The 56590-nt window shown below is 67.6% G+C and carries 55 protein-coding genes (2 of these 55 only partly in view); 9 read left to right on the forward strand and 46 right to left on the reverse strand.

What is annotated here, in order from left to right:
* From AC1D2F_RS10855 to AC1D2F_RS10875, 5 genes are all read right to left on the reverse strand, one after another.
* On the reverse strand, window positions 1-2454 hold the 5' portion of the coding sequence (locus AC1D2F_RS10855; protein WP_364748080.1) for an SMC family ATPase. The gene continues 618 nt to the left of window position 1, outside the view; only the first 2454 of its 3072 coding nucleotides appear in the window; it begins with the start codon at window positions 2452-2454; its stop codon lies beyond the left edge, outside the window.
* The gene (locus AC1D2F_RS10860; RefSeq protein WP_476966705.1) at window positions 2451-3632 is read right to left on the reverse strand and encodes an exonuclease SbcCD subunit D; all 1182 of its coding nucleotides are present in this window, start codon (window positions 3630-3632) and stop codon (window positions 2451-2453) included. Before AC1D2F_RS10860 ends, AC1D2F_RS10855 begins: the two co-directional genes overlap by 4 nt.
* 92 nt (window positions 3633-3724) lie before the next feature.
* The gene (locus tag AC1D2F_RS10865) at window positions 3725-4750 is read right to left on the reverse strand and encodes an MIP/aquaporin family protein (RefSeq protein WP_229993849.1); all 1026 of its coding nucleotides are present in this window, start codon (window positions 4748-4750) and stop codon (window positions 3725-3727) included.
* Window positions 4751-4906: 156 nt separating this feature from the next.
* On the reverse strand, window positions 4907-5248 hold the full coding sequence (locus AC1D2F_RS10870) for a DUF202 domain-containing protein (protein ID WP_229993848.1): 342 nt from the start codon (window positions 5246-5248) through the stop codon (window positions 4907-4909).
* Window positions 5245-5601 carry a YidH family protein gene (locus tag AC1D2F_RS10875; protein WP_229993847.1) on the reverse strand — a complete coding sequence of 119 codons (357 nt, stop codon included), beginning with the start codon at window positions 5599-5601 and terminating at the stop codon, window positions 5245-5247. The genes AC1D2F_RS10870 and AC1D2F_RS10875 overlap by 4 nt, the downstream gene beginning before the upstream one ends.
* Window positions 5602-5802: 201 nt before the next feature.
* On the opposite strand from AC1D2F_RS10875, the gene AC1D2F_RS10880 reads away from it, so the two are divergent.
* The gene (locus AC1D2F_RS10880; protein WP_229993846.1) at window positions 5803-6996 is read left to right on the forward strand and encodes an ADP-ribosylglycohydrolase family protein; all 1194 of its coding nucleotides are present in this window, start codon (window positions 5803-5805) and stop codon (window positions 6994-6996) included.
* 11 nt (window positions 6997-7007) lie between these two features.
* On the opposite strand, the gene AC1D2F_RS10885 is transcribed toward AC1D2F_RS10880, so the two are convergent.
* A complete protein-coding gene (locus AC1D2F_RS10885; protein ID WP_476966706.1) occupies window positions 7008-7559 on the reverse strand; it encodes a DUF4395 domain-containing protein in 552 nt (183 codons plus the stop codon).
* Window positions 7560-7697: 138 nt separating this feature from the next.
* Window positions 7698-8714, reverse strand: a complete 1017-nt coding sequence (locus AC1D2F_RS10890) for a 3'-5' exonuclease (RefSeq protein ID WP_476966707.1) — start codon at window positions 8712-8714, stop codon at window positions 7698-7700.
* 102 nt (window positions 8715-8816) lie between these two features.
* On the opposite strand from AC1D2F_RS10890, the gene AC1D2F_RS10895 reads away from it, so the two are divergent.
* Window positions 8817-9584, forward strand: a complete 768-nt coding sequence (locus AC1D2F_RS10895; protein ID WP_229993871.1) for a VTT domain-containing protein — start codon at window positions 8817-8819, stop codon at window positions 9582-9584.
* Between the two features lie 124 nt (window positions 9585-9708).
* Here AC1D2F_RS10895 and rdgB read toward each other — a convergent pair whose 3' ends face one another.
* From rdgB to clpS, 6 genes are all read right to left on the reverse strand, one after another.
* Window positions 9709-10386: an RdgB/HAM1 family non-canonical purine NTP pyrophosphatase gene (gene rdgB, locus AC1D2F_RS10900; RefSeq protein WP_476966708.1), complete on the reverse strand. Its 678-nt coding sequence runs from the start codon at window positions 10384-10386 to the stop codon at window positions 9709-9711.
* The gene (rph, locus tag AC1D2F_RS10905; RefSeq protein WP_090581458.1) at window positions 10383-11141 is read right to left on the reverse strand and encodes a ribonuclease PH; all 759 of its coding nucleotides are present in this window, start codon (window positions 11139-11141) and stop codon (window positions 10383-10385) included. Before rph ends, rdgB begins: the two co-directional genes overlap by 4 nt.
* A gap of 78 nt (window positions 11142-11219) precedes the next feature.
* Window positions 11220-12017 (reverse strand): MBL fold metallo-hydrolase, encoded by a 798-nt coding sequence (locus AC1D2F_RS10910; RefSeq protein ID WP_476966709.1) that lies wholly within the window; start codon window positions 12015-12017, stop codon window positions 11220-11222.
* Window positions 12014-13051 carry a glutamate racemase gene (murI, locus tag AC1D2F_RS10915; protein ID WP_414645553.1) on the reverse strand — a complete coding sequence of 346 codons (1038 nt, stop codon included), beginning with the start codon at window positions 13049-13051 and terminating at the stop codon, window positions 12014-12016. Before murI ends, AC1D2F_RS10910 begins: the two co-directional genes overlap by 4 nt.
* Before the next feature lie 85 nt (window positions 13052-13136).
* A complete protein-coding gene (locus AC1D2F_RS10920) occupies window positions 13137-13703 on the reverse strand; it encodes a DUF2017 domain-containing protein (RefSeq protein ID WP_229993841.1) in 567 nt (188 codons plus the stop codon).
* The gene (gene clpS, locus AC1D2F_RS10925) at window positions 13696-14061 is read right to left on the reverse strand and encodes an ATP-dependent Clp protease adapter ClpS (protein WP_091559570.1); all 366 of its coding nucleotides are present in this window, start codon (window positions 14059-14061) and stop codon (window positions 13696-13698) included. The genes AC1D2F_RS10920 and clpS overlap by 8 nt, the downstream gene beginning before the upstream one ends.
* 37 nt (window positions 14062-14098) lie before the next feature.
* On the opposite strand from clpS, the gene AC1D2F_RS10930 reads away from it, so the two are divergent.
* From AC1D2F_RS10930 to AC1D2F_RS10940, 3 genes are all read left to right on the forward strand, one after another.
* The gene (locus AC1D2F_RS10930; RefSeq protein WP_476966710.1) at window positions 14099-15427 is read left to right on the forward strand and encodes a nicotinate phosphoribosyltransferase; all 1329 of its coding nucleotides are present in this window, start codon (window positions 14099-14101) and stop codon (window positions 15425-15427) included.
* Window positions 15428-16099 (forward strand): isochorismatase family protein, encoded by a 672-nt coding sequence (locus AC1D2F_RS10935; protein WP_476966711.1) that lies wholly within the window; start codon window positions 15428-15430, stop codon window positions 16097-16099. It begins immediately after the preceding gene.
* 84 nt (window positions 16100-16183) lie between these two features.
* Complete coding sequence (locus AC1D2F_RS10940) at window positions 16184-16531, forward strand: hypothetical protein (protein WP_229993838.1); 348 nt, start codon at window positions 16184-16186, stop codon at window positions 16529-16531.
* Between the two features lie 132 nt (window positions 16532-16663).
* Here the strand turns inward: AC1D2F_RS10940 and AC1D2F_RS10945 are convergent, their stop codons facing one another.
* From AC1D2F_RS10945 to AC1D2F_RS10980, 8 genes are all read right to left on the reverse strand, one after another.
* On the reverse strand, window positions 16664-18451 hold the full coding sequence (locus AC1D2F_RS10945) for a DEAD/DEAH box helicase (protein WP_476966712.1): 1788 nt from the start codon (window positions 18449-18451) through the stop codon (window positions 16664-16666).
* Window positions 18452-18700: 249 nt separating this feature from the next.
* Window positions 18701-19018: a DUF3039 domain-containing protein gene (locus AC1D2F_RS10950; RefSeq protein ID WP_377985578.1), complete on the reverse strand. Its 318-nt coding sequence runs from the start codon at window positions 19016-19018 to the stop codon at window positions 18701-18703.
* Window positions 19019-19078: 60 nt separating this feature from the next.
* Entirely contained in the window at window positions 19079-19861 is a 783-nt protein-coding gene (gene nagB, locus AC1D2F_RS10955; RefSeq protein ID WP_229993835.1) for a glucosamine-6-phosphate deaminase, read from the reverse strand.
* A 60-nt stretch (window positions 19862-19921) separates the two neighbouring features.
* Window positions 19922-21493 carry a transporter gene (locus AC1D2F_RS10960; RefSeq protein WP_476966713.1) on the reverse strand — a complete coding sequence of 524 codons (1572 nt, stop codon included), beginning with the start codon at window positions 21491-21493 and terminating at the stop codon, window positions 19922-19924.
* Window positions 21475-22272 carry an ABC transporter ATP-binding protein gene (locus AC1D2F_RS10965; protein WP_229993833.1) on the reverse strand — a complete coding sequence of 266 codons (798 nt, stop codon included), beginning with the start codon at window positions 22270-22272 and terminating at the stop codon, window positions 21475-21477. The genes AC1D2F_RS10960 and AC1D2F_RS10965 overlap by 19 nt, the downstream gene beginning before the upstream one ends.
* 89 nt (window positions 22273-22361) lie before the next feature.
* Complete coding sequence (locus AC1D2F_RS10970; protein WP_476966714.1) at window positions 22362-23462, reverse strand: NADH:flavin oxidoreductase/NADH oxidase; 1101 nt, start codon at window positions 23460-23462, stop codon at window positions 22362-22364.
* Window positions 23462-24487, reverse strand: coding sequence for a co-chaperone YbbN (locus AC1D2F_RS10975; RefSeq protein ID WP_476966715.1), 1026 nt, complete (start codon window positions 24485-24487; stop codon window positions 23462-23464). Before AC1D2F_RS10975 ends, AC1D2F_RS10970 begins: the two co-directional genes overlap by 1 nt.
* A gap of 56 nt (window positions 24488-24543) precedes the next feature.
* Window positions 24544-26406, reverse strand: a complete 1863-nt coding sequence (locus AC1D2F_RS10980) for a hypothetical protein (protein WP_476966716.1) — start codon at window positions 26404-26406, stop codon at window positions 24544-24546.
* Window positions 26407-26599: 193 nt separating this feature from the next.
* Between AC1D2F_RS10980 and AC1D2F_RS10985 the strand changes: the two genes are divergently transcribed.
* Entirely contained in the window at window positions 26600-27904 is a 1305-nt protein-coding gene (locus AC1D2F_RS10985) for an AI-2E family transporter (protein ID WP_364748100.1), read from the forward strand.
* A 114-nt stretch (window positions 27905-28018) separates the two neighbouring features.
* Here AC1D2F_RS10985 and AC1D2F_RS10990 read toward each other — a convergent pair whose 3' ends face one another.
* Both AC1D2F_RS10990 and AC1D2F_RS10995 read right to left on the reverse strand, forming a co-directional pair.
* On the reverse strand, window positions 28019-28816 hold the full coding sequence (locus tag AC1D2F_RS10990) for an alpha/beta hydrolase (protein ID WP_476966717.1): 798 nt from the start codon (window positions 28814-28816) through the stop codon (window positions 28019-28021).
* Between the two features lie 10 nt (window positions 28817-28826).
* Window positions 28827-29198, reverse strand: a complete 372-nt coding sequence (locus AC1D2F_RS10995) for an ATP/GTP-binding protein (RefSeq protein ID WP_476966718.1) — start codon at window positions 29196-29198, stop codon at window positions 28827-28829.
* Window positions 29199-29323: 125 nt separating this feature from the next.
* Here AC1D2F_RS10995 and nucS point away from each other — a divergent pair, with 125 nt between their 5' ends.
* The gene (gene nucS, locus AC1D2F_RS11000; RefSeq protein ID WP_026266819.1) at window positions 29324-30019 is read left to right on the forward strand and encodes an endonuclease NucS; all 696 of its coding nucleotides are present in this window, start codon (window positions 29324-29326) and stop codon (window positions 30017-30019) included.
* A 286-nt stretch (window positions 30020-30305) separates the two neighbouring features.
* Window positions 30306-30509 carry a cold-shock protein gene (locus tag AC1D2F_RS11005; protein ID WP_011692441.1) on the forward strand — a complete coding sequence of 68 codons (204 nt, stop codon included), beginning with the start codon at window positions 30306-30308 and terminating at the stop codon, window positions 30507-30509.
* A gap of 237 nt (window positions 30510-30746) precedes the next feature.
* Here the strand turns inward: AC1D2F_RS11005 and AC1D2F_RS11010 are convergent, their stop codons facing one another.
* From AC1D2F_RS11010 to AC1D2F_RS11075, 14 genes are all read right to left on the reverse strand, one after another.
* The gene (locus AC1D2F_RS11010) at window positions 30747-33404 is read right to left on the reverse strand and encodes a bifunctional lysylphosphatidylglycerol flippase/synthetase MprF (RefSeq protein ID WP_476966719.1); all 2658 of its coding nucleotides are present in this window, start codon (window positions 33402-33404) and stop codon (window positions 30747-30749) included.
* Entirely contained in the window at window positions 33401-34777 is a 1377-nt protein-coding gene (locus AC1D2F_RS11015) for an alpha/beta hydrolase (RefSeq protein ID WP_476966720.1), read from the reverse strand. The genes AC1D2F_RS11010 and AC1D2F_RS11015 overlap by 4 nt, the downstream gene beginning before the upstream one ends.
* A gap of 5 nt (window positions 34778-34782) precedes the next feature.
* Window positions 34783-35214, reverse strand: coding sequence for a DUF2550 domain-containing protein (locus tag AC1D2F_RS11020; RefSeq protein WP_229995284.1), 432 nt, complete (start codon window positions 35212-35214; stop codon window positions 34783-34785).
* 10 nt (window positions 35215-35224) lie between these two features.
* On the reverse strand, window positions 35225-35509 hold the full coding sequence (locus AC1D2F_RS11025) for a F0F1 ATP synthase subunit epsilon (protein WP_090581408.1): 285 nt from the start codon (window positions 35507-35509) through the stop codon (window positions 35225-35227).
* A 1-nt stretch (window position 35510) separates the two neighbouring features.
* Window positions 35511-36965: a F0F1 ATP synthase subunit beta gene (gene atpD / locus AC1D2F_RS11030; RefSeq protein ID WP_090581405.1), complete on the reverse strand. Its 1455-nt coding sequence runs from the start codon at window positions 36963-36965 to the stop codon at window positions 35511-35513.
* An 81-nt stretch (window positions 36966-37046) separates the two neighbouring features.
* A complete protein-coding gene (locus AC1D2F_RS11035; protein ID WP_229995283.1) occupies window positions 37047-37940 on the reverse strand; it encodes a F0F1 ATP synthase subunit gamma in 894 nt (297 codons plus the stop codon).
* A gap of 76 nt (window positions 37941-38016) precedes the next feature.
* A complete protein-coding gene (gene atpA, locus AC1D2F_RS11040) occupies window positions 38017-39654 on the reverse strand; it encodes a F0F1 ATP synthase subunit alpha (protein WP_229995288.1) in 1638 nt (545 codons plus the stop codon).
* An 89-nt stretch (window positions 39655-39743) separates the two neighbouring features.
* Window positions 39744-40568, reverse strand: a complete 825-nt coding sequence (locus AC1D2F_RS11045; protein WP_229995282.1) for a F0F1 ATP synthase subunit delta — start codon at window positions 40566-40568, stop codon at window positions 39744-39746.
* The gene (locus tag AC1D2F_RS11050) at window positions 40568-41119 is read right to left on the reverse strand and encodes a F0F1 ATP synthase subunit B (RefSeq protein WP_028276066.1); all 552 of its coding nucleotides are present in this window, start codon (window positions 41117-41119) and stop codon (window positions 40568-40570) included. Before AC1D2F_RS11050 ends, AC1D2F_RS11045 begins: the two co-directional genes overlap by 1 nt.
* A 48-nt stretch (window positions 41120-41167) precedes the next feature.
* Window positions 41168-41386, reverse strand: a complete 219-nt coding sequence (gene atpE, locus AC1D2F_RS11055) for an ATP synthase F0 subunit C (protein ID WP_028276067.1) — start codon at window positions 41384-41386, stop codon at window positions 41168-41170.
* A 152-nt stretch (window positions 41387-41538) separates the two neighbouring features.
* Window positions 41539-42339, reverse strand: coding sequence for a F0F1 ATP synthase subunit A (gene atpB, locus AC1D2F_RS11060; RefSeq protein ID WP_476966721.1), 801 nt, complete (start codon window positions 42337-42339; stop codon window positions 41539-41541).
* 91 nt (window positions 42340-42430) lie between these two features.
* Complete coding sequence (locus AC1D2F_RS11065; RefSeq protein ID WP_476966722.1) at window positions 42431-42769, reverse strand: hypothetical protein; 339 nt, start codon at window positions 42767-42769, stop codon at window positions 42431-42433.
* A complete protein-coding gene (locus tag AC1D2F_RS11070) occupies window positions 42762-43247 on the reverse strand; it encodes a Cg1360 family ATP-synthase-associated protein (protein WP_229995279.1) in 486 nt (161 codons plus the stop codon). Before AC1D2F_RS11070 ends, AC1D2F_RS11065 begins: the two co-directional genes overlap by 8 nt.
* Before the next feature lie 125 nt (window positions 43248-43372).
* The gene (locus AC1D2F_RS11075) at window positions 43373-44497 is read right to left on the reverse strand and encodes an MraY family glycosyltransferase (protein WP_229995278.1); all 1125 of its coding nucleotides are present in this window, start codon (window positions 44495-44497) and stop codon (window positions 43373-43375) included.
* A gap of 305 nt (window positions 44498-44802) precedes the next feature.
* Between AC1D2F_RS11075 and AC1D2F_RS11080 the strand changes: the two genes are divergently transcribed.
* Complete coding sequence (locus AC1D2F_RS11080; protein WP_229995277.1) at window positions 44803-45699, forward strand: glycosyltransferase; 897 nt, start codon at window positions 44803-44805, stop codon at window positions 45697-45699.
* Window positions 45700-45732: 33 nt separating this feature from the next.
* Here the strand turns inward: AC1D2F_RS11080 and AC1D2F_RS11085 are convergent, their stop codons facing one another.
* The 9 genes from AC1D2F_RS11085 to lysA all read right to left on the reverse strand — a co-directional run.
* The gene (locus AC1D2F_RS11085; protein ID WP_476966723.1) at window positions 45733-46512 is read right to left on the reverse strand and encodes a WecB/TagA/CpsF family glycosyltransferase; all 780 of its coding nucleotides are present in this window, start codon (window positions 46510-46512) and stop codon (window positions 45733-45735) included.
* Window positions 46509-47291, reverse strand: a complete 783-nt coding sequence (locus AC1D2F_RS11090; RefSeq protein ID WP_476966724.1) for an L-threonylcarbamoyladenylate synthase — start codon at window positions 47289-47291, stop codon at window positions 46509-46511. Before AC1D2F_RS11090 ends, AC1D2F_RS11085 begins: the two co-directional genes overlap by 4 nt.
* A gap of 83 nt (window positions 47292-47374) precedes the next feature.
* Window positions 47375-48253, reverse strand: coding sequence for a peptide chain release factor N(5)-glutamine methyltransferase (gene prmC, locus AC1D2F_RS11095; protein ID WP_476966725.1), 879 nt, complete (start codon window positions 48251-48253; stop codon window positions 47375-47377).
* A gap of 16 nt (window positions 48254-48269) precedes the next feature.
* The gene (gene prfA, locus AC1D2F_RS11100) at window positions 48270-49343 is read right to left on the reverse strand and encodes a peptide chain release factor 1 (RefSeq protein WP_229995273.1); all 1074 of its coding nucleotides are present in this window, start codon (window positions 49341-49343) and stop codon (window positions 48270-48272) included.
* Between the two features lie 329 nt (window positions 49344-49672).
* The gene (gene rho / locus AC1D2F_RS11105) at window positions 49673-51799 is read right to left on the reverse strand and encodes a transcription termination factor Rho (protein WP_364748113.1); all 2127 of its coding nucleotides are present in this window, start codon (window positions 51797-51799) and stop codon (window positions 49673-49675) included.
* A 319-nt stretch (window positions 51800-52118) separates the two neighbouring features.
* Window positions 52119-53105: a homoserine kinase gene (gene thrB / locus AC1D2F_RS11110; RefSeq protein ID WP_476966726.1), complete on the reverse strand. Its 987-nt coding sequence runs from the start codon at window positions 53103-53105 to the stop codon at window positions 52119-52121.
* Between the two features lie 2 nt (window positions 53106-53107).
* Complete coding sequence (thrC, locus tag AC1D2F_RS11115) at window positions 53108-54214, reverse strand: threonine synthase (protein ID WP_229995589.1); 1107 nt, start codon at window positions 54212-54214, stop codon at window positions 53108-53110.
* Window positions 54215-55531 (reverse strand): homoserine dehydrogenase, encoded by a 1317-nt coding sequence (locus AC1D2F_RS11120; RefSeq protein ID WP_229995590.1) that lies wholly within the window; start codon window positions 55529-55531, stop codon window positions 54215-54217. It lies immediately after the preceding gene.
* Window positions 55528-56590: the 3' portion of a diaminopimelate decarboxylase gene (gene lysA / locus AC1D2F_RS11125; RefSeq protein WP_476966727.1), read on the reverse strand. 479 nt of this gene lie beyond the right edge of the window; the window shows 1063 of its 1542 coding nt (coding positions 480-1542); its start codon lies off the right edge, out of view; its stop codon occupies window positions 55528-55530. Before lysA ends, AC1D2F_RS11120 begins: the two co-directional genes overlap by 4 nt.

Below are 56590 nucleotides of genomic sequence, written 5' to 3' on the forward strand. Positions count from 1 at the left end.
GAGGGTCCGGCGCGAGTTTTCCGCCAGCCCGGCCGCCAGCAGGGCTTCCCGGGCTTTGCGGTCGGCCGCCGCCGACTCCGTCCTGAGCTCTTCGAGGGCGGCGTCGCTGACGAGGTCCCCGGCGGCCCGCTCGGCCGCTGCCAAAGCCAGGTCCTCTCCGGCGAACAGTTCCTGGATCCTGGCGGCTTCGTCCTGACCGGCCCGGATGGCCGTTTCGAGGCGTGTTGCCACCGGCGCCGGCAGCAGTGCTTCCCGCGCGGCGGTTTCAGTGCTGAAACCGGCTGCGGGCAGGGCCTGCTCAAGTTGCCGGCGTGCCTCCGCGGTGCGGGCTGCGGCCTGTTCGACGGCCGACTGCGCGGCGTGGGCGTGTTCCAGGACCGCCGTCGTTGACGCCAGGGCGGCGATCCGCTGTTCGAGGGTGGCGTGGCCGGCGCGCAGCTTGTCCAGGGCGCGTTCCAGGGCCGCTGCCTGTTCGTCGATTTCCGCGATCGTGGATTGCGTTTGGGCGATGCCGGCGGCGGCGTCGGCCTGCGCCCGGTCCGCGGCGGCGATGGCCGCCTCGAGTTCTGCCAGCCGGGCCCGGCTGGCGGCAAGGTCCGTGGCGGCGCGGCCGGCCTCGTCGGCCCGTTCGCGGGCCAGTGCCGCTTCCGCGCGGGCTTCCCCGGGAGGTGTGCTGCCGCCCTGGGCTGCCAGGACGGCGACGTTCTGGTGGGCGTCGGCGAGATCGCGCCCGAGGGCAGCGAAGGCCTCTTCTGCCATGTCGCTGGCTAGTTGCGCGGCCTCCTCAGCCTCGGCGACAGCCAGTGCGGAGGCTGCGGCGGGGGCCGGCGCCGGGTGCTCCGGGCTGCCGCAGACGGGACAGGGGACTCCGGCGAGGAGTTGGGTGGCGAGCTCGGCCGCGGCATTCGTGAGCCGTTGCTCACGGAGGTCCAGCCAGTGCTGCCTCCGGTCCTGGTGTACGTTCCGGGCCGCGGCGTGCTGTTCCGAGATTGCCGAGCACCCGGCCTCGGCGGCGAGGAAGCGGCCAACGATGGTCACGAGTTCGTCAGCTGCCGTTGCCTCCTTGGTGCGCAACTGGACTTCCGCGGCCACCTCTTCGAGGGGGCGGATTCCGGCGGAGAGGGCCGCCGACTCGGAGCGCAGGGCGGCCAGGGCGGCGGCACCGGTCCCCCGCCCGGTTTCCAGCTCCTGCAACTGCTGGCGCAGCCGGCGGCCGCGGTCAGTGAGTCCGATGAGCCGGGATTCGTCGGGCAGGCGTTCTGTGAGCACGGCGTGCAGGGACCGCAACCGTGCAAGGGTGCTTCGGACGGCCGCGCTGTCCAACGGGGCATGCGGGCCGGCAGCGTCCCCCTCCCCTGCGTCGATGAGATCCTGCCCGGCGAGCTCCGTGTCCGTCAGCGCCGCGGACCGCAGCCGCCGCGCGGCCTCAGCCAGGGCCGTTCCTGCCAGGTCCTCGGCTGCCGCGGCACTTTCGACGGCCCGCAGCTGGCCGCCAAGCACTTCGGCCTGGCGGTGCAGGCCGAGCGTGCCGGCTTGATCCGCCAGGACGGGGGCGGCGGCGTCGGCGTCAATCCGTCGCAGTTCCGCGGCGGCAAGTTTGGCATGGCGGTTTGCCCGCGCGTTGGCGGCCTCCAACAGTGAGGCATGGTCAGCGGCCTGTTTCTCGGCCGTTGCGGCGGCGGTCCGTCGGCCGTCCGCGGCAGTTGCCGCAGCCTCGTCAAGCCAGGCCAAAAGGGCATCGGGCTGGTCCCTGCCGGGGGCGCCGGCGGGGTCGAGTTCGAGCGCCGCGGTTTCGGACTCTGCCTGCGCCAGCAGCAGGTCCAGCTTCGTGTTGAGGCTTGCGACCTCCGCCTTGGCGGCTTGGGCCTGCCGGGATAGTTCCTGTTCCACGGCTTCAAAGCGCTGGGTGCCGAAAAGGCTCTGCAGCAGCTCCAGGCGGTCCGATGCCTTCGAGCGCAGGAACGCCGCGAAGTCGCCCTGCGGGAGCATCACCACGCGCGTGAACTGGTCCCGGTTCATGCCCAGGACGTCGGCGATCTCGGCCCCGGCCTCATCATTCCGGCCGGACTTCTCCACCCACGCGCCGTCGACGCGTTCGCGCAGCAGCGTGTTGGCCTGCTGGAGCGTGAAGCCGTTCTTGCCCCGGGCGCTCGGCTTGTCCCAGGCGGGCGCCCGGGAGACTTCGAAATGCCGGCCCTTGGCCGAGAACTCGCAGGTGACGCGGGGCTCGGCGGCGGCCTCCGCGTGGTCGCTGCGCAGCCGCTTCCCGTCCTGCCGGGCTCCAGGAACCGATCCGTAGAGGGCGAAACAGATGGCGTCCAGGACGCTGGTCTTGCCCGCGCCGGTGGCGCCGTTCAGCAGGAACAGCCCGTGTGCGCTGAGCCGGTCGAAGTCGATCCGTTCCGTGCCGGCAAACGGGCCGAAGGCGGAAATCTCCAGGCGGTGGATCCTCACAGGGAAACCCCTTCCAGGCGAACGGCTTCGAGGGCCTCGGCGAGAACGGCTGCTTCGGCGTCGGAAGCGGGCCGGCCGCGGACGTGATCGAGGAAGCCGCAGCAGACAGAGAGGTCATCGTCAGCTTCGGCAAGCCGGCTGCTGTAGCTGGCCTTCGGCGCCGCGCCGGGGCCGTCGGGATCGAAGCCGAGCACCAGGGTGTCAGGGAACCGGGCCCGCAGGCGGTCCATCGCCTGTGCGGGGCGGGCGGCGTCCGTCAGCGTGATCTGGCAATAGGCGGCCTCGGCCCAGGCAAAGTCCTCCGCTTCGAGGAGATCGTCCAACTTCCCGCGCAGCACGGCCAAGGTCCGGGGCGCGTCCCAGTGCACTTCGCGCACCCCGCCGATTCCCTCGGCGCCGACCTCCACGAGCCAGCTGCCCTTCGTGTGCTTCGCTTCCGAGAAGGAGTAGGCCAGCGGCGAGCCGGAGTAGCGCACCGCCGGGGAGAGCTCCTGCCGGCCATGCAGGTGGCCCAGTGCGGTGTAGCCAAAGCCGTCGAAGAGATCCAGCGGAACCGCTCCGACGCCGCCGATACTCAGGTCCCGTTCGCTGTCAGAGCTGATGCCTCCGCTGGCGAAGGTGTGCGCCAGGACCACCGAATGGACGGTCCGGGTCTCGCTCCGGTGCCGCACGTCCTCACGGATCCGTTCGGTGGCGGCGCGTGTGACCTCGAAGTGGCTCGCGGTTTCGACGCCCAGCTGCTCGGCGACAAGCCGGGGCTCCAGCCAGGGGATCCCGTAAATGGCCAGCACCGGCGCTGCCTCGTTCTCGGCATCGTCCCCGAGCGGAAAGAGCACGGGCTGGTCCAGTTCGTTCAGCCGCGTGCGCAAATGCACGCCCCCGCGCTCGAGCAGCCGCGACGCGAAGCCCAGCCTGATGGCGGAGTCGTGGTTGCCGCTGGTCAGGACAACTTGGGCGCCGGCGCCGGTGAGGCAGACCAGGGCGTCATCCAGCAGGCCGACGACGTCGACTCCCGGCAGTGCACGGTCGTAGACGTCCCCGGCGATGAGGACAGCGTCCACCTTCTCTTCCCGGACAAAGGTCACGAGCTGGTCGATGAAGGCGCGCTGGGCATCCAGCATGCCGATGCCGTGGAAGGACCGGCCCAAGTGCCAGTCGGAGGTGTGCAATAACCGCATATTCCTACGGTATCGGCTGGCACCGACACTCTTGCGCCACCACCCCGGGAGGGTGACGGAGGTCAACTCAGGGTGATCGTGGCCGAGTGTGGTTATTTTCCGCCCTTGCGGTCGAAGAAGCTGCGGGCTTCGTCGTCCTGGGCGCGGGTGCGGGCGGGCGAAGCGGAGACGGCGGCGGCCTTCCCGTTGCCCAGGTGCCCGGCGCCGCCCGTGTGGGCGTGGTCCACGCCGTCGGCCAGCGCTGGGCCGTTCACTTCGGCGTCGGCCAGCTCGGGGTCGTCGAAGCCGGCGTCGTCCAAGTCGGCGTCGGCGAGCGCCGCGCCGGCCGGGTCAGTGGTCTGGGCAGGCTGAACAGTGGAAAGGTCGAAGCCGCGGAAAACCAGCCCGGCGACGGCCGCACCGACCACCGGTGCCACCCAGAACAGCCACAGCTGCCCGAGCGCATCCGGGCCGCTGAAGATAGCCGACGCCGTGGCCCGGGCCGGGTTGAACGGAACATTGCCCAGCGCCTGGCCCAACTGCAGGAGCATCGCCGTCGTCAGGCCTACCGCGAAGGGTGCAGCCGCCTTGGCGGGATTCCGGCTGCCCGTCGTGGCCAGGAATACGGCCACGAGTATGGCAGTGCCGAGGACTTCCACGAGCAGGACGCCGGCCATGGGTACCTGGATGATCGAGTGCTCGCCGAATCCGGCGGCCACAGTGGCGAATGCGCCCTGGCTGTCGTTGATGGTCGGCACGGTGCGCAGGACGCCGAACAGGGCAACGGCCCCGAGCACCGCGCCCACGAGCTGGGCGCCGATGTGCGCGGCGGCGTCGGTGAGCCGGATCCGGCCGGCGATGGCGTTGCCCACGGTGACGGCGGGATTGAAGTGGCCGCCGGAGACGTAGCCGACGGCCAGCATCGCCGCCGTCAGCGCCAGGCCGGCAGCCAGGGCGGCGGGCAGCGGGTTCGACTGCGGAATGGTGAACAGCGGCACGCCCAGGCCTGCGACCACCACGATCAGGGTCCCCAGCGCCTCGGCGGAGAGCCGGGCCACGAGTCGGGGTCGGGGCGAAACGTCGCTGGCGGCCGGTGGCTGGACGCCAACGGACTCGCGGGCTGGCACAAGCAAGGTCATGGTCGGGATTCCTTTGCTGGTGGCGGCGCGCCCTGGGCTGCAGTTGCGCCGTCGCTGGCCCGCCGCCGGGCGGTGGTCCGGTGCGGCCTCGGCCGCCCGGAGAATAGGTTCGCCAGCAGTCTGCCAGCGGAATCTGGATGTTGGCTGGAATCCGGCTTAGTGCCCCAGGGCCACGGCGGCCACGGCGCTGGCGGCAAGGACCACGACGGCGGCGGCGGCCCAGCGCAGCAGCGCGGCCGGCGGCGCGGCGTTGGACCGCCGGAGCTCCCGCCCGCGGACCAGCACGCACACCCCCACCACGGCCGTCGCGGCCATGGCGGCAAGCGCGCAGACACCAAGGAAATCAATGGGTCCCGTGGCGCCGCCCCGGGACCCCGCGAGCGCCCAGCTGCGCCAGATCAGCAGGTCCGCCACGATGAGGGTCAGCAGCGTCCGGCGCCAAGACAGGGAGGTCCGTTCGGGCTGCAGTCCGGGGTCCCGGGCCGCATGTGGCCTCACCGCGCCACCAGGATCAGTGCGGCGAACACCAGCGCCGCAGCCGAGACGCCGATCGTCATCACCAGCATCACTCCGGAGAACGGCAGCTCCCTGTTGTTCCGCATGGCAGCCTCCATGAGTCCCCACCGGCGGTAGGACAGGGCGGCGAGGCCCGCGCCGAGGAACGCGAGGATGACGCACAGCGCAATGCGCACGGGTCCGGGCGCGATTTCCGGGGCCAGCTGGTCAATGGCCAGGGCGCCGGCAATCAGGGCCAGGGATGTCCGGATCCAGGCCAGAAACGTCCGCTCGTTGGCCAGGGAGAACCTGTAATCGGGAGTGGTCCCGGTCTTCCGCCACGCTGGTTCGCGCATTCGTTTCCTCCACTGCCGGACGGATACGCCGCCGGCGGTTGCTTCGCATGACCGCTGGACGGGTCCTAACAGCACCCTACCGGCGTTCCGCATCCGCCGACGCCCTGCACCAGTCCCCGGCAGTATGTCCCCGGCAGTCAGTCCCCGTAGGGGGTTGGCGGCATTGCAGAGTGCGGGGCAGCGCCGGGTAAATTTGAGGGCATGAGCACCGAGCCCGGGACCAGCCCCGCACCCGCCCCAACACCCGGCCAGCCACACTCCCCCGCGCCGGCCCACGGCTCGCGCATCCACGGCTGCCTGCTGGGCGGTGCGCTCGGTGATTCGCTGGGCTACGCCGTCGAGTTCGACGACATTTCCGCGATCCGCGCCCGGTTCGGGCCCGCGGGCCTCCAGGATTTTTCCGCGCTCGACGCCGGCAGCCCGTTCTCCGACGACACGCAAATGACGCTGTACACCGCGGACGGCCTCCTCGAAGCACTGGAATGGGCCAACGACGGCGTGGCATCGGACATCAACGCGTGCCTGTGGCTCGCGTACCTGCGCTGGCTGGGCACCCAGGGCGTCGCGGTGCCGGCGTCGGCCCCGTTCCAGCCGCCACGCTGGATCGATGCCCAGGATGTCCTGAAGATCCGTCGTTCGCCCGGCAAGGCGTGCCTGAGCGGACTCGCCACGGGCGAGATGGGCACCGTGAAGCGTCCGGTCAATCCGGATTCGAAGGGTTGCGGCACCGTGATGCGCTCGGCGCCGTTCGGCCTGATCCCCCACCTCGAACCCGGTATGGTCTACAAGCTCAGTGCCGATGCCGCATCCCTGACGCACGGGCACCCCGCGGCTCGTCAGAGCGCAGGAGTGTTCAGCCTGGTCATCCATGCCCTGTCCTCCGGCCGCGGTTTGCGCGAAGCGGCGGAATCGGCCCTCGGGCACCTGCGCGGCGGCATCCTGCGCAAGGGCGAAGATCCGGACCCGGACGTTGTGGCACGGCTGGAGGCGGCCCTGCGGCTGGCCGGCAACCTGCCCGGCGGCGGTGGCGCGCTCAGCCCCGAGGACCTGGTCAGCGAACTCGGCGAGGGGTGGGTGGCCGAGGAAGCCCTGGCCGTGGCGCTGTACGCCGTGCTTGCCACCGCCCCGGAAACCGGGACAGAAACGGCGACGGCGGACGCCGGCACTGCGGAGGTCAACACTGCCGAGGCCGATGCCCAGGCGCACTTCCGCGCGGCGATCGCCGTCGCGGTGAACCACAGCGGGGACAGCGACTCGACGGCGTCGATCGTGGGAAACATCCTGGGGGCGTTCTACGGCGAGCGGTGCCTGCCGGCAGACTGGCTCGCGGCGCTCGAGGCGCCGGAGGTCATCCGCGGCATGGCGGCGAGGCTGGCGGCCGTCACCGGCGCGTAGCTTCGGCGGATCTAGGCGCCGCGGAGCGAGATGTTGTTGCAGGCTTCGCAGACATCCGCGGGGATGAGCCCGCGGCGCTGCAGGAAGCCGAAAATGGTGCAGCCGAGGCAGAAGCCGGCAAACGCTTCAAGGGACGCGGCGGCTATCAGCACGGCGAGCAGGACCCACGCCGCAGGCGCGAGGCCCGCAGCCAGCAGCAATGCGGCCGCCGTCGACACGGCGGCACCGATGCCCTGGGCGAATCGCTTTGGCGGACCGGGAACAAGGCGGGTCCGCCCGAGCCAAGGCGTCAGGACCTTGACCGAGAGCTGGGCCAGGGGCGAGATCCGGGGGCCGAACAGCACGCGCAGCCAGAACCCGGCCGCGATGATGGCTAGCCCCCAGCCGAAACCGGTCAGCAGGGTCACCGCGGAAAGCGCCACCACCAGGGCGGCGGTGATCCGGGCTGAGTATTCGTTCACCGGGTTTGGGAACGCGGACACCCTTCGCCAGTCAATGCCGCGGGTCGACGGGACCGATGTCGACGGCACTGCGGGGGCCTGCGCATCCGTGGGTTTGCTCATCCGCCAAGGCTACGAGCGGGCGCGCCGTGGCGGGAATGATTGTTGCGCCATGTGACTGCTTGCTCGGGCAGGGCCGCTCCAGGCAGGGCCGCTCCAGGCAGGGCCGCTCCAGGCAGGACCAGTTCAGGCGGGACCGGTTCAGGCAGGTGCTGCGGCCAGGTGACCGCCGACCATCTGGAGGAATTCCCCCTCGGACAAGACCTCGATCCGCTGCCCGCGTTCGTGCAGTTCCAGGACGCGGCGCGCCTTGCCGGTGAGCCGGCCCGAGCGCAGGTCCGCGGCCACAAAGCCGTCGCCCACCACCAGGACGGTAGTGCGGGCCGTGACCCGGCTTTCAGGCGTGGCGCCGAGTTCGGCGGAGCGGACCTTGGCAACGGGGCGGGGAATCGCCAGTTCGCCGGTGAACACGACGGTCTGGCCGAACAGCGGATGGTCCGGGCTGGCGGCGGCGTTGGGCACCGGGTTGGGGCCTTCCTCCGGCCACCCGGCCACGAACCGGCGGCCAACAGGTGCGCCGGCAGTTCCCTGCGCGAGCGCGTCCAACGCGGCCAGCGTGGCCTTGGACAGCGGGTCGTGCCGGGGGTCGAACGCCGGCTGGTGCGACACCGCCATTCCCAGCGACAGATAGAGTTCCGCGATGCTCGCCGCCCCGTTGCGGGCGGCGATGTCGATCAGGATGCCGGCACAGGCACGGGCGTCCTCGGCGGCGTCGTGGTGGTTGACCAGCGGGACGCCGGCTTCCTCGGCGGCGTAGGGCAGGGAATTGGACACCAGGGAGTAGCAGCGCCGGGACAACATCACCGTGCAGACGTAGTCGTACGCGGGTCCGGCCAGCCCGGACACCTCCAGGCCGGAGCGGATCACGCCGAGATCGAACGCTGCATTGTGGGCCGCCAGCACGTCGCCGCCGATGAACGCGCCGATCTCCGGGAACAGTTCCCCGAACCGCGGCAGTCCCGCCACCTGGTCCGGCCGGATGCCGTGGATCCGGACGTTGTGGTGATCGAAGGTGTCATGGTTTTCCGGTGGCCGCATGAGCCAGGAGGCTTCCTCGACGACGACGCCGCCGCGGACCTTGCTCAGGCCAACAGCGCACGGCGAACCGCGAAAGCCGTTCGCGGTCTCAAAGTCGATCGCCGTAAAGTCCAAAGTCACGGCCCAACTTTACCGCCCGCGGGCGGCGGCCCCCGCACCGGGAACGGGCCCCGGGTCCGGCCGGCGGCCGTCAAGTACCCTTAACGGGTGAACGTAATAGCAATGAGCGACCTCGCCGTGTCCGCCCTTGGCGGTGCCGGCCCCGTCCAGCCGCAGCTGGCCTCCTTCCTGCCCGACTGGCTCAACCCGCAGGTTTTCCTGGCGAATCCGGCCTTCGCGCCGTGGGTGGTCCTCCTTATCTGCGGCATCATCTTCGCCGAAACCGGGCTGTTGATCGGCTTCTTCCTGCCCGGGGACTCCATGCTGTTCACGGCCGGGCTGCTTGTGGCCACCGGCACCATCCAGGTCAACATCTGGGTCCTGACCGCGCTCATCATCGTCGCCGCGATTGTCGGCAACCAGGTGGGCTACCTGATTGGGTCCAAGGCGGGTCCTGCCCTGTTCAACAGGCCCAACTCCAAGCTGTTCAAGCGTGAAAACGTGGATAGCGCGCATGCCTTCTTCGAAAAGCACGGCGGCAAGGCCCTGATCCTGGCCCGGTTCGTCCCGATCATCCGCACCTTCGTCCCGGTGATCGTGGGCGTCGCGCAGATGAGCAAGCGCAAATTCTTCACCTACAACGTGATCGGCGCGGTGCTGTGGGGCGGCGGCGTCACGCTCCTCGGCTACCTGCTCGGGGACAAGGTGCCGTGGGTCAAGGACAACCTGGACATCATCTTCATCGCCATCGTGCTGGTCTCCGTGATCCCCATCGCCATTGAGGTCATCCGGGGTGCCATCGCCAAGCGGCAGGCCGAGAAGTACGGCACGGACGTCGTGGAAGAGTTCATCGAAGAGCACGAGCCGGAAGAAGAGCGCCGGACCCCGTAGCCCAAGACTTAGCGCAGTGCCGCCGCAGTAAGCGCAGCTGTGGACACCGCAGTAAACAAGGAAGGCGCCCCACCGTGTGGGGCGCCTTCCTTCGTTCTGCGCCTGGCGTGGCCACTCCAGCCGGCTACTTCCCGGCCAGGGCCTCGACGATGGCCGGGAGGAGCGCCCGGAACGCATGGCCCCGGTGGCTGATGGCGTTCTTCTCCTCGGAACTGAGCTCGGCGCAGCTGCGGTCCAGCCCGCTCGGCTGCAGGACGGGGTCGTAGCCGAAGCCGCCCTCCCCGCGCGGCTCCCGCAAGATAGTCCCTTCGAGCTGCCCGTACTCCACGACCTCCCGGCCGCCGTCGGGCGAGGACCCGGGCACCGCGAGCGCCGCGGCACAGACAAACGCGGCACCGCGGTACTCATCCGGCACGTCGGCCAGCTGGGCGAGCAGCAACTGCAGGTTCGCGGCGTCGTCGCCGTGCCGGCCGGACCAGCGGGCCGAGAAGACCCCGGGCGCGCCGCCAAGCACGTCCACGGAAAGTCCGGAGTCGTCGGCGATCGCCACGAGTCCCGTGGCCTCGGCCACGGCCCGCGCCTTCAGCAGCGAGTTTTCGGCGAACGTTACGCCGGTCTCGGCGACGTCGGGGGCRCCGACGGCGCCGGCGTCCACCACCTGCGTGTCGACGTCGAGCCCGGGCACCTGGCCGCGCAGCAGCTCGCGGAGTTCCCGGAGCTTGCCTTTGTTGTGGGTGGCGAGGACGAGCCGCGGGGCCGGGCCGTCAGCTGCCGGCCGGTCCGCGGAGGGAGTCTCCGTCACGGGGCCTCCGCGAGGGTGTCGCGCTGGATGGCGGCGAGCTGCTCGGTGCCCAGCAGCGCCAGGTCCAGCAGCTTGTTCAGCTCGTCGCGGTCGAAGGGCGCGCCCTCGGCGGTGCCCTGGACTTCCACGAACTTTCCGGAACCGGTCACCACGACGTTCATGTCGGTCTCGGCACGCACGTCTTCGACGTAGGGCAGGTCGAGCATCGGGACGCCGTCGATGATGCCGACGGACACCGCGGCGATCGTGTCGATGAGGGGCTCGGCGTTGCGGGCGATCATCTTCTTCTCGCGGGCGAACCGGATGGCGTCCGCCAGTGCCACGTACGCGCCGGTGATGGCCGCGGTGCGGGTGCCGCCGTCGGCCTGCAGCACATCGCAGTCCAGCACGATCGTGATCTCGCCGAGGGCCTTGGTGTCGATGATGGAGCGCAGCGAGCGGCCGATCAGCCGGGAGATCTCGTGGGTGCGGCCGCCGATTTTGCCTTTGACGGACTCACGGTCGGACCGGGTGTTCGTGGCCCGGGGCAGCATGGCGTATTCGGCGGTGACCCAGCCGCGGCCCTCGCCCTTGAGCCAGCGCGGCACGCCTTCGGTCAGGGAGGCCGTGCACAGGACCCGGGTGTTGCCGAACTCGATCAGGGCCGAACCCTCGGCCTGCTTGGACCAGCCGCGCGTGATGCTGATCGGTCGCAGCTGGTCGGGAGTACGGCCGTCGGCGCGGATGACGGGGACACTGGGAGCTTGGGAAGTCATGCCTTTAGCTTATCGACTCACCCGGTCCCGCCCGCGCCGGCGGTTGGCACGGGCGGCCAGTGCAGGCTTCAACGCCCGCTAGACGGTGTAGTGCACACCCGCGACGGCGACGGCCACGTCCTTGCCGAAGACGTCCTTGGCCTCGGCCATGACGGTCGTGGGGGACGTCCAGACGGGAATGTGCGTCAGCAGCAGTCGGCGCGCCCCGGCGGCGACGGCGGCCTCCCCCGCCCGCTTGCCGGTCAGGTGCACGTCCTTGATCTCGTCGTCGCGGCCCTCCTCGAACGCCGCCTCACAAAGGAAGAGGTCGGCGTCGCGGGCGGCGTCCTCCAGGCCCGCGCAGGAGTCCGTGTCACCGGAGTAGCTCAGGACGCGGGTCACGGGCGTGCCGTCCGTGGCGGGCTCGGTGACCTCCACGCGGAGGGCGTAGGCCTCCTCGACCGGATGGTTCACCGCATAGGGCGTCACCGTGAACGGGCCGACGCTTACGGGCTTGCGCTCGGACCAGTTGCTGAAGTCGAACTCCTCGTGCATGCCCGGATCCAGGTCCAGGCCGTACGCCGTGGCCATCCGGTCGGCCGTGGCGGCAGGCCCCCACACCGGAATCCTGCCCCGTCCCCAGCCGCCCGGCTTCCAGCGCACGGCGACGTGGAGCCCGCACAGGTCCATGCAGTGGTCCGGGTGCAGGTGCGTGAGGAAGATCGCGTCAATGTCCTCCAGGTCCGTGTAGCGCTGGATGGCGCCGAGCGCCCCGCTGCCGAGGTCCAGGACGATCTTCCAGTTCCGCTCGCCGTCGTTGGCGGTCAGCAGATAGCACGACGCCRGCGAGCCCGGCCCCGGGAAGGACCCGGTACAGCCCACGATGGTCAGCTTCACAGCAGTGTTCCCCCGCCTGCGGATCCGCCCACAAAGTTGGAGATCCGCGGCCGGCCCGTGACGGCCTGGGCGGCGGCGATCATCTCGGGGGTGATCCGGGCGAGGCTGCCGGTGGGGTACTGCGCCGCGACGTGGTCCACGTGGCGGACGCTAAGGACCTCGGGGCCAAGGAAGCGCCGGGCGAGGTGCTCGAACTGCGCGGCGTCGCCGGTGGCGATGAAATTGTGCTCGGGAGCCGTGGCGTCAGTGCGCTCGAGGCCCCGGGAGGCCAAAGCCCGGTAGACGTCCTTGGCCGTTTCCTCGGCGCTGGAAACCAGGGTGACGTCCTCGCCCAGGACGAACGAGATCACACCGGTGAGCAGCGGGTAGTGGGTGCAGCCGAGCACCACGGTGTCCACCCCGGCGGCCCTGAGCGGTGCCAGGTACTCGCGGGCGACGGCAAGCAGTTCCGGTCCCGTGGTGATTCCGGCCTCCACGTACGGTACGAACGCCGGGCAGGCCACCGACGTGATCTCCAGGTCCGGGGCCGCGGCAAAGGTGTCCTCGTAGGCGCGGGAGCCCACCGTGGCCGAGGTCCCGATCACGCCCACCCGGCCCGTGCGGGTTGCCGCGACGGCGCGCCGCACGGCCGGCTGGATCACTTCGATCACGGGAATCCCGTACCGGGCGGTGTAGCGTTCGCGGGCATCGCGCAGCACGGCGGCGGACGCGGAGTTGCAGGCGATGGTCAGCAGCTTCACGCCGGAATCCACGAGCTCGTCCATAACGCCGAGGGCGTTTGCCCGGACTTCGGCGATGGGAAGGGGCCCGTAGGGCCCGTGCGCGGTGTCCCCGACATAGAGGATGGATTCGTTAGGCAGCTGGTCGATGATCGACCGGGCCACCGTGAGGCCGCCGACGCCGGAGTCGAAGACGCCAATGGGGCGCGACCCCAGCTCTGATGCCGGTTCGGGGCCCGTGGGGCCGGTTGCGGTGCTGCTCGCTGGGGAGTCCGCAGCAGCCACTGCCGGATCCATACTCGATGCTGAAGTCATGATTATTCGAGGATAGGGCTTCCCCCCGGGGGCGGCCATCACATTGTGGCGTGCAACTCGTGTCTCATGGGTCACACGCCCGCGCTCAGCGCCGGGCATCGAGCGAGTGCACCATGGCCTGGACCAGCGACTCCTGCAGCCACGTGGTGAAGTTGTACACGAGGGCCAGGTAGCTTTCCACGTCCTCGGCCTGGGCCCAGTCCTGCATGAGGTGGACGTTGTCCGCGTCGGCGTCGTCACGGATGTCGAGGCGTTCGGCCAGCACCAGCCGGACATCGTTGAGCGCGGTGGCCCAGTGCCGGGCGTCGTCCGGGGTCAGGACGAGGTCGTCCCGGTCCAGGCTCAGGGCGGCCGCCTTCAGCGCGCCGATCTTGTTTTCGCGCAGCGACCGCTCGGTGTAGCGGCGGAACTCAAGGGAGGCGTCGTCGTCGTTCTTCATCACGTTCGGCAGCAGCCGCCGCATGGCGCGGTCCGAGGGTTCGCGGGCCTCGGTGTCCAGGCCCACCAGGGCGGCCAGCGGGTCCTCGTTGGCGCGTACCTCCGGTTCAAGCATGGAAATCACGTCGTCAAAGAGGCTTCGCAGCAGTTCCCGCTCGGCCGGCTCAAGATAGCCCTTGATGCCCTTGAGCCCGTACTTGAATGCCTTAGCCACGTTTTCCCTTGCCTTTGCCGGAGCCGCCCGCGTTGCCGCCCGTGGCTTTTTCCACCGTCGCCCAGAGGCCGTAGCCATGCATGGCGACGGCGTGCTGCTCCACCTGTTCCTTGCTGCCGTGCGCCACGATCGAGCGGCCCTTCTTGTGGACCTCCATCATGAGCTTGTTGGCCTTGGCCTCCGAGTAGCCGAAATAGCTGCGGAACACGTAGCTCACGTAGCTCATCAGGTTCACGGGATCGTTCCAGATCACGAGGTTCCAGGGGATGTCCGGGGCGGTCAGCACGTCGCCGGACGTCACTGTTCCGGTCTGGGTGCTCTCCCGTGTGTCGGGGCCGAGCGCAACGCTGAGGGTCATCTGTCCATTCTATGGGGATGCACACTAGAGTGAATTTGTGAGTACCTCCGCTGGCTGGGACCGTCCCCGCACGTCCCTGTACACCGACCATTACGAGCTGACCATGCTGCAGGGTGCTCTGCAGTCCGGCGCAGCCCACCGGAAATCGGTCTTCGAGGCCTTTGCCCGGAGGCTGCCGGACGGGCGCCGCTACGGGATCGTGGCAGGCACGGGCCGGCTGCTGGAGGGGATCGCGAACTTCCGCTTCGGCGAGCCTGAACTGGACTACCTGCGCCGGACCAAGGTGGTCAACGACCAGACCCTGGAGTACCTGGCCGATTACAGCTTTTCCGGCGACATCTGGGGCTACCCGGAGGGTGAGGCGTACTTCCCGAACTCCCCGGTGCTGATCGTGGAGTCCACGTTCGCCGAGGCCTGCATCCTTGAGACGTACCTGCTCTCCGTGCTCAACCATGACTGCGCGATCGCCTCGGCCGCCTCCCGGATGATCTCCGCGGCCGGAACCCGTCCGTGCATCGAGATGGGGTCCCGGCGGACGCACGAGGAATCGGCGGCCGCCGCAGCCCGCGCCGCGGTCATTGCCGGGTTCGACAGCACCTCCAATCTGGAGGCCGGATTGCGCTACGGGCTGAAGACGGTGGGCACGGCCGCCCATTCCTTCACCCTCCTCCATGACACCGAGCGTGAGGCCTTCGAGGCCCAGATTGCCGCCTTCGGGCCGGACACTTCCCTCCTGGTGGACACGTACGACGTCGAAGCGGCCGTCCGCAGCGCAGTCGACCTCGCCGGGGACAAGCTGGGCGCCGTCCGGCTGGACTCCGGCGACCTCGTGGCCCAGGCCCAGTGGGTCCGGCAACTGCTCGACGAACTCGGCAACGACCACACCAAGATCGTGGTGACCTCAGACCTCGACGAATTCGCGATCGCGGCGCTGGCGTCCGCCCCGGTGGACGCCTACGGCGTGGGCACCTCGCTGGTGACCGGTTCCGGTGCTCCGACGGCGAGCATGGTCTACAAGCTCGTCAGCCGCACCGACGATGAAGGCGACTTCATCTCCGTCGCCAAAGCCGCCAAGAACAAGTCCAGCAAGGGCGGCCGGAAGTACGCGCTGCGCAGGCTCAACGAGCGCGGGACCGCCACCGCTGAAATCGTCGGCGTCGGCCATCACCCGGAGGACGACGGCAACGACCGTCCGCTGCTGGAGCAGTTCGTCAAGAACGGCGAGCTCCTGCCCGGGTGGACCGGCCCCGAGGGGGTCCAGCGCGCGCGCCGGCGCCACGCGGAGACCATGCGGGAGCTTCCCGCGGTGGTCAACCGGCTGCAGCGCGGCGAGGCGGCAATCCCCACCATCTACGAGGAGGACTAAATGTCCCGCGCCCTGATCATCGTTGACGTCCAAAACGACTTCTGTGAGGGAGGTGCCCTGCCCGTCGCCGGCGGGGCGAACCTCGCCGGGGAGATCAGCGAGTACGTTGACGCACACCATGGCCAGTTTGACCACGTCGTGGCCACCCAGGACTGGCACATCGAACCCGGTGCGCATTTCTCGGAGGAACCTGATTTCGTGGACAGCTGGCCGCCGCACTGCGTGGCCGGCACCCGCGGGGCCGACCTGCATCCCGATCTCGATCCCGAACACATCCAGGCGTACTTCCGCAAAGGCCAGTTCGCCGCGGCATACTCCGGCTTCGAAGGACTTCTGGCCCCCGAGGACGACGTCCCCACCGGGGACCGCAAGCCCGGTGCCATGCCTGTTTCCGGCACCGGCACGGGCACCGGCACCGACACCGACGAAGCATTGAGTCCCTTCGCCGTTGGCGACGATGCGATCGGTCTGGACGACTGGCTGCAGAGCCACGACGTCGAGGACATCGTGGTGGTGGGGATCGCCACGGACTACTGCGTCAAGGCGACCGCCCTGGATGCCGTCCAGGCCGGCTATTCCGTCACGGTGCTGCGCGGTTTGACGGTCGGAATCGGAGAAGACCTGGACGACGCCGTGGCCGAGATGGAGCTCGGCGGCGTCGATGTCCTCTGAGCCCGCCGCCGCAGTAGACTCGAAATCCTTGCCCTATCGCCAGCCTTGCCATAATGACCGACCCGTAGAACCCCGGAGTACACCATGAAGAAAACCCTGACCGTTCTGATTGCCGCCGGAGCGCTGCTCGGCGCGGCCGGCTGCTCGGCCACGCCGCAGCTGACCAACGAGGAAACCTGCGCCCGGGTCAAGACCGTGGTCTCCGCCCAGTCAGCCACGTCGGACAAGGCCGGCATGACCAGGGTTGCCAACCAGCTGCGGCCCATCAAGGCGGCGGCCTCCGAGGACCTGCGGGCACCGCTGCAGACCATCATCGAATACTTTGACGAGTCGGCCAAGCCCGCCCCGGACACCGCCAAGCTCGAGGAAATGAAGGCCGACTACACCGCGGCAGGCCAGACCTACGGCCAGGTCTGCGGCACCGGCCAGTAACGATAGGCCAGTAGCCGAATCGCGCTAAACAAAGCAGGGTAAACAGTAGGGGGACCAGGCCATCGGCCTGGTCCCCCTACTTTTGCCCTCTGCTTTTGCCTCTTGCGTGTTGCCGTTGTCTTTTTGTTGCGGCTACTTCCGGCCGATGAACCAGTCCTGGAGCTTCCGCAGCCGGGTCTGCAGCTGCTCCTCGTTGGCCTGCGCGACGGCCGGGCCGCCGCAGACGGTGCGGAGTTTGGTGTGGATGACCCCGTGCGGGGTCCCGGTGCGGGCTGACCAGGCCGCGACGTTCTTGGCCAGCTCGGTGCGCAGGTCCATGAGCATCCGGTGGTCCGGCACGGCCGGGGTTGCCGCGGGTAGGGCGTCAGCCTGCGGGGAGCGCTTGTTCTTCCGGTTCAGCTGTTCGTGCTGGCGCTGGCGCAACAGCGTGCCGACCTGTTCAGCGTCCAGCAGGCCGGGGATTCCGAGGAAGTCGAGCTCGTCCTCCGAGCCCACCTCGCCGCCGGTGCCGAACTCGCCGCCGTCGAAGAGGACGCGGTCAAAGGACGCCTGGGAGTCGAGGGCCTCGAATTTGCCCTTCATCAGGGAGTCAGAGGCCTTCTCCTCGCGGTTCGCCTCGTCCATGAGGGAGTCCTCAGGATTGAAGAGGCCGTCGCTGTCTTCCTTCTCCGGGCGGTCCAGGGCGTGGTCGCGCTCGGCCTCCATCGAGTTGGCCAGCGCCATCAGCTGCGGCACAGAGGGCAGGAAGACCGACGCCGTCTCGCCGCGCTTGCGGGCACGCACGAAGCGCCCCACGGCCTGGGCGAAGAACAGCGGAGTGGAGGTCGAGGTGGCATAGACGCCGACCGACAGCCGCGGCACGTCCACGCCTTCGGAAACCATCCGGACGGCCACCATCCAGCGCTTCTCGCTGGCGGTGAATTCCTCGATCTTGCTGGAGGCCTTGGCGTCGTCGGAGAGGATGACGGTGGGCGATTCGCCGGTGATCTTCTTCAGCTGGCCGGCGTAGGCGCGCGCATCCTCGTGGTCGGTGGCAATGACCAGGCCGCCGGCATCCGGGACGCTGCGCCGGACTTCGCTGAGACGTTTGTCCGCGCCGGCAAGGACGGCGGGGATCCATTCGCCGGCCGGGTTCAGCGCGGTGCGCCAGGCCTGCGAGGTGATGTCCTTCGTGACGGCGGATTCTCCAAGCGAGGCCGCCATTTCGTCCCCGGCGCTCGTGCGCCAGCGCATTTGGCCGGAGTACGCCATGAACATGACCGGGCGGACCACATGGTCGCGCAGCGCCTTGCCGTAACCGTAGGTGTAGTCGGCCTTGGAGCGGCGGATCCCGTCGCGGTCCTCGGCATACTCCACGAACGGGATCGGCGAGGTATCGGAACGGAACGGGGTACCGGTCAGGGACAGCCGGCGGGCCGCGGGGTCGAACGCCTCGCGCAGGCCGTCGCCCCAGGACAGCGCCTCGCCGCCGTGGTGGATTTCGTCCAGGATCACCAGCGTGCGGGCGGCCTCGGTCTTGGCGCGGTGCAGCATGGGCTTACTGGCCACCTGGGCGTAGGTCACTGCGACGCCGATGAACCCGCGGCCATGCTGGCCGTCGGCGTTCTTGAAGTTCGGGTCGATCGCGATGCCCACCCGCGCCGCGGCGTCGGCCCACTGGCKCTTCAGGTGGTCAGTGGGCGCCACGATGGTCACGCGGTTGACCACACCGGAATCGATGAGCATGGACGCCACGCGCAGGGCGAACGTGGTCTTACCTGCGCCGGGGGTTGCCACAGCAAGGAAATCCTTGGGATGGATGCTGAAGTAGCTGTCCAGCGCCTCCTGCTGCCAGGCGCGCAGCTTGGGGGCGGTGCCCCAGGCAGCCCGCTCGGGATAGGCGGGGGGAAGCGTGGGTCCGCCGAAAAGTGTCTCTGTCATTGAGGCGCCCTCCAACCGCGCATGGCTGCAGCCGACGGAGAAACCCAATTAAGCACAAAAACACCAATCTTTTTCGGATGGACCCGGCGGAATCCCGCACAGGGAAGTACCCGGACAGCATGGACCGGCAAGCAGGAAGACAGCAGAGCAACAGAGCAGGAAATCGGGGCGCAAAGGCACGCCAGCATGAAGAAACGCCGTCAGGGACGGCTAACGGAACCTGCTTGTTCCGTTTTTGCCGTACTGCCGCTACTTGTCGCCGGAGCCCTTGCCGCCGTCGTTCCCGGGGCGCAGGCCCTCGTAGACTTCCTTGCATTCAGGGCACACGGGGAACTTCTGGGGGTCCCGGCCCGGTGTCCAGACCTTGCCGCAGAGCGCGATGACCGGGTCACCGGTCAGCGCGGATTCCATGATCTTTTCCTTGCGCACGTAGTGCGAGAAGCGCTCCCGGTCACCGGGCTCAACTTCCTGGCGCAGTTCCTCGCGCTCGATCGTGGCCGTAGACGTCCCGGCTCCGGAGAGCTCGCGCATCGGATCGTTTTCGAGAGGATCGGTCATGCTAGTCATGACACCCATCTTAGCCGGTGGAAGTCCGCCGCCGGACCTGCGGGATGCCGGCGTCGGGGCCTAAAGGCCCTGCCAGGCAGGTTTGTGGTCGTAGCTGTGGCGGTAGTAGTCCGCCAGCCGCAGCGACGACGCCGCCGCCTCGTCCAGGAGGACGGTGGCGTGCGGGTGCAGCTGCAGTACGGAGGCCGCACAGATGGCGGCGACGGGGCCCTCCGCGAGATCCCGGACGGCCTGGGCCTTTTGCGCACCGGTGGCGACCAGGATGACGTGGCGGGCATCCAGGATGGTGCCCAGGCCCTGGGTCAGGACGTGGTGCGGCACGGCGGCCAGGCTGCCGAAAAACCGTGCGTTGTCCCGGCGTGTCTGCTCGATCAGGGTCTTGATCCGGGTCCGGGACGCCAGCGACGAGCCCGGTTCATTGAACCCGATGTGGCCGTCCGTTCCGACGCCGAGGAGCTGCAGGTCCACTCCCCCGGCGGCGCGGATGGCGTCTTCATACTCCTGGCAGGCTGCCGGGATGTCCGCCGCGGCGCCGTCGGGCACGTGGACGTTGGCCGGGCTGATGTTCACGCGGGCGGTGAACTCGCGCGCGATCACCTCCCGGTAGGACTCCGGGTGGCCGGCGGGCAGTCCCACGTACTCATCCAGGGCGAAGGCGCGGACCTGGCTGAAGTCCAGGCCGTCGCGCTCGTGCCGTAGGGCCAGCTCGCCGTAGATCGGCAGCGGCGAGGAACCGGTTGCCAGGCCCAGCACGGCGTCGGGCTTGCGGCGAAGAAGGGCCTCCACCGCGTCCGCCGCAAGCGACGCGATCTGCTTGCTTCCGGGAAGGATGACAACTTCCATGATCCTGCCTTTACCTGGCTTACCTGGCGTTCGAGTCCGGGCACTCCCAGCATGCACCCGTCAGCGGTTGACGGCCAGTTGTGCCAGCAGCTCCGGCCCCCGCCGGTCCAGCCATGCTCCGCCGGCCCGCACGCCGGTGGCGAAAAGCGCGAGGCCCAGCACGGGTCCGAGGACAAGCGTGATCCAGCCCGGCACGGGGCTGCCGGTGATGTACTGTGCGGCCACGAGTGCCACTTCGGGCGCCACAAGTACCATCAGCACGGCCATGCCGCCGAACTGCACGGCGAGGGTCTGGGCCACGTTGCCCGGCGGTTTCTTGAACGGGCTGTCTCCCGGCAGCGGGACGCTCACGGTGTAGCGCGCCGAGATCACCGAGGCCAGGCCCAGACCGCTGAAGAGGACGCCGAGCGAGAGGCCAAGGACTGCAGGCAGCTTGTCCCAGTCGCCGGTGAAGAAGAACGGTCCGACACTGAAGATGAGGACCACGGGCAGCGCGAAGCTCAGGCACGCCAGCGCCCGGCCGAGGCGGTCGTCGGCGCCGCGCACACCGGTGGCCACGTGCAGGGCGAACGCGGTGCTGTCATAGGAGACGTCCGAGGAAATGGACCAGGCCAGAAGGAAGGCCGTCAGCGGCCCGACGAACTGGAACGGGCCGTAGAACCCGCTCTGGCTGCCTTGGAACAGGAACAGCACGGGCAGCAGCGGAACCACCACCAGCGCGCCGGCATAGCGGGGATCCCGCAGCCAGTAGTACAGGGACCTCGCGGCGACGGCGGCGGCCGGTGTCGCCGGGAGCAGCCTGAACAGGCCCGCGCCGCCGGTCCGCCGCTTGGCGGTCCCGGCGTAGGGCGGGGTCACCAGGGCACGCTGCAGCAGGACCTTCCACGCCAGGGCCAGGCCCGCCAGTGTGGCCACGGCGATGAGGAATTTCACGGCCGCGGCCCCGTAGTTGCCGGCGGCGAGGTCGCCGCCGAGCGCGAAGGCCGCCCCGGCCGGCGTCCAGGACAGTGTCCGGGCCAGACTGGTCAGGAAATCGCCCGAACCCGCGATTCCCCTCGCGATGCCCGCCACGATGGGGCCTGTGAGCACGAGCGGGATGAGGAAGGCGACGGCGCTGATGTCCTTGAAGCGCCGGGAGCTTGCCAGGCCGGCGGTGGCCGTGGTCACGACCTTGGAGAGCACGACGCAGCTCAGCACGCCCAGCACGGCACCCACCAGGGCGCCGGACGCGGCCGGCAGGCTGCGGGACCAGGTGCCCACCGTGGCGAGGGCAACCAGCGAGGTTGCCAGGCCCGGAATGCCGATCAGGCCGCCCAGCGCCAGCCCTGCCAGCAGCTGCGGCATGGGCACGGCGAAGGTGGTGAAGCGGGCAGGGTCCAGGGTCATGTCCGCGGCGGAGACCGCGACCGGAACGATGGCCCAGCCCAGCAGGGCCGTCGCGCCGCCCAGGACCACCACGGTCTGCGCGAGCTCGATCTCCTGGCCGCGCAGGACGAACAGCCCGCCCGCAAGCAGAACCACGATTCCCAGGGCATACAGGGTGCCGATCCCGAGGCCCACAAGCTGCCACGGGCTGCGCCGGACGCTGTTGCGCAGCAGGGTCAGCTTGAGCCTCAGAAGGTGCGCAACCATTCCAGCCCTTCCGTATGGTTCCGGCCGCCCACGAGCTGCACGAAGCGGTCCTCGAGGCTGGCCCCGGCGCGGACTTCCTCCACGGTGCCGGCGGCGAGGACCCGGCCGCCGGCGACGACGGCGACGTGGTCGCACATGCGCTGGACCAGGTCCATGACGTGGCTGGAGACGATGACTGTGCCGCCCGAGGCAACGTAGCGGTCCAGGATGTCGCGGATGTTCGCCGCGGAGATCGGATCCACCGATTCGAACGGCTCGTCGAGGACCAGGAGCCGTGGTGCGTGGATCAGCGCCGAGGCCAGCGCGATCTTCTTGGTCATGCCGGCGGAGTAGTCCACCACCAGCGTGCCGGCGTCATTGCCCAGGTCCAGCGCTGCGAGCAGTTCCGCCACCCGCGACGCCACCATCTCCCGGTCCATCCCGCGCAGCAGGCCGGCGTAGGTGACCAGCTGCTCGCCGCTGAGGCGGTCGAACAGCCGGACGCCGTCGGGCAGGATCCCCATCAGCTTCTTGGCCTCCAGCGGATGCTGCCAGACGTCGACGCCGTGGACCAGCGCGGTGCCGAAATCGGGGCGCAGCAGGCCCGTCGCCATGGACAAGGTGGTGGTCTTGCCGGCGCCGTTGGGGCCGACCACCCCGTAGAAGGATCCGGCCGGGACGTCCAGGCTGATGCCGTCGACGGCGATCTTGTCGCCGAAGCGCTTGGCGAGGCCGCGCAGGGACAGGGCAGGAACCGGCGGCGAGGACGGGCCGGGCGGCACCGGGGGCTGGAATGTCATGACGCCAGACTAACGCTCCGCCGGCGCGAAAAGGATCGTCCGCAAGGCGTAGGTTTCCGCCCGCGCGAACCGCCTCCGCCACCGGCGGTCTAAAACAAATGCCGGGGTATGGCCCGCTCGTACTGCGGCGGCCACGCAAGGTCATGGCCGAGCTCGAACGCGGCGCGCAGCCACCAGTGCGGGTCCCGCAGCGCGGCACGGGCTATGAACACGCCGTCGGCCTGGCCGGTGGCCACCGCGTGCTCGGCCTGCCCGGCTGAGGTCAAAAGTCCCACCGTGCCGGTCCTGACCCCGGCTTCGCGCCGGATCCGGGCGGAGAACCCGGTCTGGTACCCGGGGCCCACGGGAATCTGCTGGTGGGCAACGGCCCCGCCGCTGGAAACGTCCACAAGGTCCACTCCGCGCTCCGCAGCGGCACTGGCCATCCGGACCGAGGCCTCGGCCTCGATCCCGCCCGGCGCCCAGTCCGAGGCAGAGATCCGCAGCAACAGCGGCATGGAGTCGGGGATGACCGCGCGGACAGCGTCCACCACAGCGAGCGTGAGCCTGTTCCGGCCCGCCTCGTCCCCGCCCCAGCGGTCCGTGCGGTCGTTGATCAGTGGGCTCTGGAACTGGTGCAGCAGGTAGCCGTGGGCGCCATGGATTTCGATCGTGTCGAACCCGGCGTCGACGGCCCGCACGGCGGCGGCGGCGAAGTCGGCGATCACGCCGTCGATCTGCGCCTCCGTCATCGCCGAGGGCGGCGCGTAACCGTCGAACGCGCCGGTGCCGGGACCCACAGTGTCCCAGCCGCCCTCGGAGGCCGGCACACTGCCCTTCTTGCCTGAGAACGGCCAGTAGGACGACGCCTTCCGGCCGGCGTGCGCCAGCTGGGTGCCGATCTTGGTCTCAGCGGTGCCGTGGCGGTGCACGAAGGACGTGATGCGTTCCCAGGCCGCGGCCTGGTGGTCGTTGTAGAGGCCGGCGTCGCGGGGGCTGATCCTGCCCGCGGCGTTCACGGAGTTGGCCTCGGTGAGGATGAGGGCCGCTCCCCCGGTGGCAAAGGAGCCCAGGTGCATGAGGTGCCAGTCGGTGGGCACCCCCTCGCCCGTGCCGGGCTCGCAGCTGTACTGGCACATCGGGGACACCCAGCCGCGGTGCTGCAGCCGCAGGGACCTCAGCTCCAGCGGCGCGAAGAGTGCCGATCCCACTAGAACAGCACCCGGGCCAGTCCCTGGCGGGCCTTGGCGACACGCTCGTCACCGGTGCCGACGACGTCGAAGAGTTCCAGCAGCCGGACGCGGGCGGTCTCCCGTTCCGGGCCGAAGTTCCGGCCAATGAACGTCACGATCCGGCCGAGGCCGTCCTCGATGTGGCCGCCGGCGATATCCAAGTCCGCAACGCCGAGCTGGGCCTCGAGGTTGTCCGGCTCGTCGGCGGCGAGCCGGCGGAGGGCATCTGCCTCGGGCCCCGTGAAGGTCTGCAGGCGCGCCATGAGTTCCACCTGCGCCAGGCCCGCCTTGGCCTCGGCGTCGGCCGGCATCTCGTTCAGGGCCTGCCGGTAGGCGGCAGCCGCGGCAGCGTAGTCGCCGGCCTCGATCGCGTCGAACGCTGCCTGGTGCAGCGGCGGCAGCGGCGGGGCCTCCGGTTCCCCGCCGCCGGGACCGCCGGTGCCAATCTGTCCGGTCACGCCGTTGGCGGCCGCGACCTTGAGGAGTTCGTCGAACAGGCTGCGTACCTGCTGTTCGTCCGCGCCGCCCTGGAAGAGCGGAACGGGCTGGCCCTTCACGACCGCGACGGCGGTCGGCACGGCCTGGACCTGGAAGGCCTGGGCAAGTTCCGGGAAGACGTCGATGTCCGCGGCCCCGAGGACCAGCCGGCCATCGTAGCTCTCGACGATGTCTTCGAGGACCTCCACCAGCTGGCCGGAGCCTGGCGAGTAGGAGGCCCAGAGGGCGATCACCACTGGCACCTGGGCCGAGAGCTCCACGAGCTCCTGGAAGTTGCCCTCGGTCACGTCCACGCGCAGCGGGCGGCCGGAGTGGTCGGCGGCGCCGGCTGCCGGTGCGGGGCCTGCGGCAGAACCGGCCGGGCCGGCGGCCGCAGGACCGGGCGCGGCCGGTGCCGGAGAGGCCGGCGCCTGCCGCTGTTTCAAGGCGGAGAGATCGACGGCGCCGCGCAGGTTCAGCGGGCTGGCGGCAACGGGCGGGACCGGGCGGGAAGCTGGCGTAGTCATAGCTCCACTCTAGCCATTGAAGTCCTGCCCGGCGCCACCGCGCCCGCCGGCGAGGGCTACTTGAAAGCGGCCCCGACCAGGCCCCGGGTGGCGGCCACGAGTTTCATCGGATCCTTGGAACCGGCCGGCGGAACATAGACAGCCACCGACTCGGCGAAGTTCAGCACCATGCCGGTGCTGGTCTCCTTGCCGCCGGCCAGGGCGGCCGCGTCGTCGCCGATTGTGAGCTTGTCGCCGTCGGCCTTCGGAGTGCCGTCGAAGGAGAAGTTCAGGCGTCCCAGAACCAGTGCCCCGCCGTCGGCGGTGCGGAACACGACAGTGTTCTCGGGGGCCACCTTGTGCGTGAAGGCAAAGGTGCCGTTGACGCCTGAACTGACGACGTCGGCCTGGTAGGCGAGGGTGTCCGCGATGTACGGGGAGGACTGGCCCTCGACGAGCTTGTCCTTGAAGGCGGAGTCTGCCTTGCTCAGGCGGTCACCCAGCCCCGCGAGGGCTTCGTCGCCGCTGTACAGGAGTCCGGACTTGTCCGCGGATGCCAGCGTCTCCGTGCCGGCCCGCCCGATCGCCGGGAAGGTGGCACCGGGCTGCAGCGGCGTACTGCTGACCAGCTTGTAGTTCTCCCGGGGGGAGGCCTGGGTCAGGGTCAGCAGCTGCGGGACGACGTTGCCCTCGCCCTGCGTCACGGCCATGACGGAGCGGGGCCAGCTGCGCTTGTTGGTGACCACCGTGGTCAGCAGCTTCATGGAGCGGACAGGCATGCGGGCCTCGTAGGAGCCGACCTGCGAACGGACCTTGTAGTTCTGCGTGCGCACCTCGAGCTCGGACTTAGCCACGCGCGGCGCCAGCTTGGCGGCGTCCTTGGCAGCGTCTCCTGCATCGACAGCACCGGCAACCTGTTCCAGGACGCGGCGGAACTGGGCGTCCAGCAGCACCGGCGCATCGCCGGTCTGGTCCTCATTGGGAGTGCCCGGGGCCGCACTGTTGGAGGCCGGGGCAGCGGGTGTGGCGGCCGGTGCGCTCGGCGACGGCGCGGGCGTCTGGCTGGCCTGAGCGGCCACCGACGTTCCGGCGACGGCGGCGGCCGTCAGCACGGCCACCACGATGCCGGAACGGCGCGCCGTGCCGGAGCCCTTCTTCTGCTCGGATGCTGTCTTCTCGGGCGCTGAAGCGTCGGGTGCCGTCGAACCCTGTCCCGCGCGGCGTGCCGCGGCCTTGGCCTGCGCGCGGCGGACGAACGCGCTGCCGTCCCCGCCTCCGCCAGTCGGGTTGCCGCCGGTCGGGTTGCCGCCGGTCGGGTTGCCGGTCCGGTTGCGTGACTTCGGCTTGAGGACCAGCAGCGCCGCGCCGGCGATGATCAGCAGGCCGCCGAGCACCATGAGCGGAATGGCCCAGGGCGTCGAGGTGTCGTTCGGGAACGTCATCGTGATGGAACTCGGGGCGGGCTTGGTGCCGTCCGCCGCGAGGAGGAGGGACCAGTCGCCGTCGGCCGGCGCGTTCCACGAGTAGTCCATTTCACCGCTGGCGTTCTCGGTGGCGACCCAAAGGTCCGATCCGGCCGGAGACGGTGCGGCGGCGTCGCCGTCGGTATGCGTCAGCTGCAGCGACTTGCCGTCCTCCGAGACGCCGGCGACGGTGTTGTGCGCCGTCTTGCCCACCCAGGCGTCGACGTCGTCGGGCCGCCCGGCGGCCAGCAGGAAGGCACCCTCGCCCTTGACTTGGATCTTCACGGTCCCGGGGTGCAGCGTCCTCAGCTTCTCATCGAAGACGGTCAGCGGCGCGGCCGTACCCGTCGGAGCGGTGGCCGTAATCGTCTCCGGGGGAGCCCAAAACGCCTTCTGGCCAATACCGGCCAGCAGGGTCAGGAGGCCAAGCAGCATCAGGGCGACTGCAGTCTTGAAACGCAAAATACTACCAATCATCAGCGGACAGTTAGCTTCAATAGTAACCATTTTGTTACCCGCGAGTCAGATCGGCGCCCGGGCACACCCCCGCCCGCGGCTCCCGCGCCGGGTCCCCGCCCGTGAGCTGACAAGCCTGCTGATAGTGTTTGCGGTGATCATCACACCAGCGCCGCCTCAGTGGCGCCGCAGAGAATTAAGGGCATTCAACGCAGTGACTGAACATACGGATTCGTCCTCCGCCGGACAAGAAGAAGCCCAGGAATCCGACAGCCCGGAACGCGGCCCCGAGCAAACCGCCTCCACCCCCCGGCCCGCAACCTCCCGCCCCCGGGTTGCCGCGGCGAATGTCCTTTTGTCCGCGGCCCGGCGCCTGCGCCAGCCCCTGCCGGGAGCCCAGCCGAGAATCCGCTTCGAGATGCCGCCGGAGCATGAGGCCGAGGCCGGGACCGAGGCCCGCTTCGGCAGTCCCGGTCCGCGCATGTCGGCCCAGCACCCCCTGTATATGGGCTTCATGGGTACGGTCGGCGTCGGCTTCGCCCTCCTGGTCTACTGGATCGGGTCAAATACGACGCAGCTGCTCTTGTGGATCATCACGGCGCTCTTCATCACCCTGGGGCTGGACCCGGTGGTTCGCTGGCTCGAACGCCGAAATGTCCCCCGGGCCGCCGGCATCCTCCTGTCCGTATCCACCCTGGCGCTTGGAGTCGCCGCATTTTTCGCCACCCTGATCCCCACGATCGTGCAGCAGGTGACGCAAATCGTGCAGCAGGCGCCCAAGTGGGTCCAGGATTTCATTGACTCGGAATTCTTCCGGAGCGTTGACAGCCAGTTCGGCATCCGGGACCGCATCAGCCAGGAGCTGGAGAAGTTCGTCAACAACCCGGACGCCATGGGCGGCATCTTCGGCGGCGTTGTGGGCTTCGGCTCCACCGTGGCAAACGGACTGTTCGGCGCACTGATCGTGCTGGTCCTGAGCCTGTACTTCCTCGGCGCCCTTCCCGCGATGAAGAAATGGGGCTACCGGCTCGCGCCGCGCTCGCGCCGGGCCCGGGTTGAAGCCCTGTCCGAGGAAATCACCGGTTCGGTGGGCAACTACGTGATCGGCCAGGCCGCCGTCGCACTGCTGAACGCCACGTTCGCGTTCATTGTGATGTCGATCATCGGCGTACCGTTCGCCACGCTACTGGCGTTCGTCGTGGCCCTGCTGGCGTTCATCCCGCTGGTGGGCGGCATGATTGCCGGGTTCCTGGTGACGCTCGTTGCCCTGACCGCCGGCTGGCAGACCGCGCTTGTCTTCGCCATCTGCTATTTCGCCTACCTCCAGTTCGAGGCTTACTTCATCTCGCCGCGGATCATGCAGAAAGCCGTGGCGGTGCCGGGCGCCGTGGCCGTCATCTCGGTCATCGCCGGCGGCAGTCTGCTGGGCGTCCTCGGAGCCCTGATCGCTATTCCCACCGCGGCGGCCATCATGCTGCTGGTCAAAGAAATCCTCATCGCGCGCCAGGACAGCCGCTGACAGTTCCCCCTGGCAGCCGGTTTTCGCGCCGAAAAAGGACAGCCGCACCGTGGATCCCCGGCGCGGCTGTCCTTTTTCGGCGCGGATTTCCCTTTTCGGGCAGGCGCCGGCGGGTCAGGAGTGCGCCGTGGCGACCGGTCCGTCCCATTCCTGCGGAAGCACTGTTCCGGCGCTGCCGGGGATGACCTCATCCACGATCTCGTTGAGCACACGCCCGGCGTACTTCTCCCCCACCCACAGGTGCTTGGCGCCGTCGACCCCTAGCACCTGCGCCTGCGGTACCAGCGCGAACCTCGCGGCGGCATCAGCCGGCTGCAGGTAGTCGTCGTGTTCGGGGACCAGCACCTTCAGCGGCTTGCCCGTCCGGGCCCATTCCTTCAGGTGCACGTCCGTGGCCCGGTGCAGCGGGGGCGAGAGCAGGACAGCCCCCTCGATCTCCGAGGCGACGGGCTCAGCGGCGCCGTACATGAGGGCAAGCTCAGTGCCGAAGGACCAGCCCACGAGCCACCGGTTTGGCAGGCCCCGGTCCACGGCGAACTGCACGGCGGCCTCGACGTCCAGACGCTCGCCGATGCCTTCCTCGAAGGCTCCTCCGCTGGTCCCCCGCGGCGAAGACGTGCCACGGGTGTTGAAGCGCAGTACGGCGATTCCGGCGAGGGCCGGCAGCCGGTAGGAGGCCTTGCGGTAGACGTGTGAATCCATGAAGCCGCCGTGCGTCGGCAGCGGGTGCAGTGTAATGAGTGTTGCCTTGATCTCGCCGGATTCCGGGAGGGCGAGCTCGCCCACCAGCCGGTGTCCGTCCGAGGTACGGAGTTCGACGTTCTCGCGGTGGGCCGGAAGGACGGTGGACGCGCGGATGGCAGTCGGCTCTGACGGCTGGGTGAAGACGTGCGACGCGGGATCAAAAGTCATGCTGACCAGCTTAGCGATACCGATAGCTCCGTGAGGTCCAGCAGTTGGTATGCCAGTGGCGGCRCTCGGCGAGACCCGCGGCGGCGCCAAAGAGGTGGTCCTCGGACCAGACCACCAGGTGGGCGATCCCCGGCAGTACGGCGGTGGAGCAGCCCGGGCAGATGTAGGTCTTCTCGGCGCGGCTGGCGGTGATGGGGCGGACCATCCATTCACCGTCCGGCGCGCTTTCCCGCCGGGCGAAACCTGAGCGGGCGCGCTCCAGATCGAGCTCCGGCGCCGGGCCGTGTTTGGCCCCGGGGGCTTTGCCCTTTCCCGGCGCTGCGCTCTTGCCGGAGCCTGACTTTGCAGAACTGGCGCGGCGGGGTCGGTTGGAACGGGGCATGCCTCCATTCTGCCCCAGACCGGCTGCCAGTCTTTGCGTCACCGCCGCGGCACCGGTTGAGCTGCAGCCCCGCCGTCCCGCCGCCCCAGCCCGGGGACCCCCGCACAGACGGTAGAGTGGACCGGGTGCGTTTAGTCATAGCCCGCTGCTCCGTTGATTACGTCGGCCGCCTCAAAGCCCACCTCCCGCTGGCCACCAGGCTGTTGCTGGTCAAGGCCGATGGCTCGGTCCTGGTCCATTCCGACGGCGGATCCTACAAGCCCCTGAACTGGATGAGCCCTCCTGCGTCTTTGCGCGTCTCCACCCCGGATGAGGTCGACGTGGAGGTTGGCGTCGTCGAGCAGTGGACGGTCCAGTCGGCCAAGACCGATGACCGGCTCATTATCAATATTCATGAGCAGCTGCACGACACGTCCCACGAACTGGGCCAGGACCCTGGCCTGATCAAGGACGGCGTTGAGGCGGACCTCCAGCGGCTCCTGGCCGCCCAGATCGAATTGCTTGGCACGGGGTTCTCGCTGATCCGCCGCGAGTACTTCACGGCGATCGGCCCCGTGGACATCCTGGCCCGGGACGCGGATGGGGCCACCGTGGCCATTGAGCTCAAGCGGCGCGGCGACATCGACGGCGTCGAGCAGCTCACCCGGTACCTGGAACTGCTGAATCGGGACCCGCTGCTGGCTCCGGTCCGGGGAATCTTCGCCGCCCAGCAGATCAAGCCGCAGGCCAAAGTCCTCGCCAAGGACCGCGGAATTGACTGCGTGACCCTTGACTACGACGCCATGCGCGGCGTTGACGACAGCGAATCCAGGCTCTTCTAAGCGCCCTGCGGCAGTCTTTCCGCGGCAGCGATTCGCGTTAAGCGGTTCTTTGCACAAAATTTATGCATTTCTCCCGCTCGCCCGTTGACCTGACGCAAGTGTCATGAAATTCTTATACAAGTCTTTGTGTAGGTGTTATTCATGCTCGCAAGACATGTTGCGAGCGTGAAGCTCCTGCAGCCACGGTTCGGGAATCCGGTCCGTTGCCAAAGGTTCTTCTCGCAGAGTGACCAAGTGCGGTGTGAAGTGCGCCGGACTTATTCAGATCCACAATGAGGAGAAACAAATGGCACAGGGAACCGTCAAGTGGTTCAACGCAGAAAAGGGCTTCGGCTTCATCACCCCGGATGACTCCGATGGCGATGTCTTCGTTCACTACTCCGAGATCCAGACCGGTGGCTTCAAGACCCTCGACGAGAACCAGCGTGTTCAGTTCGAGATCGGCCAGGGCGCCAAGGGCCCCCAGGCTACCGGCGTAACGCTGGTCTAGTCTCTCGTCAGGAAGTGCTTTAGGGCATTCCCGGCACCAAAATGATCCCCGGCATTTGTGCCGGGGATCATTTTTTGTGCATTGTTGGCCGCGGCGTTTCAGGTCTTCGCCTTTTGGCCACGCCTCTATTGGTCAAGCGATATTGTTCATCCGAATTGCACGGCCGCGCGAATGCGTTTACGGCAGGGCCCGGATCCGCGCCAGGCGCGCCGGGCAATAACCGCCGGACCCGGCCGGCTAACGCACCAGGGTGCGCAGCAGACGTGCACTCTGCCGGACGGACAGCCCGGGAAGATACGCGCGGCTCAGAGCCCGGCCCATCGCGGGCAATTGCAGCGGATCCTGGTAATAGAGGTAAAGCGTGCGGTAGTCCGGTTTGAAGCGCGACTTGAACGTTGCCAGCGAGCGGAAGCCATAGATGKGTTCCAGGGCCCGGCCCACCACGTCCAGGATCCCGGCCAGCCCCTCAGGCCCGGCATCGCCGCCCCCGGCAGCGGCTCCGGCAGGACTCTCGGCAGTGTCTCCAGCGGGATCTCCAGCAGCGTCCCCGGCGTCGCTGCGCCGGGCCGCGTCGTCTGCGGCACGGTCCTTCGCCAGCGGCGAGCCGGAAAGGGAGATGACCTCGACCGTGCGCTTGAGTTCCAGCACGGCGGAGGCAATGAGGAACTCCATGACGCCAGGGAACGCGTCTCCGCGCCGGCGCATGAAGTCCAGGGTCCAGCTCACCAGCTGTCCGTCCTGGTACACCGGCAGCCAGCTCGTGACACCCTGCACGTGTCCGGCGGCGTCCACCGCCAGGCAGCACAGCACTTCGTCGTCGTCGAGCTCGTCGATGCCGCCGAGCGTGAAGCCCATCTCCGGCACGTGCTTTTGCGCCGCCCATTCCTCGGAGACCTCGCTCAGCTGGGCCCGCAGCGGGGCCGGGAATTCGCTGTAGCGCCCCCACACGGCTTCGACGCCGGTCTTCGCGGCACGGTTCAGCGCGGTGCGGACGTTCTGCCATTCCTTGCCCTTGAACTCGAGTTCCCGCACGGCGAGCCTGGTTTCCTGGGCCACGGCCACCCGGCGGAACCCGCGGGCCCGGAGCATCGGCCACAGGTCGGCGGTGCAGGAGTAGAAACACGGGATCAGGGCGTGCTCGGCGCAATAGCGCATGAAACCCGCCGCGGTCTCCTCATGGAGGGCAGCGGGTCCGAAGGGGCCCGCCAGCGTCAGGGCCACATTGCCGTGCTGCTGATAGGCCACCCCGCCGCGCCGGTCCGGCGTGAACCAGTATTTGTTCGGTTCCCAGAGCGCCATCCAGGACAGCGAGTCTCCGCCCTGGCGGATGAGGTCACGGGCCGTGTCCCGGTCCCCGAAGCCGACGTCGGTACTGTTCATCCCGGTACCATGCAGCCGCCGCCGCAGGACCAGCCAGACCGCGGCCAGGGCCACTCCCCAGAAGATGATGCCGGCATAGGCAAACAGAAAGGACTCGACGGCGTACCGGTTCTGGAAGAGCCTGCTGTAGGCGCCGGGAATGGGCAGCGGCAGGTACTGCCGGGCGAGTTCCGCGGCCAGGCCCAGCACTCCCCCGTCGCGGTCCATCCCGCCGGCCGCCAGCCACGCGACCGCGTAGGCTCCGGCCAGCCCCAGCCACGTCCCGCCTACCACGATGCCCAGGATCCCCCGGGCCCGCGGTGCCGTCTCCACCCGGAACTGCCGGCGGTTCAGCCAGAGCAGCACAACGAGCAGCAGCGGAACGGCCACGAGCGGAAGGACGTGGACGAAGCCGGAGCCCATCACGGCCGTGTGCGGCCGGTTGGGATAGTGCGGAATGCGGGCGAACAGGGCGAGGTACACGGCGGCCAGGGCTGTAACGCCGAGCTGGACGATGATGGCGATCCGCAGGGCCAGGCGGCGGCCGTGCCGCATGCCGTCCGCGCAGATCAACAGCAGGACCACCGGGACCACCGCCAGCGCGAGGCCCAGCGGACCGGCGAATCCGGCCCGGCCGGCCTCCAGGCAGCTGACATCAACCGTCCCGCCGCAGTTTTCCTCCAGCTGGCTCAGTGTGGGCAGCGGGTTCAGCACGACGTCACGCAACAAGGCCAGGGGCCCGGTGGGGCTGCTGACAGCTGCCGTGAGGATCGGTCCCACCGCGAAGATGGCGACCGTGAGCGCCAACAGGTTGCGCGTTTCGCGTCCCGTCGAACGGTGGCGGTGCAGGGTCCCCCGGTCGCCCTGGATCCACCAGCCCGCGGCCAGGCCGGCGAGGGCACCGGCGAGCCCCACCACCGTCTCCGGATGCCCGACGTAGAGCACCAGCAGCAGCGACGCGGACACGACGGCGGTCCGCAGCCGCCGTTGCCACAAAGTGGGCAGCAGCCCGCTGGCGGCCAGGGCCACGGCCAGGACGGCGGCGTAGGGGCCGATCAGCCGGGCATTGACCATGAGGCCGAGCCAGCCGTCGCCGATATACCGGGCCAGCTGGGTGATCAGCAGGAACACGGTCACAGCCGCGAACTGGCCCGCAAAGAAGAACACGGCTGTCCGCAGCGTCCCCAGATGCCGTTCAGCGAGGCCCAGAAGCAGGAGGATCATCAGTGATGCGGCGAGGTAGGCCAGCAGATTGGTGGCGAAGAACAGTGACGTGAACAGGGACCACCAGTGACCCGCCCTCAGCCCCGGAGCGTTGACGGAGGCGATGGGCAGCAGGGCGTTCGGCGGCCCGGACAGGAAGCTGCCCGTGACGGCACCGACGGCCAGGAAGGTCGCGAGGACCGCCAGGGTGAAGGGTACGGCGCGGAAGTGCGCCAGCGTCTGGCGCATCCCCTGCCGCCAGACGCCCAGCAACGGGCCCTCCGGCCCCGTGCCCGCCGCGGTCCGCGTGCTGCCGTTTTTGGTCTGGCTCATGGCGAGATCCCCCAGCGCCGGGCCAGGAAGTCCAGGCCGCCGGGCAGGCCGTTGGATGCTGTGTCCCAGGAGTGCCCCGCGTTGGCGATCCGGTGTGTTTCGACCGTGAACCCGGCGCGGCGTGCCGCGTCGGAGAGCACGTCCATGTAGCCGGTGAACTCCGGGTCGTGGTCTCCTGCGGCGAAGTACACGCCGTGGCCGTCGAAGCGGTTTTCCGCCATGACGCGGAGCGGGGTCAGCCGGTCGAAGGCCTCGGCGTCGGCGCCGAAGGAAGCCTCGATGGTCTTGGCGCGCTCCTTCGCGAGGGCCGGCTCGTCCTCGCTGGAGAAGGCCAGCGCCGCGCTGTAGACGTCGGGATGCCGCGTCACCATCTGCATGGCACAGGTGCCGCCGAACGAGAAGCCGCCCGCGGCCCACTGCCTGGGGTTCGGGTCGACGTCGAGCGTGCGGTTGATCCAGTCCGGCACGTCCCGCGCCAGGAAGGTGTCCGCCTGGGCAATCCGGCTGTCGAGGCACAGTGTGTTTGCCGTCGGCGAGCCGTTGGGATCGACCACCACCGCCACGGGCGCCACCCCGCCGTGCTGCGCAGCGAACCGGTCCAGCCGGATCCGGAGCGCGCCGCCGGTCAGCCAGTCGGCGGGGCTGCCCGGCTGGCCGGAAAAAAGGACCAGCACCGGCAGCGCGGGCCGGGGGGAACTCTGGTAGGCCGGCGGGAGATAGACGTAGGCGTCCCGGCTCTGGAAGCCGGAGATCGTGCCGGGGATGACCGCCTTGCGGATGACGCCGTCGGGAAGGTGGGCAGGTGCCTGCCAGTGGGCGAGCCCGGTGGAGGCCGGGCCGCCGGCCGCGCGCGTCAGGCCGGCCTCGAGCGGCTTGATCCGGGCTACTGCCGTTCCGGTGAGATCTCCGACGGTGTGGTTCAGGCCGAAGTAGATGTTGATCTGTACAGCGGCAAGCGCGAGGACGGCCAGAAAGGCGGCCGTGGCTGCGGCACCTGAACGCCAAGGTTTGGTGCGGCTGCGTCCGCGGACCCGGAGACCGAACAGGCACATGATCCACAGGAGCAGGGCGCCGACGCCAACTTGGGACCAGACGAGGGTCTCCCCAGGCAGTTCGGCGGGGAAGACCGTGATGGCGTAGATCAGGAACCAGTGCACGGCCGCGACCAGCAATGCGGCGAACAGGGTCACGGCAGCGACGACGACGGCCGCACCGGGCAGGCGACGCCTGATGTGCCCAGAAGCGGTGTGCCGGAAACCCGGGTGCCGCAGGGCGGCGTGCCAGAGGAGGTAGGCCAGGCCCGCCGCACCGGCGGCCCACGCGAGCCACACCACCGGGCCGTCGACCAGGCGGAGGCTGTCAAGGTAGTCCACCGAGGCTAGCGCCAGGTGCCGACGCCGATGACCGGTCCGGCCTCAAGCCAGGATGACAACCCTGTGTAGGCATCGAAGCGCATCGCGAGAAGGACCTGCCGCCCCTCGTAGCGGAGCTCCACGATCACCGCGTCGGGCTGGACCTTGAGGAGCTCGGATTCGGTGGGCTTGCGCCGGCCAAGGAGCTCCAGCGAGCTGCGCCGGAAGGTGTGCTTGGGACGGACGCTGAGTGAGACCAGGCGGAACCACTCGAGGTCGTTGTCCTGATAACGACAAACCCCCATCTGCCAGCTTTTTCCAGCCGTGCAGATGGAGGCGTCCACCGTGCCGAGGGCGCGCCGCAGATTGAAGCGGCGCACCCCCATGAGGCACAGTGCAAATACCAGCAACGCAAACGCAGTTGCCAGGACGATGAACGGCAAACCAATACTGTTCATCAAGGTCGTGCTAGCGGATCCCCGCAGTAGCCGCTTCGCCCATTTGGGCGTTGTCAGCAACAATGACCACCCTGTTGTTGTCAACGGAGAAGAATCCCCCGTCGACGGCTACAGAGATGCGGTCACCGGACACCGGCTCGATTGCCAGCTCACCTTCGGCCAGAATCGCCAGCAGGGGCGAGTGGCCGGGCAGGATTCCGATTTCACCATCGCTGGTGCGGGCCTTGACCATCTTGGCCGCTCCGGACCACACGAAGTGATCCGCTGCGACAATCTCAACCTCAAGCTCAGCCATATTACTTGGTCTGTTCCTGGATCTTGGCCCACTGGCGCTCGACGTCGTCCAGGCCGCCGACGTTGAAGAACGCCTGCTCTGCAACGTGGTCAAGTTCGCCGTCGCAGATCGCGGTGAAGCCTTCAACAGTGTCCTTGATGGATACTGTGGAGCCCTCGACGCCGGTGAACTGCTTGGCGGTGTAGGTGTTCTGCGAGAGGAACTGCTGGATGCGGCGTGCACGCGACACGACGATCTTGTCTTCTTCAGAGAGTTCGTCAACGCCGAGGATGGCGATGATGTCCTGAAGTTCCTTGTTCTTCTGCAGGATCTGCTTGACGCGGACGGCCGTGTTGTAGTGGGCCTGTCCGATGTACTGCGGATCCAGGATGCGGGAGGTCGACGTCAGCGGGTCAACGGCCGGGTACAGACCACGGGAGGCGATTTCACGGGAAAGTTCCGTGGTCGCGTCGAGGTGTGCGAAGGTCGTGGCCGGAGCCGGGTCGGTGTAGTCATCTGCGGGAACGTAGATGGCCTGCATCGAGGTGATGGAGTGGCCCTTGGTGGACGTGATGCGCTCCTGGAGGAGACCCATCTCGTCAGCCAGGTTGGGCTGGTAGCCCACAGCCGACGGCATGCGGCCGAGGAGGGTGGAAACCTCGGAGCCTGCCTGGGTGAAGCGGAAGATGTTGTCGATGAAGAGCAGCACGTCCTGGTTCTGCACATCGCGGAAGTACTCCGCCATGGTCAGGGCGGACAGTGCCACGCGCAGACGCGTTCCCGGCGGCTCATCCATCTGGCCGAATACAAGGGCGGTGTCCTTCAGGACGCCGGCCTCTTCCATTTCGACCCAGAGGTCGTTACCTTCACGGGTACGCTCGCCGACACCGGCGAACACCGAGGTGCCACCGAAGTTGCGGGCAACACGGGTGATCATTTCCTGGATCAGCACGGTCTTGCCGACGCCGGCACCACCGAACAGACCGATCTTGCCACCCTTGATGTACGGGGTGAGGAGGTCGATCACCTTGATGCCGGTCTCCAGCATCTCGGTGGAGCCTTCCAGGGTCGCGAAGGCGGGAGCCTTGCGGTGGATCGGCCAGTAGTCGGAAGCCTGGATCTCGGACTCGTCGACGTCCAGCGGCTTGCCCAGCACGTTGAAGATGTGACCCTTGACGCCGTCGCCCACGGGCACGGTGATCGGGCCGCCGGTGTCTACAACGTTGGTACCGCGGACAAGTCCGTCGGTGGCCTGGAGGGAGATAGCACGGATGAGGTTGTCGCCCAGGTGCAGGGCAACCTCGAACGTGACGGTTCGGGTCTCACCGTTGAGAGTGATCTCGGTGGTGAGTGCGTTGTAAATCGAGGGGATTGCGTCAGCCGGGAATTCGACGTCGACAACCGGGCCAATAACACGTGCAATACGACCGGTAGCACCGGACGTTGCGGCTACGTGATCGGTAGCAGTGGCAGTCATCTCTCTCACTTCACTCAGTAGATGGCGTGGGGTTAAGTTTATTCTTTGGTGCAGGTACAGCTGGATCCGGGCTCGTGCTGGCTAGGACGCGGACAACGCGTCGGCACCGGCAACGATTTCGGAAAGCTCCTGCGTAATTTCAGCCTGGCGGGCAGTGTTGCGCAGACGCGTGTACTTCTTGATGAGATCCGTCGCGTTGTCGCCGGCGGACTTCATCGCGCGCTGGCGGGCTGCGAGCTCGGAAGCTGCTGCCTGCAACATGGCGGCGAAGATACGTGATTCGATGTAGCGCGGCAGCAGGGCATCGAGGACCTGCTCCGTTTCCGGCTCGAATTCGTAGAGGGGAAGCAGGTCCGATTCGGACGCGGCTTTCTCTTCGACGACCTCGAGCGGCAGCAGACGAACGACCGTCGGCTCCTGGGTCACCATCGACTTGAAGCGGGTGTAAACGACGTGGATTTCGTCGACGCCGCCCTCTTCGTAGGCGGTAGCGAAATCAGCCAGCAATGCTTCGCTGACTTCCCGCGCGGTCGCAAACTCCGGTGCATCCGTGTTGCCGGTCCATACGCGAGCGTATTCACGGTTCCGGAAGTCGAAGTACGCCTGCGCCTTGCGGCCGACCAGGAACGTCTTGACTTCCTTGCCTTCCGCGTGGAGCAGCTCATTGAGGCCTTCGGCCTGCTTGAGGATGCTCGCCGAGTAAGACCCCGCGAGGCCACGGTCCGAGGTGATAACCAGGACGGCGGCCCGGCGGATCTGCGCCGGCTCGGTGACCAGGGGGTGGTCGATTTCGCTCTGGCTTGCGACAGCAGAAACGGCACGCGTGATCGCGTTCGCGTAAGGCAGTGAAGCTGCTACGCGTGCGCGGGCCTTGCCGATGCGCGAGGTAGCGATCAGTTCCATCGCCTTGAAGATCTTGCGCATCGACGTCGTCGAGCTGATCTTCTGGCGGTAGACCCGGATCTGGGCTCCCATACTTATCCTTTCCTAAGATCCCGATGGCCGGGACTGCCGAAACCCGTGCGGGTCCCGGCAGTCCCTGCCAGCGAAACTAGCGCTTCTGCTTGACGATTTTTTCCTGGTCGACCTGATCCTCGCCGATGGGGGCGTGCTCCTCGTGCCCCGCACCGACCAGGAGGTTGTCTCCCTCGCCGAAGAAGCCCTTCTTGAAGTCCACGATTGCGGTCTTCAGCGCTTCAGCGGTGTCATCGTCCATGACGTTGGTCTGGGCCAGCGTCGTCAGGATGGAGGACTTGTGCTTGAGGTGCTCCAGGAACTCGGTCTCGAAGCGGTTGATGTCTTCAACCGGAACCTCGTCGAGGTGGCCGTTGGTGCCGGCCCAGATGGAGACAACCTGGTTCTCGATCGGGAACGGCGAGTACTGGCCCTGCTTGAGCAGTTCCATCAGGCGTGCACCACGGGTCAGCTGCTGGCGCGATGCGGCGTCGAGGTCCGAGGCAAACATGGCGAAGGCCTGCATGTCGCGGTACTGGGCCAGTTCCAGCTTCAAGGTACCGGAGACCTTCTTCATGGACTTGACCTGGGCGGCGCCACCAACACGGGAGACGGACACACCGACGTCCACAGCGGGGCGCTGGTTGGCGTTGAAGAGGTCCGACTGCAGGAAGATCTGGCCATCGGTGATGGAGATGACGTTGGTCGGGATGTAGGCGGACACGTCGTTCGCCTTGGTCTCGATCAGCGGCAGGCCGGTCATCGAGCCTGCACCGAGCTCGTCGGAGAGCTTGGCACAACGCTCCAGCAGGCGGGAGTGCAAGTAGAAGACGTCGCCCGGGTAGGCTTCGCGTCCCGGCGGGCGGCGGAGCAGCAGTGACACTGCACGGTAGGCCTCGGCCTGCTTCGACAGGTCATCGAACACGATAAGGACGTGCTTGCCGCCGTACATCCAGTGCTGGCCGATAGCCGAGCCGGCGTACGGTGCCAGGTACTTGAAGCCTGCGGGGTCAGACGCGGGGGAAGCCACGATCGTGGTGTATTCCAGTGCGCCGTTGTCTTCCAGGGTCTGGCGGACAGCCGCGATCGTGGATGCCTTCTGGCCGATGGCTACATAGATGCAGCGCACCTGCTTGGTGACATCGCCGGAAGCCCAGTTGGCCTTCTGGTTGATAATCGTGTCGATTGCAATGGCGGACTTGCCGGTCTGGCGGTCACCGATGATCAGCTGACGCTGGCCGCGGCCGATCGGGATCATGGCGTCGATAGCCTTGAGTCCGGTCTGCATCGGCTCGTGAACCGACTTACGCTGGGTCACGCCGGGTGCCTGGAGTTCCAGGGCACGGGTGGTCTCGGCCTTGATCTCGCCGAGGTCATCGATGGGCTGGCCCAGCGGGTCAACCACGCGGCCGAGGAAGGCGTCGCCAACCGGCACGGACAGAACCTGTCCGGTGCGGTGGACTTCCTGGCCTTCTTCGATTCCGGTGAAGTCACCGAGGATGATGACGCCGATCTCGCGGACGTCGAGGTTCTGGGCCAGGCCCAGGGTGCCGTCTTCGAAGCGAAGCAGCTCGTTCGCCATGACCGAGGGAAGGCCCTCAACACGACAGATGCCGTCACCTGCGGTTGTTACACGGCCGACCTCTACGCGCTCTGCGTTTCCGGGTTCGTAGGACGCCGCGAACTCGTTCAACGCATTACGGACGTCGTCGGCGTTGATGGTCAATTCGGCCATCTGCAGTCCCTGCTCTCCTGTTTTCGTGATCATCGTTGCTCACGATGACCGGGGTTTCTTGTCGTTAGGTTTGTGCTTGTCCGGCTTAGCTAAGCAAGCTGACGCTGGAGCTGGCCCAGGCGGCCGGCGACCGAAGCGTCAACCACTTCGTCACCTACCTGGATCCGGATGCCACCGATCAGTGCCGGGTCAACGTTCATGTTGATCTTGAGCTCGCGCCCGTAAAGGGCGTTCAGCCCGGTCTGCAGACGGCTGGTCTGTGTCTCCGACAGCGGACGGGTGACGTTGACCGTTGCAATCCAGCGCTGCTGGCGCTTGGCGGCAAGCTCGGCGAAACGGCGAACCAGCCTGGTGACCTTGAGCCCGCGCGGAGCCGTGACGGCCTGTCCGATCAGGACTTTCGCTTCCTCGCTCGCACCAGGTACGAGCTTCTCGGCGAGGGTCACCTTGGCGGCCGGGCTGGCCTGCGGCTCGGACAGAGCACGCTGGACCTCGTGGCTGGACTCAACGGCCTGGTTGAAGGAGAACAGATCGTTCTCCAGCGATTCAAGTCCGGTGAGCCCGGAGGCAGAGACGGCCGACTTGTTCTCGGCAACAGCGATGACCACCGAAGCGGCAAGAGTCTCGAGTGCATCGCCGATATCCCGTGCCGATGCCCAGCGGGAGCTGGCCAGTCCGGCCGCGATTTCAACAGCGTCAGCGGATACTTTCCCGCTGAAGAGCTGCTTGACCAGCGCCGACTTTTCGTCACCGCTGCGGGACGGGTCAGTCAAGGCGCGGCGCAAGCCTGCCGAGCTGTCCACCGTTCCCAGGATTCCGAAGAGTTCCTTTGCCAACTGCAGCGACGCGGTGGGAAGCTTGGCCTCCAGTGCCGCCAGCGCAGCGGCCAGCGATTCGCTCGATACACCTGCCATTACTTAGCTACACCCGCGTTCTGGTTCTCCAGATCTGCCAGGAAGCGGTCCACCACTCGGGCCGACCGTGCATCGTCGCTCAGAGCCTCGCCGACAATGCGGCTCGCCAGCGTCGTGGCCAGCGTGCCGACCTCCGCGCGGAGCGACACAACGGCCGCCTGGCGCTCGGATTCGATCTGCGTGTGGGCCTGCGCGGTGATGCGGGCAGACTCGGCAGCCGCCTTCTCCTTCAGCTCTGCAAGGATCTGGGCGCCTTCGGCGCGTGCTTCCTCGCGGATGCGGTTGGCTTCGGTGCGGGCTTCCGTGAGCTGCTGCTTGTACTCTTCGAGTGCTGCGGAGGCTTCGGCCTGGGCCTTTTCGGCCTTGGCGATGCCGCCCTCAATGGCCTCGGCCCGCTCTGCAAAGGTCTTCTCGAACATCGGGACAACGTACTTGACCACGATGAACATGAGGAGAGCAAAGCCGGCGAAGACGACAAGCATCTCCCAAGGATTGGGAACGAGGGGGTTAGTACCGCCTTCGGTGGCGGCTGAGATGATCGCTTGATTCATATTTCACCCGTCCTTATCTACTCGGTTCTGGATTTTCGGTTGTTCTGTTTACTTGAGAACGAACGCGAAGACCAGGCCAAGGATGGCGAGGGCTTCAGTCAGCGCAAGGCCGAGGAATGCGATCGGCTGCAGGACGCGCTGGGCTTCCGGCTGACGTGCCACGCCGTTGATGTAGGCAGCGAACACGAGACCCACACCGATACCACCGCCGATGGCGGAGAGGCCGTAGCCGACGAGGTTGAGGGAGCCGTTGATGGAGCCTTCCATTTTTTGTTCCTTTCAAGATGCCACCCATGTGGCAGGTTGTTTGGTTTGCTTCATCCCCTAGAGGGGAAGACTATGTTGTGCCTTTGGCGTTGTGCCTTTGGCGTTGTGCCTTTGGCGTTGTGCCCCTGGCGCAGCGCCTTTTGGCGTTGTGCCTAGTGGCTGTCGGCGTGGAGCGCGCCCTCGATGTAAATCGCGGTCAGCAGCGTGAACACGTAGGCCTGCAGCACCATGATCAGTGCTTCGAGCATGTACATGGCGATGGCGCCGCCAAGGACGAGTACGGACGCGCCCTTGAGGAGAACGCTTTCCTGCATCACGAGGAATTCGATGCCCGCACCGGAGATCATCACGATCAAGTGGCCGGCCAGCATGGTGGCGAACAGACGGAGGCTGTGCGTGACCGGGCGGACCAGGAAGTTGGAGATGATCTCGATCGGGACGACGATCGGGAGGATGTAGAACGGCACACCGGAAGGAACCGTCGCGAGCTTGAAGTACTTCAGGCCGTTCCGCTTGATGCCGATGCCGATCCAGGTGACATACACGATCGCTGCCATCACGTAGGCTCCGCCGACGTGCGAGAAGGTCGGAAGCTGGATCAGCGGGATTGCACCGTAGATGTTGTTCACGAGGATGAAGAAGAACAGGCTGAACAGCAGCGGGACATACTTCATGAAGTCCCGGCCGCCGATAATGTCCTTGGCGATGCCGTTGCGGACGAAGCTATAGGCGGCCTCGCCTGCGAACTGCAGCCTGCCGGGAACGAGCTGCTGCTTCCGCGCAGCGATCACAAAGAATGTAGCGATAATGACAACCGACAGGATTACCAGCAGCATCTGCTTGGAAAATCCTTCGGCCGCACCCCAGGGGATGATAGCCGGCAGGTGAAGTTCTTCAATTCCAGGAGGCGTGAAGGTTCCTGAATCTTGGGCCGGGAGCGCAAGCGCGATCAACGCGTTTCCTCTCTGCAGTGTCCATCATTGGGCGTTGGGCGGGGACCGGCGACATTGGTGCCCGCCTCTCCCCCTGTAAAATTATTTGGCATTACTGTTCCTCGTCCTGGGACGGGCCACGTGCAGCATTGCCGTCACCAGCTGAAGTTCTGTTACTGGTGAGGCCGTGCATATGAGAAAGATAGAACCCTCCCGCAGCTCCAAGCAGAGCGCCTGCGAGCACAATCCAGCGGGTTCCCCACAGATTATCCAGTCCCCACCCTATCAAACTCCAGACGATGATTCCGCCAACAATGTAGCTGAAGACGGCGATCCCGGCGTTGTATCCGCCGTCGCTGCCATCCGTCGATACACCGGGGGCACCGGCTGTAGTTTTAGGTGTTTTGACTGACTTGATATTTGGTATGCGTCCGGCTTTGCGGCTAAACATCGGTGCCGTCTTTTCGGGTTTCGGGGTCGTTGTAAATCTGGAGCCTCGCCTTGCTGAAACCGTAAATTTCGGCAGCCTGCCAAAGCACCACGGTCACGACGGCGCCGATCAGGAACCAGCGGCCGTGCAGCCAGGCCGGAGCCCCGATGACGAAGAGGACCACGGCAAAGCCGACAACCTTGACGAAGTACGTCGCGACGAACAGTCCGATCGCTCCGGAGGGGTTGTTGCGGCCGACAAAGTGGCCCACCGCCAGGCTGATGGCGAAGAACGCCATCACCAGCGCTCCCCCGAAGAGGGCGGACCAGAACCCCAGGGCGCCGTTGAAGATGAAGGCGGCGATGCCGGTCAGCACCAGGGCGGCGGCGGAGACTGCGGAGCTCATGGCCAGCAGTCTGAGCCACAGGGATTTTGTGGGGCCAGAGACGCCAACGGGTCCGTTGCCGGAAGCGGGTCCCGGTTCGGCGTTGGAGGTCATGAGATCCCAATCGTCGCTGGCGTGAGGCTGGTCAAGGTGGGCGGCGAAGCACCGCCACTGAATTCTACATTAGATAGAAATTATTCGGTAAAGCGCGTCAGAGCAGGATCCTCCTGCATGCCGGGCTACTCGGGAGTGCGGGCCATCTGCCGCGGTCCCCGCTGGCGCAGGTACGGCCAGGCAGTCACCACGGCCATGATCGCCGCGGCGGCCAGATCGACGGCGAGGACTATGTGCCAGGGGAAAATCGCGAAGGCGAGCCCGCCGAAGGCAAGGATGCAGGTCCACAAGTACATCAGCACGACGGCGCCGCGGTGCGAGTATCCGATGTCCAGGAGTTTGTGGTGCAGGTGTCCGCGGTCCGCAGACCACGGCGAACGGCCCAGTGCGGTTCGCCGCACAACCGCCAGGCCCAGGTCCAGCAGCGGCAGGAACAGTACTGCGAACGGCAACAGGATGGGGATGACGGTGGGGATACCATTGGCCCGGTCGTAGAGGCCGGAGCTGATCTGGCCGGTGGAGACGACGCCGGCCGAGGCCATCAGCAGGCCGATCAGCATGGCCCCGGAATCGCCCATGAAGATCTTCGAGGGAAACCAGTTGTGCGGCAGGAAGCCGACGCAGCTGCCGACCACCACGGCGGTCAGGAGTGTGGCCAGGTCCGAGCGGTCGAGCAGGACGGCCGTGCGGTGGACCCAGTAGGCCGTGAGGAAGAACGCCGCTCCCCCGATAATCGCCACGCCTGCGGCGAGGCCGTCCAGGCCATCGATGAAGTTGAAAGCGTTCATCGTGGTCACGATCAGCCCGGCGGTCAGCACGATGCTCACGGCTTCGTTCTCAATCACGAACGGCTCCGGGATGAACGGGATGACCGTCATCCGGACTCCCCAGATGGCCACGACCAGCGCGGCGGCGCTTTGGCCGATCAGTTTGACCCACCACCGAAGATCCAGCAGGTCGTCCGCCATGCCAACCAGCACGATCACGGCGGCCCCAGCCAGGATTCCCCACGGTGCCGTGTTGTTCCGGAAGATGTCCTTGACGAAGAACGAATTGCTCGCCATGACCAAGGCCACCAGGACCCCCGCGAAGATGCCCAGGCCGCCGAGCCGGGAGATCGGTGTGGAATGCATGTCGCGGCTGCGGATCGGGGAATACAACTCGAGCTTGTTGCCCACCAGACGGGCACCCCAAGTCGCCGTGTAGCTCACGATCGCTGCCGTCAGCATCATGAGCAGGTACATGATCACGGGAAGACCACCAACCCGGTACCGTCAGTACCGTCAGCGCAGGCAACCCACGCCGGCACGTTCCGCAGCAGCGGACACACCAGTGAGTTGCGGAAATGGGGTGGATTCAATTGCCGTGGAACTGTCTTTCGAAAAATGAAACTTCTCCGTCGCCGTGCGCAGGGCAGGCAGTGCGTAGTGCCTGACAGGGCTGTATTACAGTGGACTCTAGTCAAGATACTAATGCCAACGGCCACCTGTCTTCGCGTCACACGGCCCTCCGCCGGCGGGAAAACCACTGACGGTCGTGATGAAAGGACCCCGCGATGACCCCCTCGGTTGCAGTCGCTGCCGTGACGTTTGACCGTCCCAGGGAGCTGGCGGTCCTGATGGACGCCATCAACAACCAGACCGCTCCGGTGCGGTCCATTTGCCTCGTCGACAGCGGCACCGTGCCTTCGAAGGAAGTTGCCGAGCGGCACGCCAACGTGGACTATGTCCGGTCCGAGGCGAACCTTGGCGGTGCCGGCGGGTTCTCGCTGGCCATCCTCAAGGCCGTGGCCAGCGGGGCTGACTGGATCTGGATGATGGACGACGACGCCGAGCCGGCAGACCCCGAATGCCTTGCCACGCTGCTGCGCGAGGCGCAGGAACGCGGCCTGGACGCCGTGGTCCCGCTCGTGGTGGCCCCCGGCCACCCCGACCAGCTGTCCTTTTTCTTCCGGCTCAATGGCAAGGTCACGCATGAGCGTGCGGAGGTGGAAAAGGTCGGGTTCCTGCCCGACGACGGACACTTCTTTAACGGCGCCCTGATCCGTTCCGATGTCTTCTTCAAAGTCGGCCTGCCGGACATGCGCCTGTTCATCCGCGGCGACGAGGTGGACTTCACGCTGAGGCTCAGGAAGGCCGGGATCCGTTTCGGCACCGTCACCACTGCCGCCATCACGCACCCGCACGCGTTCGCCGAAACCAAGCACGTCTTCGGTGCGCGGTGGCATGTGATCGTTCCGGATTCGGCCTTCAAGCGCTACTTCTACTACCGGAACCGCGGCTACATGATCCGCCGGCACTTCCGGGTCAAGTCATTCATCGCGGATGTGGGCGGCTACCTCGGCTACTTCCTGCGCAGCGGCGACTTCCGCGGGCTCGCGGACTGGTTCCGCGCCTTTTCCGCCGGGCTCCGCGGGAAGGGCTTCGGTCCGCTGGAGGACCAGAAGTTCTAGCCCGCCGCGCCGCAGGCGCTAGGGGTGCTGCCCCTAGGGCTGCCGGCGCAGGCGTCGGCGCAGGCGTCGGCGCAGCAGCAGCCCCAGCAGCACCCAGGGCTCGCCGAACACCCGGTAGGCCACCCGCTGCGGGTGGAGCATAAGCCGCCAGGCCCACTCGAGCCCGAGCCGGCCGATCCAGCGCGGTGCCAGCTTCTGCACCCCGGCAATCTGCTCGATTGCGCCGCCGACGGCGCAGTAGATGGCCGGCGGGAGCGCGGCAAGCCGGCGGGCCAGGACCTGTTCCTGCAGCGGCATCCCAAGGCCCAGGAGCACAAGCTGCGGGCGCAGCCCGTTAAGCCATTCGACCGCTGTTTCCTCAACATCCTTGTTCCAGCCTTCGCCGGGCATGCCGTCGACTCTGGCCCCGGGGACGATCTCGCGCAGCTTTGCCACGGCGCCGGCGTTGGCCACGGCGCCTGCGCCGATGACCGCGATGCGCTCCAAGCCCGCGACATTTCCCAGCGCCGGAATCCAATCGGTCGACCCCAGCCGGTAATCCATCACCGGTTCCCTGCCGTCGTCCTCTTCGCCGGTCTTGGCCCAGAGCCAGAGCACCGGCGCGCCATCGATCAGCACCACGTCGCTGCGGTCGTAGAAAGACCGGAACGCCGGATCGGAGTGCTGCAGCGTCACGCTGTGCAGGTTGTGCCCCACCACGATCCGGGTACGGCCGTCGGCCACGAAGGTGCTGAGGACCGCGGTCAGCTCGGACACCGTCACGGGGGTCGCTTCGACGTCGAGGAACGGGACGTGCTGGCGCTGAAGCGTCATGCGGAACCGGGCTCAGGCGCGGCGGGCTCCGGCGCAGCGGACCCGGGCACAGCATCACCCTTGGGCGCGGCGTCGTTGTCCGGAGCAGCGTCAGCAGCGTCCACGGCATCGGGGGCGTTGCCGTCGACGTCGAGCAGCCCGGGAACCACACCGCGGAGGCGTTCGAGGCTGATGGCACCCTGTCGAACTACGCGCAACGGCACGGCCGTCGCGTCCACAATGGTCGAGGCGAGGGCCTCGGCACCCTCGGCGGGCCGGGGTCCGCCCTCAAGGTAGACCTCCACGGACTCCGCCAGCTGGGCCTCTGCGTCCGCGGCGGTCTGCGCCGCTGCGTGCCCGGTGCGGTTCGCGGAGGACACAGCAAGGGGCCCGGTGAGCGTCAGCAGGTCCTGGGCGATCTCGTCGGCCGGGATCCGCAGGGCGACAGTCCCCTTGGTCTCGCCAAGGTCCCAGTCCAGTGACGGCTGGGCGTGCAGGATCAGGGTCAGACCGCCGGGCCAGAACGTCTCGGCCAGCCGACGCGCCTCGGCCGGAACGTCCGTGGCGAGGCCATCGAGGGCGTTCAGCCTGGGGATCAGCACGGGCGGCGGCATCTTCCGGCTCCGGCCCTTGGACGCGAGCAGCAGGGTCACGGCAAGGGGTGAAAAGGCATCGGCGGCAATGCCGTAGACCGTGTCCGTGGGGAAAACCACGCACTTGTTCTCCCGGATGGCCCGTTGGGCGTGTTCAAGTCCCGCGGCGCGCTGCTCAGCTGCCGTGCAATCGTAGCTAGTCGTCACTGGCCTATTCTTTCATCACTTGTGACACGAAATTTTCGAGGCGTCAGGTCTGGCAGTGTCTGCTCTGACGCCGTCAGCTCTGACTATGTCAGGACTGACGGTGTCAGGACGGCGCTGGTGGCACGGTCCTTGCCGTTGAGATCGCGGTGCGTGCTCACCTCGGAGAACACCCCGGTGCGGTTGAGCATCGCGGCGATCCATTCCGACTGGACTTCGGCGTGCTCCATCACGAAGTAGCCGCCGGGGACAAGCAGCCTGGCAGCCGAGGCAGCCGCCGCCGTCGGAAGTTCCATCCCGTCCGCTCCCCCGCCGTAGAGCGCCTCGGGCGGGTCGTGCAGCGCCACTTCGGGTTCGTTCGGGATCGCTTCGGCCGGAATGTAGGGCGGGTTGGAGACGACGACGTCGAAGGTGCCATTATGTTCGCCCAGTGCGTCGCGCAGATCGCCGCGGACGAGGTGGACGCCCAGGGAAGCCAGGTTTTTCGCCGCCCAGGCGTGTGCGAATTCGCTGTACTCCACCGCGTGCACTTCCGCGCCGGGAACCTCGTATGCGATCGATCCTGCGATCGCGCCGGATCCGGTGCCCAGGTCCACCACTTTCGGGTGCACCAACCCGTCCCTGTCCTTGAGCCAGTCCAGCACCAGCTGCACCACGGATTCAGTTTCCGGCCGCGGGATGAACACGCCGGGGCCGACGGCGAGTTCGAGGTAGCGGAAGTGCGCCACGCCGGTGATGTGCTGCAGCGGGATCCGCTGCGCCCGCTCGGCCACGAGGTCGGCATAGCCCTCCGGCGCCGGCGAGTCGCCGAGCATCAACGCGCGCAGCCGGCCGAGCCCGACGCCGAGCAGGTGCTCKGCCAGGAGCTCGGCATCCACGCGCGGGCTGGGCACGCCGGCCGCCGCGAGAACCGCCGTCGCCTCGCTGACGGCCTCCGCGAGGCTCGGACCATCGCCTGCTGTCATCACGAGTGACCCTCGCCTATTCGCCGATTGCGTCGAGCCGGGACTGCTCGTCCAGTTCGATGGCCGACTGGATCACCGGTTCCAGGTCGCCGTTCATGACCTGGTCCAGGTTGTAGGCCTTGTAACCGGTGCGGTGGTCCGCGATCCGGTTTTCCGGGTAGTTGTAGGTGCGGATGCGCTCGGAGCGGTCCATGGTGCGGATCTGCGACTTGCGCTGCGCCGAGTTTTCGGCGTCGATCAGCTCCTGCTGGTGTGCCAGGATGCGGGCACGCAGCACGCGCATGCCGGCCTCACGGTTCTGCAGCTGCGACTTCTCGTTCTGCATGGCGACGACGATTCCGGTGGGAAGGTGGGTGATGCGCACAGCGGAGTCGGTGGTGTTGACCGACTGCCCGCCGGGACCTGAGGAGCGGTAGACGTCGATCTTGAGATCGTTCTGGTTGATCTCTAGTTCCTCGGGCTCGTCCACTTCGGGCAGCACCAGCACACCGGCGGCCGAAGTGTGGATGCGGCCCTGGGATTCGGTGACGGGGACACGCTGCACCCGGTGCACGCCGCCCTCGAACTTGAGGCGGGCGTACACGCCCTCGGCCGGATCGTTCGAGTTGCCCTTGACGGCCATCTGGACGTCCTTGTAGCCGCCAAGGTCCGATTCGGTGGCGGAGATGATCTCGGTCTTCCAGCCGCGGGATTCCGCATAACGGCTGTACATCCGCAGGAGGTCCGCGGCGAACAGCGCAGCCTCGTCGCCGCCTTCGCCGCCCTTGACCTCGAGGATCACGTTGCGGGCATCGTCAGGGTCGCGCGGGATCAGCAGCCGGCGCAGCCTGGCCGCCGCCGTCTCCAGCGCAGCCTCCAGCTCGGGTACCTCGGCCGCGAACTCGGGGTCCTCGTCCGCCATTTCCTTGGCAGCCGCCAGGTCGTCGCTGATGGCTTCCCAGCGGTGGTAAGCCTCCACAATGCCGTTCAGCTGGGCAGAACGCCGCCCCAACTTGCGGGCCAGCCGCTGGTCGGCGTAGACAGCAGGATCCCCCAGCTGGGCCTGGATGGAGTCGTGCTCATCCAGCAGGCCCTGTACGGACTCAAACATTTTCAAACCTCTTTCGACTCTTACAAGTCTAGTAACGCGATAGAGAAGGTGTGCAAGCAGCGAAGCCGTTCGGTTTTCTGCCGCCCCGGGAGTGCGATCGATGACTCCCAACCTTCGCAAGCTCAGGTCGGGGCCCTCGTCATCTCCCTTTCGGGCCTGCTGGCGTAGCGATGCATTCGCCGCGCGGGTTTTCCGCCCCGGGAGTGGCATCGGGCCTGCCGGAGCGTGGAGGCGCCGATCCGTCAGGATCGAGCCTCCACGCGAAGGGGCGGGGGCGGAAAACCCGCGCGGCGAACCACGCGAGGAATCCGCTCCCCGCCCCTACTTAGCTACTTGTCGTTATCGGACTTCGCACCAAGCGTCGTCTTCTGCACCTGCATGAGGAACTCGACGTTGCTCTGGGTCTCCCGGATCTTGTTGGTCAGCAGCTCAAGGCTCTGCTGCGTTTCGAGTCCGGACAGGACGCGGCGCAGCTTCCACATGATCTTGACTTCCTCGGGGGAAAGCAGGTTTTCCTCACGGCGGGTACCGGACGCGTTGACGTCCACGGCCGGGAAGATGCGCTTGTCCGCGAGCTGGCGGGACAGGCGCAGTTCCATGTTGCCGGTGCCCTTGAACTCTTCGAAGATGACCTCGTCCATCTTGGAGCCGGTCTCGACGAGCGCGGTGGCCAGGATGGTCAGCGAGCCGCCGTTTTCGATGTTGCGGGCTGCACCGAAGAAGCGCTTCGGCGGGTACAGCGCGGCGGAGTCCACACCACCGGACAGGATGCGGCCTGAAGCCGGGGCTGCCAGGTTGTAGGCACGGCCCAGGCGGGTCATGGAGTCCAGGAGCACCACAACGTCCATACCCATTTCCACGAGGCGCTTGGCGCGTTCGATGGAGAGCTCGGCCACGGTCGTGTGGTCGTCGGCGGGACGGTCGAAGGTGGAGGCAATGACCTCGCCCTTGACGGTGCGCTGCATGTCCGTGACTTCTTCGGGACGTTCGTCAACAAGCACCATCATGAGGTGGACCTCAGGATTGTTGGTGGTGATGGCGTTGGCGATGGACTGCAGGATGAGCGTCTTGCCGGCCTTCGGCGGCGAAACGATCAGGCCGCGCTGGCCCTTGCCGATCGGGGCCACGAGGTCGATGACGCGGGGGCCGATCTTCTTCGGGTCCGTCTCGAGGCGCAGGCGCTCGGAGGGGTACAGCGGGACGAGCTTCGCGAATTCGACGCGGTCCTTGAGTTCTTCCGGCGTCTTGCCGTTCACCGAGGTGACGCGGACCAGGGCGTTGAACTTCTGGCGGGCGGACTGCTGGCTGCGGTCCTCACCTTCGCGGGGTGCACGGATGGCACCGACACAGGCGTCGCCCTTGCGCAGGTTGTACTTCTTGACCTGGGCGAGCGAGACGTAGACGTCGTTCGGGCCCGGCAGGTAACCGGAGGTGCGGATGAACGCGTAGTTCTCCAGCACGTCGAGGATACCGGCGACCGGCAGGAGGACATCGTCCTCGGTGACCTCGACGTCGTCGACATCCGGTCCCTGCTGACGTCCGCGGCGGCGGTCGTTGCGGTCGCGGAAGCGGTCGTTGCGCGAGGAGTTGTCGCGGCTGTCCTGCTGGCCGCCCTGGCGGTCACCGCGGTCGTTGCGGTCACGACGGTTGCGGCGGTTCCGGCGGCTTCCGCCGTCGATATCATCGCTGTCGCGGGTGTTGTCGCGGCTGCCGGCGGTTTCGTCGCGGCCGCCACGGGTGCGGGTGTCGCGGCGCTGGCCGTCTTCGCTGGCCGGCTCGCGCTGTTCACGCTGGTCAGTGCGCTGTTCTGTGCGCTGCTCGCGCTGTTCAGTGCGCTGTTCTGTGCGCTGTTCACGCTGCTCGGCGGCGGGCTGTTCGGCCTGGGCCTCGACGGCGTTCTGCCCACCGGCCTCGGTGGCCTGGGCTGCGGCTTCGCCGCGGCGGCGGTTGCGGGTGCGCGGCTGCCTCGTGCGGTCGCCGGATTCCGTCCCGGAAACGGCCGTGCCGGAGTCGGTGGAAACCGCGGGGGCTTCTACCGGGGCAGCGGCGGGTGCCTCAGCGGCGGGCGCGGTGACGACTCCGTCGCTGCCTGCACGGCGGCTGCGGCCGCGGCGGGCGCGGGGGCTTTCCTGGGCCGGGGCCTCCTCGGCGGCTGGCGCCGTGGCGGGCGCAGCTACCGGGGCGGCTGCGTGGGCAACGGTGCCGTTGTCACTCGCCTTTTCGGCAGCGCGGGCCGGAGCCTTGCTTACCGGGGTGCCTGCGCGGTGAGCGGAAATGGCCGTAACCAGATCGCCCTTGCGCATGCGGGAACCGCCGGAGATGCCCAGCTGGCTGGCGAGGGCCTGGAGTTGGGCGAGCTTGAGGCCTGCAAGGCCGCTGCTCTTGGCGGGTGCTGCCGTTGATTCGGCAGCAGAAGATGTATCCACAGCCGGAGACAGCTCAGTGGTTTCGGTCACGAAGGATCCTTCCCCCTCGACGGCGTCCAGGCTAAGAGCTGGACGCGGTGATTTGATCTGGGCTGCAGTTCAGATCTGCAGCCGGGATTTCGGCCTTGCCGGATGGATTTCGGCCAGCAGGGCCGGATACTGCTTCACCATGCACGATCCGAGAAATGAGGAACGGCGGGCTGAGTTTCAGGGGTCAGAACAATTCTGCTGATTCCTGCGTCAGACCGAAAGCAGGTGGCACCGGAAAATATCGCGCAGTGAAAGATGAGAGAGGCTACGTGGCCAACATCGCGGTCTTACAACGGTTACAAATTTACCGCCTGCGTATTTACCGCCGGTGCACTTCCACTTTAGCACCTTCGACGTCCACGGCCAGCTTCATCACACGCCAGCCCACTTCCGGCGTGTTGCCCGCAGTGTGGGCGCCGATGAAGTCCACCACCTCACGGGCTTCCGCTTCCCCGTTGGCCAGGACCAGCACGGTGGGTCCGGCGCCGGATACGACGGCGGCGTGCCCTGCCCGGCGCAGCGCGCTAATCAGCTCCGCGCTGGGCCGCATGGCCTGGGCGCGGTAGCTCTGGTGCAGGTAGTCCTCGGTGCCGGGCAGCAGGAACTGCGGGTTGGCGGTCAGGGCATGGATCAGCAGGGCGGCGCGGCCGGAGTTCATGGCCGCGGCATGGTGGCCCACCGACGCCGGCAAGAGTGCCCGGGCGGCCTCGGTGGAAAGCTCGTAGTCCGGCACGGCGACAACGGGAATCACCGAGGCGGCCACGGACGCACACGTGCTGCTGTACTGGTCACTGTCCTGCCATGACAGCGCCAGTCCGCCGAAAATCGCGGGTGCCACGTTGTCCGGGTGGCCTTCCATTTCGCTTGTGAGCTGCAGGATCCAATCCCGGCCCCGCCGGGAGGCCTCCGGAACCAGGGCATTCGCGGCGCTGACGGCTGCCACCACGGCCGACGCCGAGGAACCCAGGCCCCGCCCGTGCGGGTTGACGTTGTCCGCCGTGATTCGCAGGCCTTCGTGCCGGAATCCGAGGCGGTGCAGTGCCTCGGTGAGGGYCTTGACCACGAGGTGCGTCGCATCGCGGGGCAGGGACTCGGCGCCCTCGCCACTGAGCTCGAATTCAAGTTCACCGCTGGCCAGGGTTTCCACGGTGAGCGTGTCATGCAGCGTGAGAGCCAGGCCGAGGCTGTCGTAGCCGGGGCCCAGGTTGGCGCTCGTGGCCGGCACGCGCACGGTGACCAGCTGGCCCGCCGGTACGGCCGGGGAGCCGGCAGCTGATTCGGCCGGGACGGTGAGGGTTGTTTCCAACGTTATCTTTCTTCCAGTCCCAGTGCTGCGGCGACGGTGACGACGTCGTTGGAGACCTTGACCGGCTGCACGTCGCTGCCGTCCTCGGTGCGCAGGGCCCACTGCGGGTCCTTGAGGCCGTGACCGGTCACCGTGATCACGATCGTCTTGCCGGTCGGCACTTCCCCGGCTGCGTGCTTCTTGATCAGTCCGGCGACCCCGGCAGCGGAGCCGGGCTCCACGAAGACGCCTTCCCGGGCGGAGAGCCAGCGGTGCGCGGACAGGATTTCCTCGTCCGTGACGGCCTCGATCACGCCGCCGGATTCATCCCGGGCCGCCACGGCGGTGTCCCAGGAGGCCGGGTTGCCGATCCGGATGGCGGTGGCAATGGTGTCGGGCTCGGTGATGGGGTGGCCGGCCACGAAGGGCGCCGCCCCTGCGGCCTGGAAGCCCCACATGACAGGGGTCTTGGTGGAAACGGCAGGCAGCGGCCCGGCAGTAGGCGACTCAAAGGCCGCGGCGTACTCCTTGTAGCCCTTCCAGTACGCGCTGATGTTGCCGGCGTTGCCCACCGGAAGCACGTGGAAATCGGGGGCGTCGCCGAGCGAATCCACCACCTCGAAGGCACCGGTCTTCTGGCCTTCGATCCGGGCCGGGTTGACGGAGTTGACCAGGAAGACCGGGTAGGACTCGCCGAGCTTGCGGGCGATGTCGAGGCAGTCATCGAAGTTGCCGTCCACCTGCAGCAGCGTGGCCCCGTGCGCGACTGCCTGGCTGAGCTTGCCCATGGAGATCTTGCCCTCGGGGACCAGCACCGCACACTGCAGCCCGGCCGCCGTCGCGTAGGCCGCGGCGGACGCAGAGGTGTTGCCGGTGGAGGCGCAGACCACGGCCTTGGCGCCGGCGGCCACCGCTGCCGTCATGGCCATGGTCATGCCGCGGTCCTTGAAGGAACCGGTCGGGTTCATGCCTTCGACCTTGAGGTAGACGGTGCTGCCGGTCAGCTCGGAGAGGTGGCGGGCGTGCACGAGCGGGGTGCCGCCCTCGCCCAGGCTAATGACCTTGGTGGCTTCCGTGACAGGAAGACGATCAGCGTATTCGCGGATGACACCGCGCCATTGGTGAGCCACTTAGACTCCTTCTACCCGGAGTACGGATGTGACGGAATTGATGACGTCCAGGCGCCTGACGGCCTCGACGGTTGCTGCAAGTGCGGCTTCGCGTGCACGGTGTGTCACGATCCGCAGCTCGGCCGACTCCACGTTGGAGTCGGCGTCGCGGTGGATGGTCTGCCGCATGATTTCAATGGACACGCCGTGCTCCGCGAAGAGCTGCGCGATCCGGGCCAGGACGCCGGGTTGGTCCGCGACGTCGAGTCCGATGTAGTAGCTCGTGACGGCTGCGTCGATGGGCAGCGGGGGCACGTACCCCGTGGTGGTTTCGGTCCGGCCGGGACCGCCCAGGACAATGCGGCGGGCCGCGGAGACGAGGTCGCCCAGCACGGCGGACGCCGTCGGGGTGCCGCCGGCGCCCTGGCCGTAGAACATGAGCTCGCCGGCGTTCTCGGCTTCGATGAAGACGGCGTTGAACGCACCGCGGACGGCGGCGAGGGGGTGTTCGCGGGGCAGCAGCGTGGGGTGGACGCGGACCGAGACGCCGGTTTTGCCGTCCTCGTCATCCAGTTTCTCGGCAATCGCGAGCAGCTTGATGACAAAGCCGGCCTCCTTGGCGGCAGCGATGTCCGCCGCGGTGACCGACGTGATGCCCTCGCACGAGACGTCTTCCAGCGCGAACCGCGTGTGGAAGGACAGCGAGGCCAGGATCGCGGCCTTGGCCGCGGCGTCGTAGCCTTCGATGTCGGCCGTGGGATCGGCTTCCGCGTAGCCCAGGCGCTGGGCCTCGGCCAGCGCATCGGCGAACTGCGCGCCGGTGGAGTCCATCTGGTCGAGGATGAAGTTGGTGGTGCCGTTGACAATCCCGAGCACCCGGGTGATCCGGTCGCCGGACAGGCTGTCACGGATGGACCGCAGGATGGGGATGGCGCCGGCCACGGCTGCCTCGTAGGAGAGCTGCACACCGGCCTTGTCCGCTTCCTCGTACAGCGTGGGACCGTCCTGGGCCAGGAGCGCCTTGTTGCCGCTGACAACACAGGCACCGTGCCGCATGGCGGTCAGGATCAGGGTCCGGGCCGGCTCAATCCCGCCCATGAGCTCGATGACGACGTCGGCGTCCTTGACGAGGACTTCGGCGTCAGTCGTGAACAGCTCGTGCGGCAGCTCGACGTCGCGCTCGGCATCGAGGTTGCGCACCGCGATGCCCTGCAGTTCCAGGCGGGCTCCCGTGCGCGCGGCGAGGGCGTCGGCGTCGTCAATGAGAATCCGCGCAACCTGGGCCCCAACGTTGCCACAGCCCAGCAGGGCCACTTTCAGGGTTCGCAATTCAGTCATTCAGAGACTCCCATGTCGCGGTTGAGCAAATCTTCTTCGGTTTCCCCGCGGACAATGAGCCGGGCAGATCCGTCGCTGACAGCGATAACGCCCGGCCGGGCCAGATAGTTGTAGTTGCTTGACAGGGCCCAGCAGTAGGCGCCGGTACCCGGTACAGCAAGCAGATCACCGGCTGCCACGTCCTCGGGCAGATATACATCTCTAACAACTATGTCGCCGCTCTCGCAATGTTTGCCCACTACTCGGGACAGCTGCGGCGCCGCTTCGGAGCTCCGCGAGGCGAGAATCGCCGAATAATCCGCGTCGTACAGCACCGGCCGGGGGTTGTCGCTCATCCCGCCGTCCACCGACACATACCGGCGGGGGTACGTAACGTCCTCGCCGGCATTCTGGCCGGCCGCCGCGCCAACGCTGGCCCCGGAGGACGGGGAATCCACGCGGACGGTCTTGAGCGTGCCGACCTCATACAGCGTGAAGGTGGTGCTTCCGACGATCGCGCGGCCCGGTTCGATCGAGATCCGGGGGGCGGCAATCCCCAGCGCAGCGCACTTGGAACGGACGACGGCGGCCATCGCCTGCGCGATTTCGGCGGCCGGGCGCGGGGTGTCCACGGGGGTGTAGGCGATGCCGTAGCCGCCGCCGAGGTCGAGTTCGGGCAGCACGATGGAGTACTTCGACTGCATCGCTGCCAGGAAGTCCAGGAGCCTCTCCGCGGCGAGGGCGAAGCCGTCCGGTTCGAAGATCTGGGAGCCGATATGGCAGTGCAGGCCCAGCAACTCGATGCTTGCGTGCCCGGTCGCCGCGGCCACGGCTTCTTCTGCGGCGGACAGTCCGGCCCGGTCAGTCGAGTCCCCGGCCATGGAGAGGCCGAACTTCTGGTCCTCGTGGGCGGTGGCAATGAATTCGTGGGTGTGGGCGTGCACTCCGGGAGTCAGCCGCAGCATGACCTTGGCGGTGTCACCCCGGTTGGCGGCGATCGCCGCGACGCGTTCGAGCTCATCGAGGCTGTCCACCACGATCCGGCCCAGCTGCATGTCCAGGGCCCGGTGGATTTCGCCG

The organism is Arthrobacter sp. P1_B3 (assembly GCF_056406615.1).

Bases quoted from the DNA above. Each gene is read 5' to 3' on its own strand.
- AC1D2F_RS10860 (WP_476966705.1), bottom strand. From the start codon at position 3,632: ATGCGGTTATTGCACACCTCCGACTGGCACTTGGGCCGGTCCTTCCAC.
- AC1D2F_RS10865 (WP_229993849.1), bottom strand. From the start codon at position 4,750: ATGACCTTGCTTGTGCCAGCCCGCGAGTCCGTTGGCGTCCAGCCACCG.
- AC1D2F_RS10875 (WP_229993847.1), bottom strand. From the start codon at position 5,601: ATGCGCGAACCAGCGTGGCGGAAGACCGGGACCACTCCCGATTACAGG.
- AC1D2F_RS10880 (WP_229993846.1), top strand. From the start codon at position 5,803: ATGAGCACCGAGCCCGGGACCAGCCCCGCACCCGCCCCAACACCCGGC.
- AC1D2F_RS10885 (WP_476966706.1), bottom strand. From the start codon at position 7,559: ATGAGCAAACCCACGGATGCGCAGGCCCCCGCAGTGCCGTCGACATCG.
- AC1D2F_RS10895 (WP_229993871.1), top strand. From the start codon at position 8,817: ATGAGCGACCTCGCCGTGTCCGCCCTTGGCGGTGCCGGCCCCGTCCAG.
- rph (WP_090581458.1), bottom strand. From the start codon at position 11,141: ATGACTTCCCAAGCTCCCAGTGTCCCCGTCATCCGCGCCGACGGCCGT.
- murI (WP_414645553.1), bottom strand. From the start codon at position 13,051: ATGACTTCAGCATCGAGTATGGATCCGGCAGTGGCTGCTGCGGACTCC.
- clpS (WP_091559570.1), bottom strand. From the start codon at position 14,061: ATGACCCTCAGCGTTGCGCTCGGCCCCGACACACGGGAGAGCACCCAG.
- AC1D2F_RS10935 (WP_476966711.1), top strand. From the start codon at position 15,428: ATGTCCCGCGCCCTGATCATCGTTGACGTCCAAAACGACTTCTGTGAG.
- AC1D2F_RS10940 (WP_229993838.1), top strand. From the start codon at position 16,184: ATGAAGAAAACCCTGACCGTTCTGATTGCCGCCGGAGCGCTGCTCGGC.
- AC1D2F_RS10950 (WP_377985578.1), bottom strand. From the start codon at position 19,018: ATGACTAGCATGACCGATCCTCTCGAAAACGATCCGATGCGCGAGCTC.
- nagB (WP_229993835.1), bottom strand. From the start codon at position 19,861: ATGGAAGTTGTCATCCTTCCCGGAAGCAAGCAGATCGCGTCGCTTGCG.
- AC1D2F_RS10960 (WP_476966713.1), bottom strand. From the start codon at position 21,493: ATGGTTGCGCACCTTCTGAGGCTCAAGCTGACCCTGCTGCGCAACAGC.
- AC1D2F_RS10965 (WP_229993833.1), bottom strand. From the start codon at position 22,272: ATGACATTCCAGCCCCCGGTGCCGCCCGGCCCGTCCTCGCCGCCGGTT.
- AC1D2F_RS10975 (WP_476966715.1), bottom strand. From the start codon at position 24,487: ATGACTACGCCAGCTTCCCGCCCGGTCCCGCCCGTTGCCGCCAGCCCG.
- AC1D2F_RS10980 (WP_476966716.1), bottom strand. From the start codon at position 26,406: ATGATTGGTAGTATTTTGCGTTTCAAGACTGCAGTCGCCCTGATGCTG.
- AC1D2F_RS10990 (WP_476966717.1), bottom strand. From the start codon at position 28,816: ATGACTTTTGATCCCGCGTCGCACGTCTTCACCCAGCCGTCAGAGCCG.
- AC1D2F_RS11005 (WP_011692441.1), top strand. From the start codon at position 30,306: ATGGCACAGGGAACCGTCAAGTGGTTCAACGCAGAAAAGGGCTTCGGC.
- AC1D2F_RS11020 (WP_229995284.1), bottom strand. From the start codon at position 35,214: ATGAACAGTATTGGTTTGCCGTTCATCGTCCTGGCAACTGCGTTTGCG.
- AC1D2F_RS11025 (WP_090581408.1), bottom strand. From the start codon at position 35,509: ATGGCTGAGCTTGAGGTTGAGATTGTCGCAGCGGATCACTTCGTGTGG.
- atpD (WP_090581405.1), bottom strand. From the start codon at position 36,965: ATGACTGCCACTGCTACCGATCACGTAGCCGCAACGTCCGGTGCTACC.
- AC1D2F_RS11035 (WP_229995283.1), bottom strand. From the start codon at position 37,940: ATGGGAGCCCAGATCCGGGTCTACCGCCAGAAGATCAGCTCGACGACG.
- atpA (WP_229995288.1), bottom strand. From the start codon at position 39,654: ATGGCCGAATTGACCATCAACGCCGACGACGTCCGTAATGCGTTGAAC.
- AC1D2F_RS11045 (WP_229995282.1), bottom strand. From the start codon at position 40,568: ATGGCAGGTGTATCGAGCGAATCGCTGGCCGCTGCGCTGGCGGCACTG.
- AC1D2F_RS11050 (WP_028276066.1), bottom strand. From the start codon at position 41,119: ATGAATCAAGCGATCATCTCAGCCGCCACCGAAGGCGGTACTAACCCC.
- atpE (WP_028276067.1), bottom strand. From the start codon at position 41,386: ATGGAAGGCTCCATCAACGGCTCCCTCAACCTCGTCGGCTACGGCCTC.
- AC1D2F_RS11065 (WP_476966722.1), bottom strand. From the start codon at position 42,769: ATGTTTAGCCGCAAAGCCGGACGCATACCAAATATCAAGTCAGTCAAA.
- AC1D2F_RS11070 (WP_229995279.1), bottom strand. From the start codon at position 43,247: ATGACCTCCAACGCCGAACCGGGACCCGCTTCCGGCAACGGACCCGTT.
- AC1D2F_RS11080 (WP_229995277.1), top strand. From the start codon at position 44,803: ATGACCCCCTCGGTTGCAGTCGCTGCCGTGACGTTTGACCGTCCCAGG.
- AC1D2F_RS11085 (WP_476966723.1), bottom strand. From the start codon at position 46,512: ATGACGCTTCAGCGCCAGCACGTCCCGTTCCTCGACGTCGAAGCGACC.
- prfA (WP_229995273.1), bottom strand. From the start codon at position 49,343: ATGTTTGAGTCCGTACAGGGCCTGCTGGATGAGCACGACTCCATCCAG.
- AC1D2F_RS11120 (WP_229995590.1), bottom strand. From the start codon at position 55,531: ATGACTGAATTGCGAACCCTGAAAGTGGCCCTGCTGGGCTGTGGCAAC.